52 protein-coding genes (2 of these 52 only partly in view) are annotated in these 56840 nt (G+C 59.6%); 25 read left to right on the top strand and 27 right to left on the bottom strand.

What is annotated here, in order from left to right:
* The 4 genes from ACCW71_RS14535 to ACCW71_RS14520 form a co-directional block, all read left to right on the top strand.
* Positions 1-375 carry the 3' portion of an Hcp family type VI secretion system effector gene (locus tag ACCW71_RS14535; RefSeq protein WP_436372474.1) on the top strand. Its footprint begins 108 nt before the window's first position, so only the last 375 of its 483 coding nucleotides appear in the window; its start codon lies off the left edge, out of view; it ends in the stop codon at positions 373-375.
* 10 nt (positions 376-385) lie between these two features.
* Positions 386-853, top strand: coding sequence for an STM2901 family protein (locus ACCW71_RS14530; protein ID WP_436372472.1), 468 nt, complete (start codon positions 386-388; stop codon positions 851-853).
* Positions 853-1182, top strand: coding sequence for a DUF1493 family protein (locus ACCW71_RS14525; protein WP_436372470.1), 330 nt, complete (start codon positions 853-855; stop codon positions 1180-1182). Before ACCW71_RS14530 ends, ACCW71_RS14525 begins: the two co-directional genes overlap by 1 nt.
* Positions 1183-1567: 385 nt before the next feature.
* A complete protein-coding gene (locus ACCW71_RS14520; RefSeq protein ID WP_436372468.1) occupies positions 1568-2887 on the top strand; it encodes a methyl-accepting chemotaxis protein in 1320 nt (439 codons plus the stop codon).
* A 27-nt stretch (positions 2888-2914) separates the two neighbouring features.
* Here the strand turns inward: ACCW71_RS14520 and mrdA are convergent, their stop codons facing one another.
* The 10 genes from mrdA to prfC form a co-directional block, all read right to left on the bottom strand.
* On the bottom strand, positions 2915-4786 hold the full coding sequence (mrdA, locus tag ACCW71_RS14515) for a penicillin-binding protein 2 (protein WP_436372466.1): 1872 nt from the start codon (positions 4784-4786) through the stop codon (positions 2915-2917).
* 208 nt (positions 4787-4994) lie between these two features.
* Complete coding sequence (gene deoD / locus ACCW71_RS14510; protein WP_010248951.1) at positions 4995-5708, bottom strand: purine-nucleoside phosphorylase; 714 nt, start codon at positions 5706-5708, stop codon at positions 4995-4997.
* A 26-nt stretch (positions 5709-5734) separates the two neighbouring features.
* Complete coding sequence (gene deoB / locus ACCW71_RS14505; protein ID WP_436372464.1) at positions 5735-6958, bottom strand: phosphopentomutase; 1224 nt, start codon at positions 6956-6958, stop codon at positions 5735-5737.
* Between the two features lie 95 nt (positions 6959-7053).
* A complete protein-coding gene (deoA, locus tag ACCW71_RS14500; RefSeq protein ID WP_436372462.1) occupies positions 7054-8382 on the bottom strand; it encodes a thymidine phosphorylase in 1329 nt (442 codons plus the stop codon).
* A gap of 61 nt (positions 8383-8443) precedes the next feature.
* Positions 8444-9223 (bottom strand): deoxyribose-phosphate aldolase, encoded by a 780-nt coding sequence (gene deoC / locus ACCW71_RS14495; protein ID WP_436372460.1) that lies wholly within the window; start codon positions 9221-9223, stop codon positions 8444-8446.
* 247 nt (positions 9224-9470) lie between these two features.
* On the bottom strand, positions 9471-10268 hold the full coding sequence (locus ACCW71_RS14490; protein WP_436372457.1) for a TatD family hydrolase: 798 nt from the start codon (positions 10266-10268) through the stop codon (positions 9471-9473).
* A complete protein-coding gene (locus ACCW71_RS14485) occupies positions 10265-11317 on the bottom strand; it encodes a patatin-like phospholipase family protein (RefSeq protein ID WP_436372455.1) in 1053 nt (350 codons plus the stop codon). The genes ACCW71_RS14490 and ACCW71_RS14485 overlap by 4 nt, the downstream gene beginning before the upstream one ends.
* 221 nt (positions 11318-11538) lie before the next feature.
* A complete protein-coding gene (locus ACCW71_RS14480) occupies positions 11539-11700 on the bottom strand; it encodes a DUF1328 domain-containing protein (RefSeq protein ID WP_003848537.1) in 162 nt (53 codons plus the stop codon).
* Positions 11701-11797: 97 nt separating this feature from the next.
* Positions 11798-12412: a molecular chaperone OsmY gene (gene osmY, locus ACCW71_RS14475; protein ID WP_233988125.1), complete on the bottom strand. Its 615-nt coding sequence runs from the start codon at positions 12410-12412 to the stop codon at positions 11798-11800.
* A 259-nt stretch (positions 12413-12671) separates the two neighbouring features.
* Positions 12672-14258, bottom strand: a complete 1587-nt coding sequence (gene prfC / locus ACCW71_RS14470; protein ID WP_436372453.1) for a peptide chain release factor 3 — start codon at positions 14256-14258, stop codon at positions 12672-12674.
* A 307-nt stretch (positions 14259-14565) separates the two neighbouring features.
* Here prfC and ACCW71_RS14465 point away from each other — a divergent pair, with 307 nt between their 5' ends.
* The 7 genes from ACCW71_RS14465 to ACCW71_RS14435 all read left to right on the top strand — a co-directional run bounded on the left by ACCW71_RS14465 (position 14566) and on the right by ACCW71_RS14435 (position 19766).
* Positions 14566-15417, top strand: coding sequence for a MurR/RpiR family transcriptional regulator (locus ACCW71_RS14465; protein ID WP_436372450.1), 852 nt, complete (start codon positions 14566-14568; stop codon positions 15415-15417).
* A gap of 250 nt (positions 15418-15667) precedes the next feature.
* On the top strand, positions 15668-16495 hold the full coding sequence (locus tag ACCW71_RS14460) for a transporter substrate-binding domain-containing protein (RefSeq protein ID WP_436372448.1): 828 nt from the start codon (positions 15668-15670) through the stop codon (positions 16493-16495).
* A gap of 3 nt (positions 16496-16498) precedes the next feature.
* A complete protein-coding gene (locus ACCW71_RS14455) occupies positions 16499-17128 on the top strand; it encodes a DUF1989 domain-containing protein (RefSeq protein ID WP_436372447.1) in 630 nt (209 codons plus the stop codon).
* Positions 17112-17759, top strand: coding sequence for an urea carboxylase-associated family protein (locus tag ACCW71_RS14450; RefSeq protein WP_436372445.1), 648 nt, complete (start codon positions 17112-17114; stop codon positions 17757-17759). Before ACCW71_RS14455 ends, ACCW71_RS14450 begins: the two co-directional genes overlap by 17 nt.
* A gap of 6 nt (positions 17760-17765) precedes the next feature.
* On the top strand, positions 17766-18416 hold the full coding sequence (locus ACCW71_RS14445) for an amino acid ABC transporter permease (RefSeq protein WP_436372523.1): 651 nt from the start codon (positions 17766-17768) through the stop codon (positions 18414-18416).
* Positions 18416-19081 carry an amino acid ABC transporter permease gene (locus ACCW71_RS14440; protein ID WP_436372521.1) on the top strand — a complete coding sequence of 222 codons (666 nt, stop codon included), beginning with the start codon at positions 18416-18418 and terminating at the stop codon, positions 19079-19081. Before ACCW71_RS14445 ends, ACCW71_RS14440 begins: the two co-directional genes overlap by 1 nt.
* A gap of 13 nt (positions 19082-19094) precedes the next feature.
* Positions 19095-19766: a DUF1989 domain-containing protein gene (locus ACCW71_RS14435; RefSeq protein WP_436372443.1), complete on the top strand. Its 672-nt coding sequence runs from the start codon at positions 19095-19097 to the stop codon at positions 19764-19766.
* A gap of 40 nt (positions 19767-19806) precedes the next feature.
* Here ACCW71_RS14435 and ACCW71_RS14430 read toward each other — a convergent pair whose 3' ends face one another.
* Genes ACCW71_RS14430 through ACCW71_RS14420 form a run of 3 tightly spaced genes read right to left on the bottom strand, consistent with a single transcriptional unit; the run spans position 19807 to position 22046 of the window.
* Positions 19807-20910 carry a M20 peptidase aminoacylase family protein gene (locus ACCW71_RS14430; RefSeq protein WP_436372440.1) on the bottom strand — a complete coding sequence of 368 codons (1104 nt, stop codon included), beginning with the start codon at positions 20908-20910 and terminating at the stop codon, positions 19807-19809.
* Between the two features lie 4 nt (positions 20911-20914).
* Positions 20915-21388, bottom strand: coding sequence for a YjiG family protein (locus ACCW71_RS14425; RefSeq protein WP_436372437.1), 474 nt, complete (start codon positions 21386-21388; stop codon positions 20915-20917).
* Positions 21378-22046: a nucleoside recognition domain-containing protein gene (locus ACCW71_RS14420; protein WP_436372434.1), complete on the bottom strand. Its 669-nt coding sequence runs from the start codon at positions 22044-22046 to the stop codon at positions 21378-21380. The genes ACCW71_RS14425 and ACCW71_RS14420 overlap by 11 nt, the downstream gene beginning before the upstream one ends.
* Before the next feature lie 469 nt (positions 22047-22515).
* On the opposite strand from ACCW71_RS14420, the gene ftnA reads away from it, so the two are divergent.
* Positions 22516-23022, top strand: a complete 507-nt coding sequence (ftnA, locus tag ACCW71_RS14415; RefSeq protein WP_436372432.1) for a non-heme ferritin — start codon at positions 22516-22518, stop codon at positions 23020-23022.
* 65 nt (positions 23023-23087) lie between these two features.
* On the opposite strand, the gene ACCW71_RS14410 is transcribed toward ftnA, so the two are convergent.
* Both ACCW71_RS14410 and ACCW71_RS14405 read right to left on the bottom strand, forming a co-directional pair.
* Positions 23088-25451: a TIM-barrel domain-containing protein gene (locus tag ACCW71_RS14410; RefSeq protein ID WP_436372430.1), complete on the bottom strand. Its 2364-nt coding sequence runs from the start codon at positions 25449-25451 to the stop codon at positions 23088-23090.
* 9 nt (positions 25452-25460) lie between these two features.
* The gene (locus tag ACCW71_RS14405; protein WP_436372428.1) at positions 25461-26771 is read right to left on the bottom strand and encodes an MFS transporter; all 1311 of its coding nucleotides are present in this window, start codon (positions 26769-26771) and stop codon (positions 25461-25463) included.
* Between the two features lie 223 nt (positions 26772-26994).
* Here ACCW71_RS14405 and ACCW71_RS14400 point away from each other — a divergent pair, with 223 nt between their 5' ends.
* Entirely contained in the window at positions 26995-28059 is a 1065-nt protein-coding gene (locus ACCW71_RS14400; RefSeq protein ID WP_436372425.1) for a LacI family DNA-binding transcriptional regulator, read from the top strand.
* On the opposite strand, the gene ACCW71_RS14395 is transcribed toward ACCW71_RS14400, so the two are convergent.
* Both ACCW71_RS14395 and ACCW71_RS14390 read right to left on the bottom strand, forming a co-directional pair.
* Positions 28056-30905 (bottom strand): sensor domain-containing protein, encoded by a 2850-nt coding sequence (locus tag ACCW71_RS14395; RefSeq protein ID WP_436372423.1) that lies wholly within the window; start codon positions 30903-30905, stop codon positions 28056-28058. The genes ACCW71_RS14400 and ACCW71_RS14395 overlap by 4 nt on opposite strands.
* Before the next feature lie 281 nt (positions 30906-31186).
* Complete coding sequence (locus ACCW71_RS14390; protein WP_436372420.1) at positions 31187-31789, bottom strand: cupin domain-containing protein; 603 nt, start codon at positions 31787-31789, stop codon at positions 31187-31189.
* Between the two features lie 306 nt (positions 31790-32095).
* Between ACCW71_RS14390 and ACCW71_RS14385 the strand changes: the two genes are divergently transcribed.
* A complete protein-coding gene (locus ACCW71_RS14385) occupies positions 32096-32578 on the top strand; it encodes a YlaC family protein (protein ID WP_436372418.1) in 483 nt (160 codons plus the stop codon).
* On the opposite strand, the gene ACCW71_RS14380 is transcribed toward ACCW71_RS14385, so the two are convergent.
* The 3 genes from ACCW71_RS14380 to ACCW71_RS14370 form a co-directional block, all read right to left on the bottom strand.
* On the bottom strand, positions 32575-33981 hold the full coding sequence (locus tag ACCW71_RS14380) for a PLP-dependent aminotransferase family protein (protein WP_436372416.1): 1407 nt from the start codon (positions 33979-33981) through the stop codon (positions 32575-32577). The genes ACCW71_RS14385 and ACCW71_RS14380 overlap by 4 nt on opposite strands.
* An 89-nt stretch (positions 33982-34070) precedes the next feature.
* Positions 34071-36209 (bottom strand): bifunctional diguanylate cyclase/phosphodiesterase, encoded by a 2139-nt coding sequence (locus ACCW71_RS14375; RefSeq protein ID WP_436372415.1) that lies wholly within the window; start codon positions 36207-36209, stop codon positions 34071-34073.
* A 135-nt stretch (positions 36210-36344) separates the two neighbouring features.
* Positions 36345-38444, bottom strand: coding sequence for a putative bifunctional diguanylate cyclase/phosphodiesterase (locus ACCW71_RS14370; RefSeq protein WP_436372413.1), 2100 nt, complete (start codon positions 38442-38444; stop codon positions 36345-36347).
* Between the two features lie 546 nt (positions 38445-38990).
* On the opposite strand from ACCW71_RS14370, the gene ACCW71_RS14365 reads away from it, so the two are divergent.
* The 5 genes from ACCW71_RS14365 to ACCW71_RS14345 are packed head-to-tail and all read left to right on the top strand — an operon-like array spanning position 38991 to position 44248.
* Positions 38991-39560, top strand: coding sequence for a spore coat protein U domain-containing protein (locus ACCW71_RS14365; RefSeq protein WP_436372411.1), 570 nt, complete (start codon positions 38991-38993; stop codon positions 39558-39560).
* Between the two features lie 46 nt (positions 39561-39606).
* A complete protein-coding gene (locus ACCW71_RS14360) occupies positions 39607-40098 on the top strand; it encodes a Csu type fimbrial protein (protein ID WP_436372520.1) in 492 nt (163 codons plus the stop codon).
* 25 nt (positions 40099-40123) lie between these two features.
* On the top strand, positions 40124-40822 hold the full coding sequence (locus tag ACCW71_RS14355) for a fimbrial biogenesis chaperone (protein WP_436372409.1): 699 nt from the start codon (positions 40124-40126) through the stop codon (positions 40820-40822).
* A gap of 7 nt (positions 40823-40829) precedes the next feature.
* Positions 40830-43277: a fimbria/pilus outer membrane usher protein gene (locus ACCW71_RS14350; RefSeq protein WP_436372407.1), complete on the top strand. Its 2448-nt coding sequence runs from the start codon at positions 40830-40832 to the stop codon at positions 43275-43277.
* Positions 43274-44248 (top strand): Csu type fimbrial protein, encoded by a 975-nt coding sequence (locus ACCW71_RS14345; protein ID WP_436372405.1) that lies wholly within the window; start codon positions 43274-43276, stop codon positions 44246-44248. The genes ACCW71_RS14350 and ACCW71_RS14345 overlap by 4 nt, the downstream gene beginning before the upstream one ends.
* On the opposite strand, the gene ACCW71_RS14340 is transcribed toward ACCW71_RS14345, so the two are convergent.
* The 3 genes from ACCW71_RS14340 to exbB all read right to left on the bottom strand — a co-directional run bounded on the left by ACCW71_RS14340 (position 44245) and on the right by exbB (position 46956).
* Complete coding sequence (locus ACCW71_RS14340) at positions 44245-45567, bottom strand: MFS transporter (RefSeq protein WP_436372404.1); 1323 nt, start codon at positions 45565-45567, stop codon at positions 44245-44247. The two genes, ACCW71_RS14345 and ACCW71_RS14340, sit on opposite strands and share 4 nt — an antisense overlap.
* A 237-nt stretch (positions 45568-45804) precedes the next feature.
* Positions 45805-46227, bottom strand: a complete 423-nt coding sequence (gene exbD, locus ACCW71_RS14335) for a TonB system transport protein ExbD (protein WP_436372403.1) — start codon at positions 46225-46227, stop codon at positions 45805-45807.
* 6 nt (positions 46228-46233) lie between these two features.
* Positions 46234-46956, bottom strand: coding sequence for a tol-pal system-associated acyl-CoA thioesterase (exbB, locus tag ACCW71_RS14330; protein ID WP_436372518.1), 723 nt, complete (start codon positions 46954-46956; stop codon positions 46234-46236).
* Positions 46957-47308: 352 nt separating this feature from the next.
* Between exbB and ACCW71_RS14325 the strand changes: the two genes are divergently transcribed.
* The 5 genes from ACCW71_RS14325 (at position 47309) to ACCW71_RS14305 (ending at position 52333) form a co-directional block, all read left to right on the top strand.
* A complete protein-coding gene (locus ACCW71_RS14325) occupies positions 47309-48280 on the top strand; it encodes a TRAP transporter substrate-binding protein (protein ID WP_436372401.1) in 972 nt (323 codons plus the stop codon).
* Positions 48281-48329: 49 nt separating this feature from the next.
* Positions 48330-48836 (top strand): TRAP transporter small permease, encoded by a 507-nt coding sequence (locus ACCW71_RS14320; protein ID WP_436372399.1) that lies wholly within the window; start codon positions 48330-48332, stop codon positions 48834-48836.
* A 13-nt stretch (positions 48837-48849) separates the two neighbouring features.
* Positions 48850-50136, top strand: coding sequence for a TRAP transporter large permease (locus ACCW71_RS14315; RefSeq protein WP_436372397.1), 1287 nt, complete (start codon positions 48850-48852; stop codon positions 50134-50136).
* Positions 50137-50270: 134 nt separating this feature from the next.
* Positions 50271-51461 (top strand): cystathionine beta-lyase, encoded by a 1191-nt coding sequence (metC, locus tag ACCW71_RS14310; RefSeq protein WP_436372395.1) that lies wholly within the window; start codon positions 50271-50273, stop codon positions 51459-51461.
* Positions 51462-51670: 209 nt separating this feature from the next.
* Entirely contained in the window at positions 51671-52333 is a 663-nt protein-coding gene (locus tag ACCW71_RS14305; RefSeq protein ID WP_436372393.1) for a DedA family protein, read from the top strand.
* Positions 52334-52363: 30 nt separating this feature from the next.
* On the opposite strand, the gene ACCW71_RS14300 is transcribed toward ACCW71_RS14305, so the two are convergent.
* The gene (locus tag ACCW71_RS14300; protein WP_436372392.1) at positions 52364-53272 is read right to left on the bottom strand and encodes an AraC family transcriptional regulator; all 909 of its coding nucleotides are present in this window, start codon (positions 53270-53272) and stop codon (positions 52364-52366) included.
* A 208-nt stretch (positions 53273-53480) separates the two neighbouring features.
* Here ACCW71_RS14300 and dkgA point away from each other — a divergent pair, with 208 nt between their 5' ends.
* Complete coding sequence (gene dkgA, locus ACCW71_RS14295) at positions 53481-54308, top strand: 2,5-didehydrogluconate reductase DkgA (protein ID WP_436372390.1); 828 nt, start codon at positions 53481-53483, stop codon at positions 54306-54308.
* 76 nt (positions 54309-54384) lie between these two features.
* On the opposite strand, the gene ftsP is transcribed toward dkgA, so the two are convergent.
* From ftsP to parC, 3 genes are all read right to left on the bottom strand, one after another.
* Positions 54385-55815: a cell division protein FtsP gene (gene ftsP / locus ACCW71_RS14290; RefSeq protein ID WP_436372388.1), complete on the bottom strand. Its 1431-nt coding sequence runs from the start codon at positions 55813-55815 to the stop codon at positions 54385-54387.
* 141 nt (positions 55816-55956) lie between these two features.
* A complete protein-coding gene (locus tag ACCW71_RS14285) occupies positions 55957-56694 on the bottom strand; it encodes a 1-acylglycerol-3-phosphate O-acyltransferase (protein ID WP_436372386.1) in 738 nt (245 codons plus the stop codon).
* Between the two features lie 46 nt (positions 56695-56740).
* Positions 56741-56840, bottom strand: partial view of a DNA topoisomerase IV subunit A gene (gene parC, locus ACCW71_RS14280; protein ID WP_436372384.1) — the 3' portion only. The gene runs 2174 nt beyond the window's last position; 100 of the gene's 2274 nt are visible here — the last part of the coding sequence; the start codon falls outside the window, past its right edge; its stop codon occupies positions 56741-56743.

Genomic DNA, 56840 nt, shown 5'->3' with positions numbered 1-56840 from the left:
CATAATCTGAGCATTCCTGTGGATAACGCCACGGGTAAACCTACCGGCACACGCCAGCATTCCCCCATGCTGGTTATCAAGGAGTTCGACTACTCCAGCCCGTATCTCTATAAAGCCGTTGCTACTGGCCAGGCACTGCAAAAAGCTGAGCTAAAGTGGTACAAAATTAATGATGCCGGACAGGAAGTGGAGTATTTCAACATGCTTCTTGAAAGGGTTCGCATAGTGTCGGTATCTCCAGTAATGGCTGCGCCAGGTGACGCTAATAACAACCATCTCGAGACCATAGAAATGCGTTACGAGAAAATTACCTGGAAGCATTGTGACGGTAATATCATTTTTACAGACGCATGGAGCGAACGCCAAACGGTGTAGTGAGGAGCGTATGGATACGACCGAAGAAAAAAACGGGACATACTTTTATCATGGGCATGCAAATGTGACGCCCGGTGAACTGTTTGACCTGATTTTCATTGAACAGCTTGCAGACGCATCAGGAATGACCACTGAAGCTGTCAGCATGGTTCTGATTGGTCAGCCATTCATTCCTGTATCCGGGAAACTGTCAGCCGCCACTCACACGCCAGGGACGAGTGTAGCCTCCATTATATCAAGACGGCTTTTAGGAGACGCCCGCTTCCCGTTCGGTCTTAGACCGCTCGCCCCAATGGGAAAACTGTCAAAACTAAAAATGGTTCCTACTAACAAAATAGCGACCTTCTTAGGCCGCTGGGTTCCGTTCGTCGGTTATGCTGAGCTGATAATTACGGTGCAGCTTGTTGCGAAACGTACGCGCGACAAATACAACCTTATTGCCCGGCCGGCAGACCGTATACAGTGGACTTCACTCTGATGGGCAGAGATTATGAAACAGACGTTATCGGGTACATCATGGAACGTTATCCTGTTCGTAAGAAATGGTATAAACCTGAAGTTAAACAGGTAACTAAGGAGTGGACCTTACTTGATGATTTTCAGTTTGTACCAGAAGATGCCCATGATTTTTTATCAGATTTGTTCGGGCATTTTGATATTGAGCATTCAAACTTTGATGGCAGAAATTACTTCGAATATGAGTATCCATTCTGGCAAAAGAGACCCTCGCCAGAGCCAACGCTCAAGCCGCTGACCGTTGCAATGATTATTGAGTCTGCAAAGGCAGGGCGATGGTTGTATGACTGAAAAGGCAAAGGAGAATTCCGGTTTTTTTCATATTACTCTGATGCTGGTTGTGTGAGTAAAGCCAGAGAAGGAAAAAGCCCTGCTTTGCCGCGCAGCCTTGTGGCATCTGGTTTCAGCCTTCTCTTCTATTAAACGATCCAGAGATTTTCAATCTCCGCTCTCCAATCAGCAATTCGGGCAAAGCGGCCCGGCAGCGTCAAACGCTTTTCACTGAAATCACATCAACTGACCGCTTTTCCATCAAACCGCCGAGCCGCTCGCCAGCGGCACAACAAACGCAGCGATTCCTGCGGATAAATTTCATCCAGCACCCCGCCGCAGCCTGCATTGTGGCGCGATTTTGCCGATAAAGAAGCCGAGACCCACACTAATAATAAGGATCACCATGTTTTCAACTATTACATCAGGACTCGCTTCACGCCAGAGCTGGCAGAAGCGTACACACTCAGCAGCGACACTGACCTCTCTCAATGACTCGATTGCCATGATCGCCTTCTCTCCCGATGGCACCATTCTCAGCGCTAACGCCCTGTTTCTGGCACGCATGGGTTACACGCTGGCGGAGGTTGAAGGACAGCACCACAGCCTGTTCTGTACCGCCGACCAGGTGCAGTCCCGCGACTACCAGGAGTTCTGGCTGCGGCTCAACCGGGGCGAAAGTTTCAGTGACAAATTCCTGCGCGTGGCGAAAAACAGCCGTCCGGTCTGGCTCGAAGCCAACTATGTGCCGGTCCGCAATCGTCATGGCCGGGTGATCAAAATCGTCAAGCTGGCGACCGATATTACCGGGCACATCAACGATGTGCAGGAGCAGCGCGCCATCACCAACGCCATTGAACGATCGATGGCGGTGATCGCCTTCAACCTCAAGGGCGAGGTTCTGAAAGCCAACGATAACTTCCTGAAAACCATGGGCTATCGTCGTGAAGAGATTCAGGGCATTCACCACCGTCAGTTCTGCTCGCAGGCGTTGCGCGACAGCCAGGAGTATCACGACTTCTGGCAGCAGCTGAATCGGGGAGAATTTATCTCGGGTCAGTTTCCCAGGGTGAATAAAAAGGGGCAGACAATCTGGCTGCGCGCCACCTACAACCCGGTGTTCGACGAGCAGGGTCGGCTCTATAAAATCGTGAAGTTCGCCACCGATGTCACCGCCCAGGTGGAAAAGAATCAGCAGGAGCATGACGCGGCGCAACGCGCGTGGCAGACCGCACTGCAAACCGATGAAAGCACCCGCCTCGGTGCCGATGTGATCGCCAGCAGCGTAGAGACCATGCATGCGCTGGCGGATGAGCTCCAGGTGATCTCCGGTGACATCACCGGCCTGAGCGAATCTTCAGATCGGATCGGCTCGATTGTCGAGGGGATCCGTCATATCGCCGACCAGACCAACCTGCTGGCGCTCAATGCCGCGATTGAAGCGGCGCGCGCCGGTGCGCATGGCCGCAGCTTTGCCGTGGTCGCCAATGAAGTGCGCACCTTGGCCGCGAACATCAACCGGGCGACCGCAGACATCGAAAACCGGGTGCAGCAGAATCATCAGCTGGCGAGCCGGGCGATGAAAGGCATTGAGGCTAACCTGAAGCGTGCCGATCAGGGCGTGCAGCTGGCGCAGGAGGCGGGTGGCGTGATTGCTGACATCCGCGAAGGCGCAACGGATATGGTGCGCGCCATCAGCCATGTGACCGAAACGCTAAAGAGGTAATCCGCAAAGGGGGCGTCGCCCCCTGTTTTACGGCGCCGCCTCTGCCGTCGCGGCTGGCGGCGGCGGGAGAAAGATATGATCCAGAATCGCGCGCATCACCGGCGCGGCGGTCACCCCTTCCCCGCCGCCATTTTCCAGAATCAGCGCCACCGCCACTTTGGGATCGTTAAACGGCGCAAAGGCGGTATAGAAGATATGGTCGCGCAGCCGCACCGGGATCATCTTCGCGTTATAGGTCTGATTCTGCCGCAGGCTGAACACCTGCGAGGTGCCGCTTTTAGCCGCAATGCCATACGGCGCAGTATGGAAATATTTATAGCCGGTGCCGTTGGGCGCATTGGCCATCCCGAACATCGCATGACGCACCAGCGACCAGTAAGGCGAATGGGGATCGCCAATCTGCGCTTCCGGCTGCTGCGGATGGTAGTTCTCAACCAGGGTGCCGCGCTGGGTTTTCTCCAGCAGATGGGGCGCAATCACACGGCCATTGTTGATCAGCGCCACCATCGCCTTCACCATCTGGATCGGCGTGGCAATCCAGTAGCCCTGACCAATACCCACTGACACCGTATCGCCCTGATACCACGGTTTTTTATGCACCTTCTGCTTCCAGTCGCGGCTGGGCAGCAGGCCGTTATACTCCTCATTGAGATCGATGCCGGTGGGCTTGCCATAACCAAACTGGCTGAGCATGGTGTGAATGCGATCGATGCCCATCATAAACGCCACCTGATAGAAGAAGGTGTCCGCCGACTCCTCAATCGCCCGGGTTACATCCAGCATGCCGTGACCGGTTTTTTTCCAGTCACGATAGCGGCGATCGGTGCCCGGTAAGGTCCAGGTCGGCGCACCAAAGAAGGTGGTCTGCGGCGTGATGACGTGGGTCAGCAGCGCCGACATCGCCATATAGGGCTTCACCGTCGAGGCGGGCGGATAGAGCCCCTGGGTCACGCGGTTAATCAGCGGCAGATCCTTATTCTGAAGCAGCGTTTTGTAGGCTTTATAACTGATGCCTTTGACAAACGGATTGGGGTCGTAGCTGGGGCTGGAGACCATCGCCAGCACGGAGCCGTCGTGCGGATCTTCAATCAGCAGCGCCGCACGCTGGCCCGCCAGCAGGCTTTCCGCATACTGTTGCAGATGCAGATCCAGCGTCAGGGTCAGATTTTTACCCGCTACCGGGGGCACCTCTTTCAGCACCCGGACAATACGGCCGTGGTTATCCACTTCCACTTCCTGATAGCCCGGCTTGCCGTGCAGCAGCGCTTCGTAATAACCCTCAATCCCCTGCTTGCCGATGTTATGGTCCGCCGCGTAATTTTCAGCAATCCCCTCGGCATTCAGTCGCTTGTAGTCGTTATCGTTGATTTTCGAGACATAGCCAATCACATGCGCCAGATCGGCCCCATAGGGATACTGGCGATCCTGATAGGTCTCCAGGCTGGCACCGGTGAAGTGGAACTGATTGACCGCAAAGCGCGCCACCTGCTCCTCGCTCAGCTCCTCTTTCAGCACCACCGGCTTATAGCGGCTGGTCTGCCTGAGTTCATGGCGGAAGGTCTCGATTTCGTCGGGGGTCAGATCGATCAAGGGCGTCAGCGCCCGCAGCGTGGCGTCCATATCCTTGACTTTGTAGGGCGTCAGCGTAATGGCGTACCAGCTGACGTTACGCACCAGCGGAATACCATTGCGGTCATAAATCAGCCCGCGCGTCGGGGCGATGGGGATCATCTTGATGTCGTTCTGGTTAGAGCGCGTCTGGTAGTAACTGTGGTCGCGCACCTGTAAGCGATAGAGGTTAACGCCAAGGATGATAAAACAGAGGCAGACCAGGGCAAAGGCGATGGCTGCGCGGCGGGCAAACAGCTTCTCTTCAGCGTCGAAATTACGAAAATTCATCAGAAGGCATTATCGGACAGTGATTTATTTTTTATTGTGGCCCTCCATGATAAAGCGCGATCGGCCGCACGCCAGCGCGAAGATGCACAAGCCTGGTGAAAAGTGTGTCATTTGATGTGAATGTTACGGGAATGGTTCAGGCCCTCCGGTAAAAGAGGGCCTGAACGGGGAACGGATAGCCGACGGGCAGGCCCGCCCGCTACGCCGGTCAGTCGCCCAGCAGTACTGACTCCAGCGCGATCTTAATCATATCGTTGAACGTGGTCTGACGTTCAGCCGCGGTGGTCTGCTCGTGGGTACGGATATGGTCAGAGACGGTGCAGATGGTCAGCGCTTTCGCGCCGAACTCAGCGGCCACACCGTAGATACCCGCCGCTTCCATCTCAACGCCGAGGATGCCATATTTTTCCATCACGTCGAACATCTGCGGATCTGGCGTATAGAAGAGATCGGCTGAGAAGATGTTACCGACGCGCGCTTCCACACCCAGGTTTTTCGCCGCGTCCACCGCGTTGCGCACCATGTCGAAGTCAGCAATCGCCGCGAAGTCGTGATCTTTAAAGCGCATACGGTTCACTTTGGAGTCGGTGCAGGCTCCCATTCCAATCACGATGTCACGCAGTTTCACGTCGGCACGTACCGCACCACAGGAGCCGACACGAATGATCTTCTTCACGCCAAAATCGGTGATCAGCTCTTTGGTGTAGATGGAGCAGGAAGGGATCCCCATTCCGTGACCCATCACCGAAACTTTACGGCCTTTGTAGGTGCCGGTGTAGCCCAGCATCCCGCGCACGTTGTTCACTTCCACCGGATTTTCGAGAAAGGTTTCTGCGATATGTTTTGCACGCAGCGGATCGCCGGGCATCAGTACCACGTCCGCAAAATCACCCATTTCCGCGTTAATATGAGGGGTTGCCATTGTTTAATCCTTATTAAATTGCTGATTTACAGCATGTTCTTGCCATAGTCCATTTCGGACAGGCCAAAGTAATGTGCAATTGTCTGACCAATATCGGCGAAAGTTTCGCGATAACCGAGTGAGCCCGGCTCTACTTTCGGTCCGTAGATCAGAATCGGAATGTGCTCACGGGTATGTTCGGTGCCTTCCCAGGTCGGGTCACAGCCGTGGTCAGCGGTCAGGATCAGAATGTCATCTTCTCCCACCAGCGCCATCAGCTCAGGCAGACGGCGATCAAACAGCTCCAGCCCGCCCGCGTATCCGGCCACATCGCGACGGTGTCCCCAGGTGGAGTCGAAGTCAACAAAGTTGGTAAAGACAATCGACTGATCCGGCGCGATCTTCATCTGCTGGATCGTGGCGTCAAACAGCGCGTCGAGACCGGTGGCTTTCACTTTTTTGGTGATACCCTGCCCGGCATAAATATCCGCGATTTTACCCACGGAGATCACATGACCGCCCTTCTCATCCACCAGCTTTTTCAGCATGGTGGCAGACGGCGGCTCTACCGCCAGGTCGTGACGGTTGCCGGTACGCTCGAAGTGACCCGCTTTGTCGCCGATAAACGGACGCGCAATCACCCGGCCAATGTTGTAGCCGCCTTCGGTCAGCTCTTCGCGGGCGATTTCGCACAGCGCATAGAGACGCTCAAGGCCAAAGGTCTCTTCGTGACAGGCGATCTGGAAAACCGAGTCCGCCGAGGTATAGAAAATCGGCTTGCCGGTTTTCATATGCTCTTCGCCCAGCTGGTCGAGGATCACCGTGCCGGAGGAGTGGCAGTTGCCGAGATAGCCCGGCAGCTCTGCCCGCTCAACCAGCTTGTCCAGCAGTTCCTGCGGGAAGCTGTTCTCTTTGTCGCTGAAGTAGCCCCAGTCAAACAGCACCGGCACGCCAGCGATCTCCCAGTGGCCTGACGGCGTATCTTTACCTGACGACAGCTCGCTGGCATAGGCGTAAGCGCCGGTAATCTTCGCGTCCGGGTCCAGGCCCGGCGGAAAGCGGCCGGTCGAGAGTTCTGCCGCTTTACCCAGGCCCAGCGCGGTCATATTGGGCAGATGCAGTGGCCCTTTACGGCCTTTGTCCGCTTCACCGTTGAAACAGGCTTCGGCGATGTGCCCTAAGGTATCCGAACCTGCGTCGCCGAATTTATCGGCATCTTTACTGGAGCCGATCCCGAAGGAGTCGAGAACCATAATAAAAGCACGTTTCATGCAAGTCTCCTGCGCTATGGCGCGTGACAAGTCAAAAAAAAGCGATCAGATCAGTATACCCGAACGCATCGCGGCTGGCACCGATTACCGGTCAGTTAACTGATGTCGCTCACACGGCGATAGACCACCGGCGTCTCAGCCGGAGCCGAATCCCCGAGCACCAGTGCGGCTTTCACCGCAGCCGCGGCCTGCTGCCATTTCTCTTCACTGCTGGCGTGGATAATCGCCAGCGGACGCTGCGCATCGGCCCGTTCACCCAAGGTGATCATCTCGCTTAAGCCGACGCTGTAGTCGATGCTGTCGCTGGCGCGCTGACGTCCGCCGCCCATCGCCACCACGGCCAGACCCAGCGCCCGGGTATCCATGCTGCTGACAATGCCGGGCTGGTCAGCGTAGACCGCTTTGCTCAGCATCGGTGTCGGCAGATAGTGGTCATAACGCTCGACAAAGTCCGCCGGTCCCTGCTGCGCGGCGACCATGCGGGCAAAAATCTCGGCGGCTTTGCCGTTATCCAGCACTTTCATCAGCTGCTGGCGCGCCTCGGCGTCGCTGGCGGCCAGTTTGCCGGAGATCAGCATTTCGCTGCACAGCGCCAGCGTCACCTCCAGCAGGCGCGGGTTGCGCTGTTCACCGGTAAGGAAGCGCACCGCTTCCCGCACTTCCAGCGCGTTTCCGGCTGACGAGGCGAGCACCTGGTTCATGTCGGTCAGCAGCGCGGTGGTCTGGCAGCCTGCGCCGTTGGCGACGCCGACGATCGACTGGGCCAGACTCTCTGACGCCTCATAGGTCGGCATAAACGCGCCGGACCCCACTTTGACATCCATCACCAGCGCATCCAGCCCTTCCGCCAGCTTCTTCGCCAGAATCGAGGCGGTAATCAGCGGGATCGAATCGACGGTGGCGGTAATGTCGCGCGTGGCGTAGAAGCGTTTATCCGCCGGTGCCAGCGAGTTGGTCTGGCCGATAATCGCCACCCCGACCTGCTTAATGATCTCGCGGAAGCGATCGTCGCTGGGGAAAATATCGAAGCCCGGAATCGCCTCCAGCTTATCCAGCGTGCCGCCGGTATGACCGAGGCCACGGCCGGAGATCATCGGGATATAGCCGCCGCAGGCAGCGACCATCGGCCCTAACATCAGCGAGGTGACATCCCCGACGCCGCCGGTTGAGTGCTTATCCACCACCGGGCCATTGAGGTTCAGGGCTTTCCAGTTGAGCACCGTACCGGAATCGCGCATCGCCATGGTCAGCGCCACGCGCTCCGGCAGGCTCATGTCGTGGAAATAGATGGTCATCGCCAGCGCAGCGATCTGACCTTCCGAGACGCTGTTATCGCGCACGCCGTTGATGAAAAAACGGATCTCCGCTTCAGTCAGCGCGTGGCCGTCACGTTTTTTGCGAATAATTTCTTGTGGCAGAAACAAGGTAGCCCCCTGGTTCAGGGAAATTGGACAGGAAACAGGCGGTCGGCGACCGCCAGAGGGATCAGTAACCGGCTTTGCTGGTGTCGCTGTGATGACCCAGCGTATTGAGCAGGTTCGCCAGCAGGCTCGACGCGCCAAAACGGAAATGACGCGCATCGGCCCAGTCGGCACCCAGCGTCTCTTCCGCCATTTGCAGATAGATCGCGGCATCTTCCGCGGTGCGTACCCCGCCCGCCGGTTTAAAGCCAACCTGCTGGCTGACGCCTTTATCACGGATCACGTTCATCATGATCTGTGCCACGTCCGGCGTAGCATTAACCGGCACTTTACCGGTGGAGGTTTTGATAAAGTCGGCACCGGCGTCAATCGCAATCTCAGAGGCCTGACGGATCAGCGCTTCCTGCTTCAGCTCACCGGTTTCGATGATCACTTTCAGCAGCACATCCGCTTCAGCACAGGCGGTTTTACAGGCTTTCACCAGATCGAAACCGACCTGGCTGTTACCGGCGATCAGCGCGCGATAAGGGAACACCACATCCACTTCATCAGCACCGTAGGCGATGGCGGCGCGGGTTTCGGCCAGCGCAATGTCGATGTCGTCATTGCCGTGCGGGAAGTTAGTCACCGTGGCGATGCGGATCTCCGGGGTACCCTGCTCGCGCAGCGTTTTACGCGCAATCGGAATAAAGCGCGGATAGATACAGATGGCGGCGGTGTTGCCTGCCGGCGATTTGGCCTGATGACAGAGAGCGATCACTTTTTCGTCGGTGTCATCCTCGTTCAGGGTGGTTAAATCCATCAGTTTCAGGGCGCGCAGGGCAAGGTGTTTAATATCGGTCATGAGGCTCTCCAAAGGATCGGGGTGCAACCCACCGGCCAGCCGGCGGAATGTTATAATAGTAACACCCTGAAGCGGCCTGATATGTGCCAGCAGTCACATAGGAATAAGAAAACAGTGCAAATCGCCACGAATAGTGTGAGTAAAATCGCATATAACGCGGCATATTCGCCATTATACGCCAGCTGGCGCAATGTTACTATTATCACATTCCCGGGATCAGTGGCCCGACACGCTTCTCTTTAGCCCGCTAATCCCGCAGTGCCGGGAAATGGGGTTCAAGCTGGAACAGCCGCTGACTGTTACGCCACAACGCCTCGGTGATCGCCTGCGGCGACTCGTCGCGCAGGGTACAGAGCGTCTCCCACACCTGACGCGCGCGCTCCGGCCGGTTAGGCTGCCCCTGAAAGCCTTTCAGCGGCATATCGGGTGCGTCGGTTTCCAGCAGCAGCGAGTCGAGCGGCAACTGCGCCACGGTGTGACGGGTTTTACTGGCGCGCTCATAGGTAATGGTGCCGCCGACGCCAATCGCATAGCCCAGCTTAATAAACGCCTGCGCCTGTTGCAGACTGCCAGCGAAGCCATGTACCACGCCGCGGCGCGGCAGATCGTGACGGCGCAGGATCTGCGCCAGTTTGTCATGGGTGCGGCGGGAATGGAGGATCACCGGCAGGTCATACTGTTTTGCCAGCCTGAGCTGCGCTTCCAGAAAGCGCTGCTGCTTATCAAACTGCGGATCGTCACGATAGAGATCCAGCCCGATCTCGCCGATCGCCACCAGCTTGCGCAGTCGCTGCGCCAGCTGCGCTTCCAGCCGATCGAGATCGGCCTCCTGATGCGCCTCTATGGCGATGGGATGTAACCCGAGCGCCGCGTAGATGGCGGGATGCGCCTCCGCCAGCGCACAGATCCGGCTAAAGCGGCTGGCGTCGATCGCCGGCACGATGATCTTCTCTACGCCAGCCGCGGCGGCACGCGCCAGGCTGGCGGCAGCGTCCCCTTCAAAGGGCGGAAAGTCGAAGTGACAGTGGGTATCAATAAACGTCATGCCAGCGATCCTTTATCGTAATCCGCATCATTGTCCGCCAGCGGCGGCGTGATAATCAGCCGGGTATCGGGCGCATTCGCCACCGGCGCGGGCGGCGTCACTCTGCATGGCGTGAGCTGAGGCTCAGCCTCATTCAGCCACTGGCCCAGGGTGGCGAGGAAATAACGACCGCAACGCCGCCCCAGATGATAATCCTGATTCAGCGAGGCGATGCGGCTGCCGAGCGCGCTGCTGGCCAGCACATGAGGCGGAAAGATCTCAATAATGCGCAAATCACCGGGCGGATGTTCAATAAACTGCTGAATTTCCTGATAGCTCTGCTCATGCTGATGCAGCACGTTGAGCATCGGTTGCAGCGCGCTGCTGCTGAGCCAGCGCTCCATTCGCTTAAACCACTTTGGGGTGTAGAACATCTGCGAGGGCACGGTGCGGATCACCACAATGGTATCTGCACCCAGCCGGGCGGCTTCCCGCACCGGGATCGCATCGCTGATGCCGCCATCCAGATAGCTGATCCCTTCCAGGTTAACGCCCAGCCGGTAGAAGCCGGGAATGGCGCTGGAGGCTTTGATCAAATCGAGCCAGTTGTCAGCGGTCGGCCTGAAATAGCCCGGCGTGTAGTCGTCACTGCGGCAGGCGCAGACATAGAATTCGCGGCCGCTGGAGAAGATCTTTTCCGCGCTGGTCATCGCCAGTGGAAATTCGCTGCGGGTGATGTCGATCAGCCAGTCGAGATCGATCAGGTTGCCTCCGCGCACAAAGCGCAGCGGATCAAAAAAGAGTTTGCTGGTGGTGTAGCGGGTGATAACGCGACGGGCGTAGCCAGGCTGACCACAGACATAGGCAGAGAGATTTTGTGCACCGGCGGAGGTGCCAATCATCAGCTGAAAAGGGTTGAAGTGTGCGCGCTGGAACTCATCCAGGACGCCAGCGGTAAAGATACCGCGCTGACCGCCGCCTTCGCAGACCAGAGCAATTTTCTGAGATTTAAACGGTATCAGAGCCAGGGGTTCAATGGCACCGAGCGTAACAGGAATGCGTATACCCAATGGACGAACCTCAGGGAGGGTTCCGGGCATGCTGGAGGATCAATCCGTAATGACGGCAGCATTCCAGAGAACCAGTCATATGATCCTTTAACCCGCAGGCCAGCGCTGGGCTGGCCTGACTGTGCAGCGATGTGAAGCGATCCCTCTCTTCACCACAGTCGCTACAGATGACTGGTCTCTGCTTTATGCTTGGCTTAGCATGACGCTACAGGACTCATCGGCTAAAGTTTTTTACGGCCGGTAAACAGGCTGATGAGGAACAGGATAATACCAACCACAAACACAACTTTAGCTGCCCATGCTGCTGTGCCCGCTAAACCACCAAAACCTAACGCCGCAGCAATCAGTGCGATCACCAGAAAAATAATGCCCCAACGAAACATAAGCCTCTCCTTACCCTATTTAAAATCGAACTGCTTATTTCATCCCCGGATGGGTCTCTTTTATTCGTGCGGTCACCCAGGGCGACCGCACGCAAGCTTAAGATTTAACCGTCAGGTCATTCTTAACGCTTTTCACGCCTTCAATGGCTTTCGCGATGCTTTCCGCGCGGTCTGACTGCGCCTGATTAGCAACATGCCCTGAAAGCTGAACAACGCCGTCGGTGGTTTCAACTTTTACGTTGCGCGACGGAACAATGTCATCCGCTAATAGCTTAGCTTTAATTTCGCTGGTCGTGGCGGCATCACCGGCATAACCTTTCATCGATTGTGATTTGCTGTCTTTAACGTGTAGTTTGTCGCTGACGGATTTAACACCTTCGATTTTCTGCACCACGGCCACAGCCTTTTCAGCCTGGTCCTGTGAAGTGACGAAACCGCTTAAGGTCACTACACCCTGATGCGTTTTTACCGAAATATCCGTGCTTTTAATTGCGTCGTCATCCACCAGCGCAGCTTTCGCTTTGGCGGTGATGCCGCTGTCATCCATAAAACCATCGACTTTTTTCATAGAGCTATCGATCTTAGAACCCGCGCTATCGGCTGTCTGCGACGCTTTCTGCGACATTGATTCGTCAGCCAGTGCGCTGCCGCTGATCAGTGCTGAGCCAATCATTGCAGCCATCAGGGTTTTAGCAATCTTAGTCTTGTTCATCGATATATTCCTTCTATCAGTTAACTCACCCAAAAACTGTGGGCGAAACAGAGGCACAACGGCCGCTGCGTTACAGGACGTAAGGACAAGAGAAGTCTCTCCTGCCGTCCGATAGAATAATCATAGACAACATTTTGCGCTTTGCCTGGCTAACTGGTTGATCGCACGCCGAAACAGCGAAAAGATGAGGTTTTTAGGAGGAGTCTGTAGCGGGGTAAACAGGGCCATTCCCTGCTGGAATGGCCCGGATGGCGCGCGATCAGTGCTCGCGCGTTTTACGGAAACGAACGTCGGGATAACGTTCCTGGGTAATATTGAGATTAACCATGGTCGGCGCGATATAAGTCAAATTATCACCGCCGTCGAGCGCGAGGTTCACCTCATTTTTGCGCTGGAAGTCTTCAAACTTTTTCGCGTCGTCGCACTCAACCCAGCGCGCGGTCGAGACGTTGATCGCCTCATAGATCGCTTCGACGTTATATTCGCTTTTCAGACGTGCGACCACCACATCGAACTGCAACACCCCGACAGCCCCCACGATCAGATCGTTGTTGTGGACTGGACGGAACACCTGCACCGCGCCCTCTTCCGAGAGCTGCACCAGCCCCTTCAGCAGCTGTTTCTGCTTCAGCGGATCGCGCAGGCGGATACGGCGGAACAGCTCTGGCGCGAAGTTCGGAATGCCGGTGAACTTCATGTTTTCACCCTGGGTAAAGGTGTCGCCGATCTGAATGGTGCCGTGGTTATGCAGGCCGATAATGTCACCCGGATAGGCCTCTTCCACATGAGAACGGTCACCCGCCATAAAGGTCAGCGCATCGGAGATCACCACATCTTTACCGGTACGCACCTGGCGCAGCTTCATCCCTTTTTCATACTTGCCGGAGACCACACGCATAAAGGCGACGCGGTCGCGGTGTTTCGGGTCCATGTTTGCCTGGATCTTAAAGACGAAGCCGGTGAACTTCTCCTCTTTCGCTTCCACGGTGCGGGTATCGGTCTGACGCGGCATCGGACGCGGCGCCCAGGAAACCAGGCCATCCAGCATATGGTCAACACCAAAGTTACCCAGCGCGGTGCCGAAGAAGACCGGCGACAGCTCACCGTTCAGAAACGCTTCCTGCTCAAACTCATGGGAGGCACCCTGCACCAGCTCCAGCTCTTCACGCAGCTGCGCCGCCAGATCCTCACCCACCGCCGCGTCGAGATCGGGGTTGTTCAGCCCTTTCACGATGCGGACATCCTGAATGGTGTGGCCTTTACCGGTCTGGTAGAGGTAGGTCTCATCTTTATAGAGGTGGTAGACCCCTTTGAACAGCTTGCCGCAGCCAATCGGCCAGGTGATCGGCGCACAGGCGATTTTCAGCTCGCTCTCGACTTCATCCAGCAGCTCCATCGGGTCGCGGATGTCGCGGTCGAGTTTGTTCATAAAGGTCAGGATCGGCGTGTCGCGCAGACGGGTCACTTCCATCAGCTTACGGGTACGATCCTCGACACCTTTTGCGGCGTCGATCACCATCAGACAGCAGTCGACTGCGGTCAGGGTACGGTAGGTATCTTCCGAGAAGTCTTCGTGACCTGGGGTATCCAGCAGGTTCACCAGGCTATCGCGGTAAGGGAACTGCATCACCGAGGTGGTGATGGAGATACCACGCTGCTTCTCCATCTCCATCCAGTCCGACTTGGCGTGCTGGTTAGAGCCACGGCCTTTTACCGTACCGGCGGTCTGGATAGCCTGTCCGAACAGCAACACTTTTTCGGTAATCGTAGTTTTACCGGCATCCGGGTGCGAAATGATCGCGAAGGTGCGGCGGCGAGCCACCTCTTCTAAAAAGGGATTAGACATGGAATTCTTCTCAATAGGCAGCGCAACATACTGGCGCTGCTGATAAATCACGGTGGCCGGCAGAACCTTACCGGCGGGTAAACGGTGCCAAAAACGATCTTTGATCGTTGGCGGGTCAGCGCGAAGTTACATTGGCGTGAATTCCGGTTACCTGGTCAGCTTTAAGGCGGCATAGCATACAATATTTTGCGCGCGGCGGCGAACAGCGGCGGCGGAAAATGTTGTCTGTCCTCGGTCGCCGGTCAAAACAGATGACAACCCGGCACGCACTGTGCAGGATAACGCTTTTCATTTGCAGGGAATCCCCATGAGCGCCAGACCGGTCCCCCTGGAGGGGCGTATTCGACACTACTGGGATGAGCTTTCTCTTCATGAACAGCGGCTGGCGGAGATATTGCTCGCCGCGCCAGGTCAGCTGGCGATGAATACCGCCACCGAGCTGGCGCAGAGTGCGGGCGTCTCCAAAGCGACCACCACCCGCTTTTTTCGTCATCTTGGTTATGAGAGCTATGAAGCGGCGCGGCGCCAGGCGCGCGAGATGCAGAACAGCGGGTCGCCGCTCTACCTGCATTCGGGTGCCAGCGGTTCACCGCTCGACAGCCTGATGCAGCAGCATCTTGAAAAAGAGATCGCCAACCTGGTGAACACCTTTCGCTCGCTGGAGGGCGACGCGCTCCAGGCGTGCGTGGCGGCGATTGCCGGGGCGCGTCGCGTGGTGGTGCTGGGCTGGCGGCACAGCCAGACCATCGCCGCCCTGATCTACCGCGACCTGCTGCACGTCCATCCCGGTGTCTCACTGCTGCCGCGTGCCGGTGACTCGCTGGCGGAGCAGCTTGCGGCGCTCGGCCCGCAGGATGTGGCGATTTGCGTCGGCCTGCGCCGGCGGATGCCCGCGCTTGATGCCGCCATGGCGGCGCTGGACGAGCTGGCGGTGCCGATGCTCTATCTCTCCGACGCGCTGGCGGGCAAACCGGCGCGCCACGCGCGCTGGACGCTGCGCTGCCACACTGACGGCAGCCTGATTTTTGACAGCACGGTGGCGCTCTCCGGCGTCTGTAATCTGCTCTGTTCACTGGTGGCGCGCCACCTCGGTAAAGCGAGCAGCGATCGCCTCGCCGCTATCGAACGGCTGCACCAGCAGCTCGACGAGCTGGAATAGTGCGCCACACTGGCGCATTCCCCCCTCTCTGACGCCCTGTAAAAGTGCGCCGCTGTCGGGCGCGCCGCATCCATCACGCCGGCCAAAGAAACAAAAGAAAAATAAATTAACAATAGAGAAACATGTGTTTCTCACTGATTTTGTTTGAAAAACCGCCAGACATCTCCGCCCTGCTGCCTGCCGCTGCCACAAAGTGGCACAGAATCTGCTCAGCTGTTGATGACTTACACCAACACCGGGGATCACCATAATGAAAAAAATCGCACTGCTGGTCGCCGCGCTGCTCGCCGTCAGCGCCGCACAGGCCGATACGCTTGCTGAGATTAAAAGCAGCGGCAAAATCACCGTCGGCATCGACCCGACTTTTCCGCCCTATGAATACACCAGCGACAAGGGTGAGATCACCGGCTACAGCGTCGCCATCATGCAGTCCTTCGCCAAAGAGCTGGGCGTGCAGGTGGCGTTTCAGAAAACCGCCTTCAGCGGCATTCTGCCCGGCCTGATCTCCGGCTCTTTCAACGCCGAAGGCTCTTCACTCAACGTCACCGCCGAGCGCGCAAAAAAAGTGCGCTTTACCGTGCCCTACAGCAAAACCGTCAACGGTGTGCTGATGCGGAAAAGTGACGCCCAGGCGTTGGGTGCCGCCACGCTCTCTCCGGCCCGTCTCTCCGGGCTGCGCGGAGCGGTGAAAAGCGCCAGCGTGCCGGAGCAACTGCTGAAGGGCTTCAATGAGGAGCTGAAGAAAGCGGGGAAAGCGCCCATCACCATTATCAGCGTCGATACGCTGGATCAGACCGTCAGCACCCTGATGACCAAACGTGCCGACTTTGTGCTGGATGACATCGCCGTGCTGGCTCCCATCGTGAAGAAGTACCCGGACAAAGTGGCGCAGGCTGGAGAGGTCGGGCCTTCTCAATGGATGGCCTGGGCTACCCGCAAAGAAGATCTCAGCCTGAACAAGGCGATCAGCGACCATATTCTGGCGATGCAGCAGAGTGGCAAACTTGCCGCGTTGCAGAAGCAGTATCTCGGCACCACGTTCACCGTGCCCGCCACCGATTTTATTCCCCAGGAGTAAGCGATGAGTCATCTCTGTTTGCAGGTGCCAGCTGGCGAGGGCCGCACCTTTCAGGTTCGCAAGGGCCAGCTGATTACCGTTATCGACAGCGAAGGTCAGCAGGCCGCCGACTTTGTGGCGGTGAACGCGGCGCGTCACGAGGAGAAGCTCTCGCCGGTGCATACCCGCCAGCACCTGCGTTCTCTCTTCTTTAAGCCAGGGGACGCGCTCTGGTCGAGTGAAAACCGCCCGTTGCTGCGTATTGTTGCTGATACCATCGGCATTCATGACGCCAACGTCCCCGCCTGCGATCGCACCCGCTTCAGCGTCGATTTCGCCGTTGAAGGCCATCGCAACTGCGTGGATAACCTGCTGGAAGGGATGAAAGCTTACGGCATCAGCTATTTCACGTTGCCGGAGCCGTTCAACCTGTTTCAGAACGGCCCGGTGACCGCCGACGGCCGCATGGAAGTGACCGATCCGCACAGCAAAGCGGGCGATCAGATTGTGTTTGAAGCGCTGTGCGATCTGATCTGCGCCGTCTCCTCCTGCCCGCAGGACATCATTCCCGGCAACGGGCTTCAGGTTACGCCGATCGCCATTGAGATCCGCGACGGCGACCACGCGGAGGTGAACCATGCTGCTGATGCGTGAAGGTTTTGAGGCGAGCGCGCCGCGCTCGGTTGCCGCCCCGCTCACCGTCGCGGCGGGCGGCGTCGGCGCTATCCGGGCGCTGCGCGGTCAGCTATTGCGCATCAGCGCGCTGGAACCGGGCGCGGTGGCGTCGCTGTTTGGCTTCAGCCTCGCCGACCCGGCCGTCTGGCTCTCGGTGCACCATACCCGCGTCTTCAGCAACAGCTACCTGCTCGGCTCCGGTATGCGGCTGGTCAGCAATCGTCGCCGTCCGATGATGGTGCTGGGCAAAGATAGCGTGAAGCGCCACGACCTGCTGCTTCCCGCCTCGACCCGCGCTTTCCTCGCCTCACGCGGCTATCAGGGTGAGGGGTGCGTCGAGGCGGTGCGCCACGAGCTGTCGCGCCTCGGCCTCTCGGTGCCGAAGCTGCCTGATCCAGTCAACCTCTTTATGCACGTCAGGCTGACGCGTGCCGGTGAGATCCTGCCGGAACCCAATCTGACCCGTGCCGGTGACGCCATTACCTGCCGCGTCACGCAGGATACGCAGTTTATCGTTTCCGCCTGCAACACCGGCATCGAAGGCAACGATCGGCCCGCGGCGCTGCGCCTGGCGGTAGCGGAAAATCTCTCCGATTTCGCCAGGGAGTAGCGCGTGATGGGGCTGAATGAACAGGTCATCAGCGCCCTGCCCGAACTGGGAGAGGGTCTGCTGATGACGCTCACGCTTACCCTGCTGGCGGCGCTGCTCAGCCTGGTGATGGGGCAGCTCGGCTGCTTTTTGCAGCTGCGGCGCTTCTGGCTGTGGCGCGGCGCAGGCCGTTTTTATGTCAGCCTGATGCGCGGCACCCCCGCCATCGTGCAGCTTTTCGTGGTTTTCTTCACCCTGCCGCGCCTCGGCCTGGGCGGGCAGCCGATGCTGGCGGCGGTGGTCGCCATCGGCCTTAACAGCGGGGCCTATGTGGCAGAAATTCTGCGCGTCAACCAGAGCCTGGTGACGCGCGGCCAGCGCGAGGCGGCACGCACGCTGGGACTGAGCCGCTGGCTCACCTGGTGGTATGTGATCAATCCGCAGGTGCTGCGCGTGAGCCTGCCGATGCTGGTGAACGAATTCACCATTCTGCTGAAAACCACGCCGCTGGCGTCGGTGGTGGCGCTGACCGAACTCACCTACGCCGGACAGATCGTTATCGCCCGCACCTATGAGGCGACACAGGTGCTGCTGCTGGTAGCGGCTGGCTATCTGCTGATTGCGCTGCCGCTGATGCGCCTCGCGCGACAGCTTGAACAGCCTGGGAGGCGCGTTTGATGGACTGGCAGGCGATTCTCACGGCGCTGCCGTCGCTGGGCGAGGGGATGGCCGCCACGCTGCGGCTCTGCGTTGTCGCCGCCCTCTGCTCACTGCTGTGGGGCGGCATAATGGCGGCCGGACTGATGCGGGCGCCTGGGATCTGGCGACGGCTGCTGCGCGGCTACAGCGCGCTGACGCTGGCCCTGCCGCTGCTGGTGGTGATCTACCTGCTCTATTTCGTACTGCCAGAATATGGCGTCACCCTCAGCTCGCCGCAGGTCGGCGTGCTGGCGCTGACGCTCTACTACGCGCCCTATATTGCCCAGGTGATACGCAGCGCGATTGAGGCGCTGCCGCGCGGTCAGTGGGAGGCGGGCCGCGTGCTGGGGCTGAGCCGGATAGAGCAGTTGCGTGACGTGGCATTGCCGCAGACGCTGCCACAGATGTTGTCGCCGCTGGTCGGGCTGCTGATTGGGCTGATCAAGGATTCCGCCCTGCTCTCCATCGTCTCGGTACGGGAGTTTATGTACGCCGCCAGAGAGGCGATCTCCGCCACTTATGCGCCGCTGGAGATCTATCTCACGGTGGCGCTCTGCTACTGGGTGCTTAACAGCCTGCTCGACTGGCTGGCGCGCCGCATTGAATTTCGCATGACACGCTACCGGCGCACTCTGCCGCACTAATCAGGAGAAGTTTATGTCAGCTGAGTTTCAGCAGCGCGACGCGCTGCTTATCCCCGCACGTCACGGCCGGGCGGTTTACCTGCGCCAGGGCGAAGCGGTACAGGTTATCAATCTGCACGGCACTCAGGTGGTCGATTGCTGGGCGTATAACGCAACGGATCTGACAGAATATATGTCGATGGAGGCGACGCGCGTCTGGAATCAGCGCCTCAATCCCAGAGTGGGTGACAGCTTTATCACCAGTCAGCGCCATCCCATTCTGACACTGGTGGCGGATACCTCGCCGGGCGTACATGACACCTTTATGGCCGCCTGCGACGCACGGCGCTACGCGCTGCTGGGCTGTACCGAACCGCACCGCAACTGCCATGACAATCTGTTTGAGGCGATGGCGGCGCTGGGCATGCAGCTACCACACGGCAATCTGGCGTCGTTTAATATCTTTATGAATATTCAGGTGCAGCCGGACGGCATCACGCTGAAAACGCTGCCGGTGGTGACGCGGCCGGGGGATTACATCATCCTGCGCGCCGAGATGGATTGCTACGTGGCCTTTTCAGCCTGCCCGCAGGACATTGTCAGCATTCAGGGGGCGGGCGACAATACACCGCGCGACGCGGAGCTGCGTATTCTGACCGGCGGCTTTCCTCAGCCGAAGCTGGCAGGGCCGTGGGTGCCCGCCTGAAAAAGAACGGTGCCCGCTGTGAGCGAGGCACCGCTGCGCTCTACCCCAGCACCTTTTTCACGCAGGCTTTGAAGATCTGCACGCCAATCTCCAGCGAGCTTAGCTCAAAGCGCATATCGGGATGGTGCAGGCCAGGAGAGAGATTGGTGCCCAGCCCCCAGAAACCCGCTTTTACGCCGGGACGCTTCACCGGATAGTAGAAGAAGTCCTCGCTGCCTGGGGTAGTTCGGGTCGGCAGCACCGCCTCTTCGCCCAACACCTCGGCGATGGCGGCGCGGATCACCGCCGTTGCCTCATCATCAATCTCGGCGGCGGGCATCTCTTTCAGTACGCTGACTTCCGCTGTGGCACCAAGCGCCGCCACGCTGTTGACGATAGCGCGCGTCACCTGCTCTTTCAGCTGCGTCATCGGCGCGTTCTCCTGCGACCGCAGATCCCACACCACCCGCGCTTCATCCGGCACCGAGTTAGTGACGCCCGCATCACAGAGGAAACGGGTCGCTTTTACGCTCCAGGTCAGGCCGGGCGAGAGATGAAGCGCGTTCACCGCCTGCACCGCCTGCACCGCGGCATCCAGCGCGTTAACGCCCAGATGTGGCCGCGCCGCGTGGGCGGGCTGGCCTTTGATGGTGGCTTCCAGCGTGCTACAGGCGGAGTAGAGCACCGCAGGGATCGCCTGACCGACCACACACTCCTCCTGCGGACGCAGGTGGAAGCCGAGGATCATCTCCACATCATCGAGTGCGCCGCCTTCGATCATCGACAGCGCGCCAGCCCCCAGCTCCTCAGCGGGCTGAAACAGGATCTTCAGCCGGCCACGCTTTACCGTGCCCTCTCTGAGCAGGGCGGCCGCTGCCGTCAGCACCACCGAAGAGTGACCGTCGTGGCCACAGGTATGACGCGCACAGGGCACGCCATCAATGATATGCCCCAGCGCATCCATGTCGGCACGCAGCGCCAGCACCGGACCCGGCACGCCGCTGTCGATCTCCGCCACAATGCCGGTGGTGTTGTTGACGTTGCGCGTCACCTTCAGGCCCGCCTTCTCCAGCTGGTCGGCGATATAGGCAGAGGTTTTCACCTCCTGGAAACCCAGCTCTGGAATTTCATGCAGATAATGGTAATGCTCTAAAACCTCAGACACAGCGTTACTCCTGAATAAACAGACGCATAACAGACATCGCGATCAGCGCGTTGATAATGCTTACCAGCATCAGCAACGGCCAGTATTTTTTCGGCACATCGGCCACGCCCAGCAACCGTCCCATATATTGCAGCTGCGATCCCATCAGAAAGATCGCTGGTGCCAGAATGGTAATATCCGCGCCGGTGAGCAGCCCTTTGGTCAGCAGGCTTACCGCGACGCCGGTGCCCGCCGACGCGGAGAGCCAGGCGGTCAGCAGCACGGTAATCGCCTCGCCGGGCAGACCAAACAGTCCCATCACCGGCGCAAAAACGTGGCCAAGAAACTGCATAATGCCGAGCAGATTGAGCACCTCCGCCAGCACATAGGCCATCACCACATTCGGCATCAGATTGTGAATGGCGATATGAAAGCCTTTGCGCGCGCCGGTCACAAACACATCAAAGGGGTTATTGCTGCTGACCACTTTATTGTTCATCAGTGAAATCCTTCTTATAGACACTGTTTAACACAGCGCGGGTGATCGCCGCACCGACAAACTTCAGCACGAACATCAGCAGCAGCGGAATGATGATGGGCAGCGTCATCGAGGCGAACAGCGCGGAACCGATGGCGAAGTAGTTATTAATCAGCCCCGCTCCCGAATATTGCCAGGCGCTCATCACCACCACCTCTTTTTTGCCGATCTGCTGCTGGTCATACATCTCTTTGGTTAGGGCCGCGCCCGCGTCGGTGCTTTGCAGGTCGGTGATCAATGCCAGGCCGCAGTGGCCCGGCAATCCCATCAGCGGCTTAAGCAGCGGCGTCAGTAAGCGGTGCGCCGCGCGGATCGCGCCGTAGTGGGTAAAGATCTCCAGCACCCCCAGCGCCAGCATCACCGTCGGCGTCAGCGACAGGGCAAACAGGAAGCCCGCTTTGGCACTGAGTCCTCCCGCGCCGAGAAAGGTGTTGCTGGCGGGATCTTTCATGGTGCCGAAGCTGCCGCCCAGCGTGGTAAAGTCAAACGCCCCCAGCCATCCCAGCCCCTCGACGTGATAAAACAGCCCTGAAAAAAACAGAATGGCAAAAATTAACGCCACATAGCTGCCTTTGGTGGCGCTGAGTTTTGCCGGATTAACCGCACTCTCATCTGACATCTTTTCCTCCTGATATGACTGACTTGCCGCCCGTTCCCTGCGGCGGCGGTTTCGATATATGGAACTGAGTTCTAAGCAGGATCTGTGCCAGCCAGCCTGCACCGGGTGCGGATCTGACGCCGCACAGCATTTATCTCCCTCTCTGCGGCGGCTGACAAAAATTTCCTGACACCCGCTGTGGCTTTCCCGCCTGGCTCACCGGGCTGCCCGCCGCCACCGCGTGCCGGACGTTGCACCAGCAGCGCACAGCCGGAATGCACCATGCTGGTGCTGTAGTTTTGGCGGTAAAGCGGGTGAAAGCGGAATAACTAATGAGAATATGTCGCATTCAATTTGTGAAATAATTCTATTTAAATCAATCAGATAAAATCACAGATTTTGTGGAAAAGGCTTCACTTCCGCGACCGCTCTGATGCATAATTCACCGACTACACCTGTTTATTTAACATTTTCTTAAAAGGACTCGGCCATGCTGACTGCTGAAATGACTGGACGTTTAAACGACCAACTGAACCTGGAATTTTTCTCCGCCAATCTCTATCTGCAAATGAGCGCCTGGTGCAGCGACAAAGGCTTTGAGGGTGCGGCTTCCTTCCTGAAAATGCACTCCCGGGAAGAGATGCAGCACATGCAGCGTCTGTTCGACTACCTGAGCGATACCGGCGCGATGCCGGTGCTGGGCACCATCGCCGCGCCACCGGTCTCGTTCACCTCACTGAATGAGATCCTGCAACAGGCGCTGGAGCATGAGCAGCTGATCACCAGCAAGATCAACGAGCTGGCGCACGCCGCCATGACCTCACAAGACTACTCCACCTTCAACTTCCTGCAATGGTATGTCGCCGAGCAGCACGAAGAAGAGAAGCTGTTCAAAACCGTGCTGGATAAGCTGGCGCTGGTCAGCAACAGCGGCAACGGTCTGTTCCTGGTCGATAAAGATCTGGGCCAGATGAGCAGCCAGGAGCACGCGGAGTAAGACACATCGGCCCCGCGCTGTGGGCCGACCTTTTCTCCGGGGCGTGACACGCCCCGCTCTGCAAATTACGCCAGCCGGTAACTGCGCGCTTTCTCTCCGTTCACCCACAGTTCACGCTTCTCATCCGACGGCAGCGTCAGGGCGATCTCCCGCCAGGCGGGCCGGTAATCACCACGTTTCTCTATGGTCAGGTCGATCCGTGTCGCACTGCTGCACAGCGTCCAGCTCAGCCACAGCGCATTGCCCTGCTGCCAGCCGTGACTCTCACCGTCATCGTCAAAGGTTTCGCCCTGGGTCGTCATCCCCGCGGGCGCAGGCCATAGCTGCCACTGCCGCACGGTGTCGCGCGCGGCGTCAGTGGTGGTTTCGCACTCGCCCAGCGGGATCACCGCCCCGGCGCGCACCAGCAGCGGCAGCCGATCCAGCGGTGCCTCCAGCGTGATGCTCTCACCACCCACAAACCATGCGCCGCTGTGCCAGTCATACCAGCCACCGCGATTACGCGGCAGATAGACCTGGCGACTGCGCGCGCCCTGCTCCACCACGCTGGCGACCAGCAGATCCCGCCCCAGCATAAAGTCATCGCACTCCTGATATGTCTGCGGGTCCTGTTCGTGGTCGAGGAAGGTCGGCCGCAGCATCGGCTGATCTTCGCTGCTGGCCTGCCAGGCCAGGGTATAGAGGTAGGGCATCAGACGATAGCGCAGCCGGATCGCCTCGCGGATCATCGGCGTCACCTCCGGGTACATCCAGGGTTCGTTAACCGTGTGATCGTCATTCCACGAATGGATGGTAAAACGCGGATGCATCACACCGTTCTGAACCCAGCGCACAAACAGCTCGGCGTCGGGCTTGTCGCCAGAGAAACCGCCGACATCGTGGCCGACGTTATAAAGCCCGGAGAGGCTCATCCCCAGCCCCATGCGAATGTTGTAGCGCAGGGTCTGCCAGCTGGTACGGTTGTCGCCGCTCCAGGTCTGCACATAGCGCTGCATCCCGGCGCAGCCGGAGCGGGATATCAGATAGGGCCGCTTATGGGGAGCAAACTGCTGCTGCGCCTCCATCGAGGCGCGCATCATCAGCAGCGGCATCACCGGCCGGATATGTTTGATGGCGATCGGCTGACCAAAACCGTGACAGCGAGCCTCGCCGTCCCACACCTCATATTCGTTGTTGTCGTTCCAGGTGGAATCGATGCCCTTCTTCAGCAGCTGCTCAGTGACATTCTCCTGCCACCAGCGCACCGCCTGCGGATGGGTGAAATCGAGGTGCGAACCTTCATCATCCCAGAACACCGAACGTTCAGGGCGATCCTGCTCAGAGTCGCGGATAAACAGCCCCTGCGCCGCCACCTCCTGATAGCGCGGATGATCCTGCAACAGACAGGGCTTGATATTGGCCGCCAGCTTCATGCCGGCCTGATGAAACGCCTCACTCAGCGCGTGGGGATTGGGCACCTTGTCGTAGTTCCAGTTAAAGACGTAGCGCTTGTTGTTAATCGAGGTGTAACCGGAAGAGAGCTGGAACGAGTCACAGGGGATCTCATGCTCGCGGCACAGCCGGATAAAGGATTGCAGCTGCTGCTGGGCGTCCGGAGCGTCGGTGTAGTGCATGGTCGAGCCGCTGTAGCCCAGGCTCCACTTCGGCTGAAACAGCGTGCGGCCAGTGAGCCGCACAAAAGCCTGAGTCACATCGAGCAGCGTCGGGCCGAGCATCATGTAGTAATCGAGATCGCCCGCCTCGGCGCGATAGCGGCGATAAGGCAGATGGTAATTATCCAGCTCGTTACCGAGATCGAGCCAGCTGCTGCTGAGGTTGTCATAAAACAGGCCGAAACTGACGCCATCGCGCTGCGTCAGGGTAAACGGAATATGTTTATAGAGCGGGTCAGTGCTGGCGGCGTTATAGCCCATCGCGTCGAGGTTACGCATCTCAAAGCGCCGGTTCACCCGGTTCAGGTCGCCACTCTTTTCCCCCAGCCCATAGACCCGATCCTGCGGCTGGCGGCGCTGATAGTGCTCCACCCCATCGCCGTGGGCGTTAAGCAGATAGGCCCCGGTGTGACGATCGGCGGCCAGCGGCTGCCAGCTTTTGCCATCAAACTGCTCCCAGCTCAGGCAGAGCGGCTGATGCACCGTGACCCGCAGCTGCGGCGTGCTGATACGCAGCTGCTGAGCGTCATGCTCTAGCTGAAACGGCGGCAGCGAGAAGCCATCCAGCGCCTCGCGGTCGCGCCCCTGCCAGGGCACATCGTGCTCTGGCGCGATGCTCCAGGTGCGGTTCAGCGCCAGCTCTCCGTCGCGCTTCAGCAGCACCCGCAGCAGCTTCTGCTCCAGCACATAGATGCGCAGAAAGTGACGATTCTCTACCTTAAGCTCAACAAAGTGATCGGTCTGCTGATGCAGCGTCCAGTTCTTCAGGGTTTTCATCGGGACTCCTTACGGGTTAGCCGGGCGCTGGCGGCGTTCGGCGATCAGCATCACCAGGAAAACAGCACCAATCAGGTCAAAAAAGCCCATCGCCACAAACAGCGGGTTGAAGCCGATGGTATCGGCGGTGACACCGATAATCAGCGAGAAGATAAAGCTGGCGATCCAGGCGCAGGAGCCGCGCATACCGTTGACCGTGGCCATCTGGCGGCGGTCGAAGCGCTCCACCACCAGCGCGCTCAACATGCAGGAGATCACCTGATGGCCGAAGCCGCCAACCGAGATCAGCGCGATCGCCAGCCAGGGATCTTTTACCAGCGTCATCAGCGCCAGCGACACCATCAGCACGGCACCGGTCACCGAACTGGCGACAATCGAGTTGACGCGCGTCAGACCAAAGCAGCGCACATAAATTCTGGTGAGATAGCCGCTGGCGACGCTGCCAAGGTCGGCGGCGAGGAACGGCAGCCAGGCGAACATCACAATCTGTTTCAGATCCATGCCGCGCTCGTTGGCTAAATAGAGCGGCACCCAGAAGCTCAGCACCGCCCAGGCGGGTTCCGCCAGAAAAGCGGGAATGGCGATGCCGTAGAACTTCTTCTCTTTGCCAATCACTTTCAGCGCGGTAAAGAACGGCAGCTTTTCGCCCAGCTCCTCATTGTCCTGATTAATAAAGTCACGCTCTTCAGCGGAGAGCCGCGGGTGCGTGGCTGGCGAATGGTAGCCCCACCACCAGAGCCCGACCCACAGCAGCCCCAGCCCGCCGGTCAGCAGAAACGCGCCCTGCCAGCCAAAGGTGATGTGGGCGACATAGATAATCGGCGGTGCCAGCATCGCGCCGATGGAGAAACCGACACCGGCCCAGCCCGCCGCCACCGGCCGCTCTTTTTTCGGAAACCAGTCACCGATCGCTTTGGCGTTAGCGGGGGTAGCCGCCGCTTCCGACGCGCCCATCACAAAGCGCAGCAGCGCCAGATGCAGCCAGCTTCCGGCCCCGGCATGCAGCAGACAGGTCAGCGACCAGACCAGAGCGCAGATCAGAAAGCCCATCTTCAGCCCGATCACGTCGATCAGCCAGCCGCAGATGGGCTGAAACAGGGTGTAGGCGAGCTGAAACGCCGCCACCACCCAGGAGTACTGCTCGGTGCTCATATGCAGGCTGGTTTTCAGTTCCGGTGCCAGAATGCCCAGCGAGTTGCGGGTGATGTAGTTGACGGTCACACCCAGCAGGAACATTCCCAGCATCCACCAGCGTAAATTTTTAATCACGCGCAGCGTGCGCGAGGCGCTGAGGGGTTTGGTTGTTGAATCGAGGCTCATGGTGCCACTCCTGATATGCATTGATGACTCACACCGCCTGCTGGCGTACCGCGTGTCCCTGTCGCGACCTTAGAAAAGTGCGAAACGTGGGTACAGCCTCTTTTTTGCAACCTTTTTCATGGCAGGCTGAAGCCCGGCGCAGAATGGCGTGCAAAGGCTGATATGACGCGATTCAGCGCCCTGTGAAAAATTTTTCAGCAGCAGATTTGAAGGCGATCACAGAATGAAACAAAGACTGAAAGTGAGTGAGATTGCGGCGCTGAGCGGCGTCTCGATCAGCACCGTTTCGCGGGTGCTGGCCGGCAAAGCGAATACCCGCCCCGCCACCCGCGACCGGGTGCTGGCCGTCGCCCGGCAGCAGGGGGTGCTGAGCAATCTGCACAGCGGCCGTCTGCTGCTGAATAATCTGACGGTGTTTGCCCCGCCGCGGGCGTTCGACCTGCGCAGTGACATCTTCTACTACAAGGTGATTCAGGGGATCAGCCAGGCGGTGGAGCCACATGAGGTGCGGCTGCGCTACTGCCCGCTGGAGGAGGTGGAGAGTGACGCGGCGCTGTTTATCGAGCGGATGCAGCAGACCGAGGCGGCGCTGCTGATCGGCATTGATGATGAGCATATCCATCAGCTGGCGGCGGAGATGAACAAACCCTGCGTGCTGATTAACGCCCGCGATCGCCGGATGCGGCTGCCCTCGGTTTCGCCGCATCATCAGCTGATCGGCGAATTCTCTGCGCGCTACCTGTTTGAACAGGGACACCGGCAGATCCTGTCGCTGCACTGCCTGCGCCGCTACACCATGGAGCTGCGGCTACAGGGGGTGCGCGACGCCTGGCATGCGATGAACCTGCGCTTTGACAGCCGCCAGCATCTGCTGACCCTGAACAGCTTCAGCAGCAATGAGGCGGCGGAACGGCTGAGTGACTATCTGCGCCACTGCCCCGACGCGCAGCGCCCGACCGCGATCCTCGCCAGCGGCGACTATATCGCCGATGGCGCGGTGAGTGCGCTGCAACAGGCGGGGTTGCGGGTGCCGCAGGATATTTCGGTGATGAGCATGGATGGCTTTAATCTGGCGGCGATCCACAATATTCCGCTGACCTCGGTGCAGGTGCCGCGTGATGAGCTGGGCGCGGCGGCGGTGCGGCTGTTGCAGGAGCTGCGGCTGCACCCCGACGCCCCACCCGGCACGCTGCTGCTGAATGGCCGGCTGGTGGTGCGCGAGTCGGTGCGCCGCATCCGCGATAACCTCAGCCATGCGCCGGTGCAGCAGCATGGCCTGTATGATTAACTCAGGGTTTTCAGCCGCAGCTCCGACGGCTGCGGGCGACCGAACAGAAAGCCCTGAAACAGGGTACAGCCCTCATCGCGCAGCTTGGCGAACTGCTCATCATTCTCCACCCCTTCGGCGGTAATCTGAATATCCAGGCTGCGGCTCATGCCGGTAATGGCGCGGATAATCGCCAGCGCCTCACGGCTGTCGCCCATGTCGTTGATAAACGACTTGTCGATTTTGATTTTGTCGAACGGAAAGGAGCGCAGATAGCTCAGCGACGAATAGCCGGTGCCGAAATCATCCAGCGCGATCTGCACTCCCAGCGCCTTGAGGTTTTGCAGGGTACGGATGTTGCCCAGCGAGTCGTCCAGCAGCACCGACTCGGTGATCTCCACCTCCAGCCGCGCCGGGTTCAGCCCCGACTCCTTCAGCGCCCCCTCGACCACCGACACCAGCGAGCTGTTTTTAAACTGAAGCGGTGAGAGGTTGACCGACACCGACTGCGCCCCCTCCCAGCTCGCCGCCTCGCGGCAGGCTTCATAGAGCGCAAACGCCCCCAGCATATGGATCAGCCCGGTCTCTTCGGCAATCGGAATAAAGTCGTTGGGCATGATCAGCCCGCGAATCGGATGGTGCCAGCGCATCAGCGCCTCATAGCCGGTAATGGTGTGGCTGTCGCCGTTGGTGATGGGCTGATAGTAGAGCCGCAGATGGCCGCCGCTGATCGCATCCCGCAGATCGTTTTCAATCAGGCGGCGGCTGCGCGCCACATCGTCCATCGCCAGGGTGAAATGTTCGTAGCGGTTGCGGCCATTGCGTTTGGCTTCATACAGCGCCATGTCGGCACAGCGCAGCAGCTGCTCCGGCGTGTTGCTGACCGGGGTGCTGAGTGCAATGCCGACGCTCAGCCCGACCGACAGATTGTGGCCTTCGATGTTAACCGGCGGGCGGATCGCCTCGATCAGGCGCTGCGCCACGATGCTGGCCTCTTCACCGTTTGCCACCAGCGGCAGCACGATGGCGAACTCATCGCCGCCGATCCGCGCCAGCGTATCCTGGTCGCGCAGCGTATTGCGCAGGCGCTTCGCCACGGCGCGCAGCAGCTCGTCACCAATCTGGTGGCCCAGGGCATCATTAACGTTTTTGAAGTTGTCGAGATCGAGACAGAGTGCCGCGGTCTGGCGCGGCGTGTGGCCGACGCTGCGCAGCGCTTCACTCAGACGCTGACGGAACAGGATGCGGTTCGGCAGGCTGGTGAGGTTGTCGTGGTGCGCCATGTGGTGAATGCGGGCGTCGGCGGCGCGCTGGTCGGTGACATCCTCCACCAGCAGCATCAGGTAGTTGCGGCGCGCGTCCTGGCCGTTAATCGCGGTGGCGCGGGTGTGCAGAATACGTTCGCCGCTGGCGGTCATCAGCAGTTGCTCACGCTGATGGATCCCCTCACTGCGCAGCGCCACATCCGCCAGATTGTTAAAATAGTCGCTCAGCTCCGGTGACATGCATTCGTGCGGCCGCTTATTGACGATCAGCGATTTCGACAGGCCAAACAGCTGCTGGGTGCGGTCATTGACCAGCAGGATCTCGCGGGTGATGGCATCCTCCACAATCACGCAGGAGGGAATGTTGGCGATGATGTTATCAAGGAATTTTGACAGCGCGGTTTTCTGGCTACTCTGGGCTTCAGCCAGATCCCGGGCGCGCAGCACCTGCTGCTCCTGCTCCCGCCGTTCGGTGCGGTCGCGGGTGATCTTGGCAAACCCGATCAGCTTGCCATCATCATCGTAGATGGCATCGATCACCACATGCGCCCAGAAAGCGCTGCCATCTTTGCGGTAGCGCCAGCCCTCATCTTCAAAGCGACCGGTCTTGAGCGCGATGCCGAGGTTGGCCTGCGGCGTCTGGTTGAGCCGCTCCTGGGCGCTGTAAAACAGCGAGAAGTGCTGACCCACCACCTCCTCCGCCCGGTAGCCTTTGGCGCGCTGCGCCCCGCTGTTCCAGTTCACCACCCGCCCTTCAATATCCAGCATATAAATGGCGTAGTCGGTGACGCCTTCAACCAGCAGACGGAAACGCTGCTCCTGTTCGCGCTGCTGATTGCGGATGCGCTGCTGCTCGGTACAGTCGCGGGTAATTTTGGCGTAGCCCAGCAGCCGGCCCTGATCGTCACGGATCGCGTCGATCACCACATGTGCCCAGAAAGCGGTGCCATCTTTGCGGTAGCGCCAGCCCTCATCTTCGAAGCGGCCGGTGCGCCAGGCGGTTTGCAGGTTCTGCTCAGGAATATGATCGCGCCGATCCTGCGCGCTGTAGAAGCGGGAGAAGTGCTGGCCGACAATCTCTTCCGCCACATAACCTTTGGCGCGCTGAGCTCCGGCGTTCCAGTTCACCACGATGCCGTCGTGGTCCAGCATATAGATGGCGTAATCCGTCACCCCCTCCACCAGCAGCCGGAAACGCGCCTCCTGCTCACGTTCTTTGCGTTGCTGCTCCTGCTGTTGGGTGCAGTCGCGGGTAATGGTGGCAAAGCCGAGTAACGCTCCGGCGTCGTCACGCATCGGGTAGATCACCACGTGCGCCCAGAAAGCGCTGCCATCTTTACGGCAGCGCCACCCCTCCGCTTCATAGCGCCCGACGCTGACCGCACTCGCCAGATCGCGCTGCGGCTGGCCGCGGCGACGATCCTCTTCGCTGTAAAACAGGGTGAAATGACGGCCAACAATTTCATCTGGCGTATAGCCTTTGATGCGCTGAGCCCCACTGTTCCAGCTGACCACGGTTCCGTCCGGTTTCAGCATTGAAATGGCGTGATCGATCACGCTTTGTACCAGCATGCGATAGGTGACATCAGAGTTATTATCCATCGTTATTTGCCTGCTGCTCTGTAACCCGGTTTTTCCTGGGAATATTCTTAATCGACGCGCGCAGACTACAGCCGAAAAGGGCGGCGATGACAAGCGCATTAAGAAAAACAACTATTGTTAGTAGGGCTTATATCGGCAGCGGCGAGTAAATGTTCAATGCCGCGGGTTGAGGAGAGCAAGAATAAGCGAGGCGTCAGGAGGGTGTTGCGGCGCAGCAAAGGTAACAGGCGCGGCACCTGTTACCCGGTTAAACAGGGGCGGCGGATACGCGCCCCCTGATCTCAGGGCTGGAGATGCATGGCGGCAATGGGCTGCCAGATGTCGGTCAGCGCCCCCTCTTTGCCGGTAAAGGGATCCTGGGTCGGCAGCGGCACCCTCTTCACCAGTTCCTGCGCCATTTGCAGCTTCTCTGGTTCATCACGCAGGGTCTGCGGCGACATGCCGTGCGGATAGGCCCCTACCACCAGAAAATCGTCGCTGGCGCTGACCTGACGATGGCCGACGCCCGCCGGGATCAGTACCGCGTCCCCGGCACGCAGCGTCACCATCCGGCCGCTATCGCCGCCAAACAGCACTTCCGCCCAGCCCTCGACCACTCCCAGCAGTTCGTGGGTATTGGGGTGGTAGTGGGTATAGGGGAAAATCGGATAGCGCCAGGCGGGCGGCCAGCCGTTCTCCTCAAAAGTTTTCTCAAACCAGGCGGCGAAATCTTCCTGATCGTCCGGTACCACGCGCGGCCAGATAATCAGCGGTAATGGGTTGTTGGGCACGCCACCGGACGGGCCGGCGAGCATCAGGTGTTGCGGATTGTCAGAGGCACCGGCTGAGAAGGTGCCAGCGGCAAATGACATCAGCAGTAACAGACTGGAAGATGGGACACGCATACAGGTTCTCCACTTTTTTCTAAGTGTGGCAAAGCCGCGGCATAATGCAATGTGCGCCAGCTGTCACATTTACTATAATGGTCTGATATTGCTGACTAAAGCCAAATGGGTTGTTAACAATAGGGCAGTAGCACAGCCACACGGCAGATAGTGGTGGTTATTACTGCCGGAAAGTGTTGCAAAATGTCAGGCGCCTCAGCGACGGTGGTGAGCGGGCAACTGTTATAGAAAAAAAACAGTAATCTGTTTCTGACGGGCTTGACTGTTATCTGTTCTAATCGTTACCAGATGACAGTGAGGTAAACAATGGACGCTATTAAACAAATCCTGATTGACGAGATCGCCACGCTTAACCGCGAAGAACGTCGCGACAATTTGCCGCGCTTCAGCCTCTCCTTTCTTAAGAACCATCCCGGCCTCTGGGCGGTGATGTATCTCTGCTATGGCCTGTGCGTCGCGCTGATTTTCACCACCGAGATGCTCGGCTGGCCCGCCTTCTGGTTTGCCACGGTGTTTGTGCTGGTGATGAGTCTGCTGATGCTGCTGGATATTAATCCCAAATATCGCTTCGAAGATATTGACGCGCTCGATCTGCGCGTCTGCTACAACGGCGAGTGGTATTACGTTCAGCCGGTACGCGAACAGGCCATCTCACGTATCCTGTCGCTGCCAGAGACGCCGGAACGGGTAAAAAGCGGTATCCAGCGTCTGCTGACGCAGAAAGGGGAAGTGGACTTTTATGATGTCTACTACCTGACCTGGGGCCACCAGGAAGCGGCGCGCGTTTAATCCGACTGCTCCGCCTCCGCCATCAGCTGCCCCAGCGTGGCGATTGCCGCCTCGGCCCGACTATCCCACGGCCAGGCGGTATTCAGCCGAAAGCAGTGACTGAACTGCTCCCCTGCCGAAAACAACTGCCCCGGTGCGATACTGATCCCCGCCGCCAGCGCCCGCTGATAGAGCCGGGTGGTATTGATGCTTTCCGGCAGCCTTACCCAGAGAAAATAGCCGCCGCGCGCTTCGCTGACCGTGGCCTGCGGCGGCAGCACCTTCAGCAGCGCCTGCCGCACCATCTGCTGCCGTTTCGCCAGAATCTGCCGCAGCCGCTTCAGGTGCGTGTCGTAGCGCCGGGTGGCGAGAAAGTCAGCCAGCGCCAGCTGCATCGGCGCGCTGGTGGAGAGCGTGCTCATCAGCTGTAAGCGCTGAATACGCTGCGCATGCTGCCCCGCGGCGACCCAGCCAACGCGAAATCCCGCCACCAGCGACTTCGAAAACGACCCACAGTGCAGCACGTGACCCTGACGATCCCAGGCTTTGGCCGGCAGCGGCGGCGCATCGCCGCTCCAGAGTTCGGCATAGACATCATCTTCAATCATCGGCACCTGATAGCGTGCAAGCAGCGCCACCAGCTGCTGCTTGCGTTCGGCGCTTAAGGTCACGCTCAGCGGGTTCTGCAAGGTGGTCATCAGCCAGCACGCCTTAACCGGCCAGCGCTGGAGCGCCTCCTCCAGCTGCGCCAGGTCGATGCCGTGCTGCGCATCAACCGGGATCGCCAGCGCCTTGAGCTTGAGTCGCTCTATCGCCTGCAACGCACCATAGAAGCTCGGCTGTTCTATCACCACGTAGTCGCCCGGCTCGGTCAGGGATTGCAGGCTGAGGTTCAGCGCCTCCAGCGCCCCGCTGGTGATCACAATCTCATCCGGTGACAGGGTAATACCCTGACGCGCATAGCGCTGCGCCAGCAGCTGACGCAGCGTGGCGTTGCCGGGCGGCAGGTTGTGCAGCGCATCGGTTGGGGTGAGCTGATGCGAGACGTTGGCCAGCGAACGCATCAGCTGGCGCTGTGGAAAGAGCGCGGGATCGGGAAAGGCGGAGCCAAACGGCACAATCGCCGGGTCGCGGGTCGCCTGCAACACATCAAACACAAAGTCGTTAATATCGACCCGTTCGCTGATCGCCACGCTGAGCGGCGCTGGCGCTAAGGCGCGCGGCGCGACGTAATAGCCAGACTGTGGACGGGAAACGATCCAGCCCTGGCTCTCCAGCAGCTCATAGGCGTGCAGCACCGTCATCAGGCTGACGCCCTGCTGCGCCACCTGCTGGCGCAGCGAGGGTAAACGGGTGCCGGGCAGCCAGATGCCGGCCTCTATCTGCTGCTGAATCTCATCCATCAATCGCTGGTATTTCGCCACGGGTCGTCTCTCCTTGTTTAGCCGCCAGACTTTACCATGTGCGGCGACCAATGACAGGCGGCACCGACAGCGATCTTACCCGCGCCGTGCTACCCCACCGCCACGCCGGGGCGTAACGGCTCGCTGGCGTCGCCCGGCGGCTGAGCAGGCAGCGGCGGCTTTTCTTCCGCGACAAAGTCAGCCAGCTCCGGCACCCGCTCGGCGGGCACCGGCCGTCCCAGCAGATAGCCCTGAAGGGTATTGCAGCCGAGCGTGGTCAGAAACGCCTGCTGCTCAGCGGTTTCAACCCCTTCCGCCACCACTTTCAGATCCAGCGACTGCGCCAGCGCCACAATCGCGGAGACGATGGTGGCGTCTTCGCTCTGATGCTGTAGCTCATTAACAAAGGCACGATCAATCTTCAGCTCGCTGGCTGGTAGCCGCTTAAGGTAGAGCAGGCTGGAGTAGCCGGTGCCAAAGTCATCAATCGACGCCTTCACCCCCAGCCGGGTCAGCTCAGTCAGGATGCGGACGCTCTCATCGGGATCGCGCATCGCGGTGGTTTCCGTCACCTCCAGCGTCAGCAGTTCTGGCGGGATCTGATGTTGTGCCAGCGCGGTCATCACCGTTTCCACCAGATTCGACTGCTCAAACTGCACCGCCGAGAGGTTAACCGCCACCGACCAGTGCGGATGGCCTTGCAGATGCCACTGACGCAGCTGACGGCAGGCTTCGTGGATCACCCAGTTGCCAATGCTGACAATCATGCCGGTCTTTTCCGCCATCGGCAGGAATTTATCGGGCGACAGCAGACCCCGCAGCGGATGCTGCCAGCGCAGCAGCGCCTCAAAGCCAAGGATCGGGCCGCGCGGCGCGCAATATTTAGGCTGATAGAAGAGCCGCAGCTCGTTGTTATCCAGCGCCTGCCAGAGATCGTTATTCAGCTGAAGCTGACTCTGCGCCTGAATATTCATCGAGCGCTGGAAAAAGGTGTAGCCGTTACGGCCATTATTTTTGGTGTGGTACATCGCGGCATCGGCGTTAAACATCAGTTCACGCTCATCCACGCCGTCACCAGGGTAGACGGCGATGCCGAGGCTCAGCGACACCACCAGCTCATAGCGCGAGATGATAAACGGCCGGTCCACCGCTTTGACCAGCTTGTCGGCGATGGCGGCGGCATCGTTGGGATCGTCAATCTCCACCAGCAGCACAAACTCATCGCCCCCCAGACGCGCCAGGGTGTAGTAGCCGGTCATCTGCTGGCTCATCCGTTCGGTGACGCCGATCAGCAGGCTGTCGCCGATGTGGTGGCCGAAGGCGTCATTGACCGCTTTAAAGCCATCCAGATCCAGAAACATCAGGGCGAACTGACTCTGCTCCCGGTTAGCTTTGTTGATCGCCTGTTCAAGCCGATCCTCCAGCAGAATACGGTTCGGCAGCCGCGTCAGGTTATCGTGCAGCGCCAGCTGGGCCAGCTCACGGTTGGCCTCCGCCAGCGAACTGGCCAGAATCGAGGTACGCGCCTGCATTCTGGCGTCCAGCATCGAGACCAGCAGGGTGATGCCCAGGATCGAGAGGGTCACTACCGTCACCAGAATCGCCAGCCAGTTACTGTTGACGCCCTGCCCGACCGGATGGCTGTGCAGCGGAAACTGGGCCGCCATCATGCCGGTGTAGTGCATCCCGGCGATGGCGCAGCCCATCACCGCCGAGGCACCGATGCGCAGCAGCGTCATCCGGCCGGTCTGACCGTCGCGCAGGTGAAAGGCCAGCCAGAGCGCCGCGCCCGAGGCGGCCAGGGCGATCACCACCGACAGCACCACCCAGCTCCACTGCCAGACGATGCCGGGTGAGAACATCAGCGCCGCCATCCCGGTATAGTGCATCGCCACCACGCCGCTGCCGAGGATCAGCGCGCCGCCGGTCAGCCGGGCCGGGGGCAGATCGCCGTTGCAGACCAGCCAGAGGGCAAAGATCGAGGCGCAGACCGCAATCGCCGCCGAGAAGGCGGTCAGGCCGGCGTTGTAGCTCATCACCATCTCCATGTTCATGGAGAGCATGCCGATAAAGTGCATCGCCCAGATGCCGATGCCCATCGCAAAACCGCCGCCAAACAGCCAGACCAGCGCCACCTTGCCGGTGGAATGCGCCACACGCCCCGCCATATCTAACGCGGTGAAGGAAGCCAGCATCGCGACAAGAATTGAAACGATGACGATAAAAGAGTCGTACGAAGTCGCTAACATAGTGCATTCCCGGAGGTAATGGTGCTGAGTGCTGGGCTGAGGTGGTTAAAATATCGCTCTCTGGTTTATCGGCAAGGTCGCTGGCTTACTTAGCGAACCCTGATACAGCGTAGCGATAACTCTGAGTGATGAATCCTATGGTGTTAAGCCGCTGAGCCGGGGTGACGCCGCCACATGGCGCAGCGGGTAGAAGCCGGACGCCTCGACCCGATCCGCAGGCGTGGGTTTTCCCAGCAGGTAGCCCTGCAACGCATCAAAGCCCAGGCCAGTGAGCAGACGCTGCTGCTCTTCCGTCTCCACCCCCTCGGCCACCATCCGCAGGTTGAGGCTTTGCGCCAGCGTCAGCATCGCGCTGACCACGGTGGCGTCTTCGCTGCCAGGCCGCAGGCAGTTGATAAAGCTGCGATCGATTTTGAGTTCGCTGGCGTCGAGATCTTTCAGATGCAGCAGGTTGGCATAACCGATGCCGAAATTATCGATGGCGACGCTGACGCCCGCCTGCTGCAACTCGCGGATACGCTGCTGGCTGAAGCCCGGATCGCGCATAGCGATCGCCTCGGTGATCTCCAGCATCAGCGCGCCGCCCGGCAGCTGATGGCGCGCCAGCACCTGCGTAAGGGTGGTCAGCAGATCGCGCTGATGAAACTGTAACGCGGAGAGGTTAACTGACACCGTCCACTCGGTGTGCCCCTGGTTGTGCCAGATTTTCAGCTGACGGCAGGCTTCCTCAATGACCCAGTTGCCCAGCGCCACGATCTGGCCGGTTTTTTCGGCGCGCGGCAGAAACAGCTCTGGTGTCAGCAGGCCGCGCACCGGATGCTGCCAGCGCAGCAGCGCCTCAAAGCCCATCAGCAGGGTGCCGCCGGAGCGGAATTTGGGCTGATAGAACAGCCGCATCTGCTGGCGCTCGATCGCCTCCCAGAGATCGTTTGCCAGCTCCAGCTGATGCTGGGTGGCGGCGCTCATCGCCGGTTCAAACAGCGACCAGCCGTTACGGCCACTGTTTTTGGTGTGGTACATCGCCGCATCGGCGTTAAACAGCAGCGCCTGGCGGTCGCGGCCATGCAGCGGGAAGATGGCGATACCCGCACTGAGCGAGACGTGCAGCGTATAGCGGTCGAGCTCAAACACCCCATCGATTATCCTGACCAGCTTTTGCGCCAGCTGGCTGGCGGCGCTGGCGTCGCACCCTTCAGCCAGCAGCACAAACTCATCGCCGCCCAGCCGCACCAGCAGCATGCTGTCGCTGAGCTGGCTGCGCAGCCGCTGCGCCACCGCCACCAGCAGCCGGTCGCCAACGTGGTGTCCCCAGGTGTCGTTGACCGCTTTGAAGCCATCAAGATCCATATACATCACCGCAAAGCGGCTGTCGGTGAGGGTCGCCTGTTTGATGGTCAGATCGAGCTGCTGCTCCAGCATCACCCGGTTGGGCAGGGTCGTCAGGTTGTCATGCAGCGCCAGCTGACGCAGCTCCTGATTTGCCCGGTTCAGCCGGGCCGCCAGCCGGACGGCGCGCAGCTGCGCGTCCAGCATCGAGCAGAGCAGTGTGATACCGAGGATCGTCAGCGTCACCAGCGTCACCCACACCGCCAGCCCCGGATTACTGACGCCCTGCGACCGCATGGCGCTGCTGGGGCTGAACTGCGCCGCCGCCATCCCGACATAGTGCATACCGGCGATAGCGATCCCCATCACCAGCGAGGCGAGCCCGCGCATCAGCAGCAGAGAGTGGTCGCCCTGCCGCAGATGAAAGGCCAGCCAGAGCGCCACCCCGGAGGCGACAAACGCAATCACCACCGAGAGCGCCACCAGCCCGATCCGCCACTGGGGCGGCGGATCGATCAGCAGCGCGTTCATGCCGAGATAGTGCATGATCACCACGCCTGCGCCGAGGATCAGGCTGCCGCGCAGCAGCCGGTTGTGAGTCAGCTGCGGGCCGCCCACCGTCTGGCCAAAGGCCAGTATCGACGCCAGAATCGCCACCAGCAGCGAGATCACGGTCAGCCCTGGGTCATAGCGCATCGTCATTGGCATCATCATCGCCAGCATCCCGATAAAGTGCATCGCCCAGATGCCGATCCCCATCGCCGTGCCCCCCGCCAGCAGCCAGAAGCGGGCGCTCCAGCCACGGGAAACCGCCACCCTGCCGGCGGTGTCCAGGGCGGTAAAAGAGGCAATAAACGCGACGATCAGCGAAACGCAGATCAGAACGCTATCCCAGGTGACAGGCAACATGTCCCACTCCTCACCACCCGCGGCGTGACGGGTGCTGTGTAAAGTCTGATAAGTGATCTCAAAAAGCATCCGGCGGATAAACGCGCTGCCGTCATGGGGTTTCTGTGGCCCCTGAAACCCGGAATAAACGCGCCCGCAGATGCAGGAAATTTATTTTTCTGCATTTTATTACGCACCGCTTAAGCGGTGCGAATCGTTATTATGTCTGATTGATGCAGGAACATATCATTGCAGCAAATGGGCCAATAGAGGATAAAAAAACAGAGAATTTTTTTTACCCCTTTCCGCTTTACGCCTTGCTGTTACTGGATTATCGGCCAGCGTGGCCATTTGATTAATGAAAAATAGACCGCAATCTCTCGCGCAACGCTTTAACTGATCTATAGTAAAAAAAACTGATATAAATCACTCAGCTTAAGCCTAAGATTTTTCTTACTACTGCGTGGCTGCCGCACTGTTATTTTTATTTTGCTTATTTTTGGGTTGAATCGTTAATAAACACCGGGTGAAAAAGCACTGACTCTGGATAATCGTTAAGGAAAGATTATGAATCGCAAGCTTTTTCTGTTGGCTGCTGCCGGGTTAACCGCAGCGCTTCCGCTCTTTACCCAGGCGGCCACCACCTCGGGAACCATCAATGCGACATTAACGCTGACCACCGGCTGTCTGGTGAACGGTCAGTCGGCCACCGCAGGGGTTAACTTCGGTACTCTGAACTTCGGCAGCAGTGCGGCGACCTTCGATACCCTCAACGCCACGCTGGTCGGCGCGGCGGGCAACGGTATTTTTGTCCGCTGCACCACCGGTCAGGACTACAACGTGGTCGTCACCAGCAGCAATACCGCACCGGCAACCATCTATGGCACCGCCTCGACCTCCCCGCGCTACCTGGTGCTGGGCTCGGACAACGCCCAGGGCATTGCCTATACCCTCTACAGCGATGCCTCTTTTACCACCGCAATCGCCAACAACACCCCTATCGCGCCCAGCGGCACCACCGACCCAACGCTGGGGACCAACTACGCCATTTATGGCCGGGTAGTGGGCGGCGGCTTTAATCCGCTGATCCCGGCCGGGACCTATACCGATACCATTAACGTTGCCGTGAACTATTAGTGGTTTTCACCGCTGAATGTGGGCTGCTCGCACGCGCACCGGCCTGATGTTTGCCCGTGCGCTCTCCCTGCTGATGGTCAGTGCCAGCGCCTGGAGTCTGCCCACCAGCACCTTCCAGGTTTCTGCCTCGATCGTCGCAGGTTGCGTGATCTCCGGCAGCAACACCGGCGTTTTCGGCACCCTTAATTTTGGCAGTCAGTCTGGCGTGGCGGCCACCAGCGTCAACGCCAGCTATCTGCAAAGCACCACATTTAACCTCGCCTGTACGCCAGGGACCACGCTGAGTATGAGCATCAATCAGGGCAACAACTTCACCACCACCCGCAACCTGAAGCTGCCCAACTTCAGCGACACCGTGCCCTACACGCTCTTCAGCAACGCCAGCCGTAGCACGGTGATCCCGGTGAATCAGGCGGTGCCGCTGAGCTATAGCAACGCCAGCAATATCACGCTGCCGATCTACGGCCAGCTCCAGCTGCCGGGCAGCGCCCGCGCGGGCGTTTATACCGATACGCTGACCGTCACCCTGAGCTGGTGAGGGGATAAACCACAAGGAGATGATGATGAAGTCACTGCACGCCCTGCTATTGCTGCTGGGTTCCACCCTGCTCTCCCCGGCTTTCGCCGCTAACTCGGTGATGATCTGGCCGATCGATCCCGCCATCAATCCGCCGGAGAAAGCCAGCGAACTCTGGCTGGAGAACCGGGGGGACAGCACCACCATGATGCAGATCCGCGTCTTCAGCTGGCAGCAGGTTAACGGCCAGGAGCAGTATCAGACCCAGCAGCAGGTGGTCGCCAGCCCGCCGATGGTGCGGATGGAGCCTGGCCAGCGCCAGCTGGTCAGGCTGATCAAACAGACGCCACCGCCAGCCGGTAAAGAGCGGGCCTACCGGGTGGTGCTGGATGAGATCCCGACCCCGCGCAGTCCCGGTGAAAACCAGGCCGGGCTGACTTTCCAGATGCGCTACTCCGTGCCGCTGTTTGTTTATGGCGCGGGCCTCAACAGCGACAGCGCCCGCCCGGCTTTGCGCTGGCAGCAGATCAGCGAGGGCGGCAGACGCTGGCTTGAGCTGAGCAACAGCGGCAGCGGTCACGCCCGGCTGAGCAACGTGGCGATTGGCGGACGCAAGCTGGGCGAGGGTCTGTATGGCTATGTGCTGGCGGAGAGCCATCATCGCTGGCCACTGAGCTCAGCGGTGAGCGGCGAGCTGACCGCGGAGGTCAACAAGAGCCCGTGGCGCAGCGCTGCGCAGCCGTAAGCGCTGAATGAGCCCGTTTTCTCTGCGTCCCTGCGCGCTGGCGCTGGTCAGCGCCTGCTCTTCTCTGACGCCGGGCCTCGCGCTGGCGGAAACTTACTCATCCCTGCCGCCGCCCCCCAGCCTGCAAGCCACCGCCAGCGGACAGAGCTATATGCTGGAGCTGGTGGTTAACCAGCAGGCGAGCGGCAACATCGTACCGGTTGAACGGCGCGACGATCACTTCTGGCTGCGCAGCGGCGATCTGCAACGCGCCGGTCTGCCCCTGGCGCGGCTGGGCCCGCAGCCGCAGGTGGATGTCAGCGCCCTGCAACCGGTTAAGGTGGAGTATGACGCGGCGCGGCAGCGCCTGCTGCTTACCGTGCCGCCCGCCTGGCTGCCGGGTCAGGTGATCGGCACGGCGCAGAACGGGCCGCGCTATCCGGGCCGCACCAGCCGGGGCGCGCTGGTTAACTACGATCTCTATGTCAGCCGCACCGATAACAGCGGCACCCGCCTCTCCGCCTGGAACGAGCTGCGGCTGTTCAGCGAGGCGGGCCACCTCTCCAGCAACGGCGTCTGGCAGCAGCAGCTGGAGGGGCGTCACCGCTATCAGGATGAGGGCTATATCCGCTATGACAGCTGGTGGAGCAATGAAGAGGAGGACGCGGCGCTCAGCTGGCGGGTCGGCGATCTGGTGACCGACTCGCTGGGCTGGAGCAGCAGCGTCCGGCTCGGCGGGGTGCGTATCGGCCGTGACTTCAGCGTCCGTCCCGATCTGGTGACCTACCCGCTGCCCGCCTTTTCCGGCCAGGCGGCGGTGCCCTCCACCGTCGATCTGTTTATCAACGGCTACCGCTCCAGCCAGGCGAACGTCCAGCCTGGCCCGTGGTCGCTGACCAATGTGCCGTTCGTCAACGGCGCGGGCGAGGCGGTGATCACCACCACCGATGCGGTTGGCCGGCGCGTGACCAGCACCCTGCCATTCTACGTCTCCAGTAACCTGCTGAAATCGGGGCTCTCCGACTACGCCTTCTCCGCCGGGGCGATCCGCGAGAACTACGGCGTGAAGAACTTTGATTATGGCGAGGCCGCGGCCAGCGGCTCTTACCGTTACGGCCTCAGTGACTGGCTGACGCTGGAGAGCCACGCCGAAGGCAGCGAGGCGCTGGCGATGGGCGGGCTGGGCGGTCAGCTGCGCATCGGGAGCTGGGGAGTGATCAACGGGGCGGCGGCGCAAAGCCGGCTGGATGGCGCAGGCGGCCAGCAATACAGCTGGGGGTATCAGTACAACAATCGCTGGTTCAACATCGGCGCTCAGCTGACGCAGCGCAGCCGCGATTTCGCTAATCTGGCGCTGGTCGGCAGCCGCGCCGGTACTCAGGCGGGCAGCCGCTACGCCCTGTCGCGCCGCAGCGCGCAGTACAGCGCCAGCCTCTCCCTTGAGCGCTTTGGCAGCGTTGGCGCAGCCTGGATCGACATCACCGGCGGTCGGGGCGACCGCACCCGGCTGTTAAACCTCTCCTGGAGTAAAAACCTGTGGGGCAACAGCAGCCTCTATCTCTCCGCCAGCCGCGATCAGCAGGAGAAGAGCTGGAGCGGTGCGCTTTCGCTGGTGATCCCGTTTGGCGAACAGGGCAGCGCCGCCCTCAGCAGCGAACGCGCTCCGCGCGGCCGCGACAGCCAGCGTCTCTCGGTTTCCCGCGCCATGCCCAGCGACGGTGGTATCGCCTGGGATGCCGGCTGGGCGAATCAGAACGGTGACAGCGGCGACTACCGCCAGGGCAGCCTGCGCTATCGCAACAACCAGATCGACACCGCCGGTGGCTTTTATGGCGATGATGACAACCTGACCCGGTGGGCCGATTTCTCCGGTGCGCTGGTGCTGATGGATAGCCAGCTGTTTGCCGCTAACGGCATCAACGACGCCTTTGTGCTGGTAAAGACCGGCTATCCCGACGTTAACGTGCGCTATGAAAACCAGTCGATGGGTCGTACCAACCAGCAGGGCTATCTGCTGGTGCCCTCTGTCAGCAGCTACTATCCGGCCCGCTATGGGATCGACACCCTCGACCTGCCCGCGGATATAACGACACCGCGCGTGGAGCAGCGCGTGGCGGTGAAGCGGCAGAGCGGCTATCTGCTCGATTTCCCGGTGGAGAAGCTGCGCTCAGCCAGCGTGATCCTGCACGATGCGCAGGGCCAGCCGCTGCCGGTCGCCAGCCAGGTGCAGCGTCCCGGCCATCCGACCGACTATGTTGGCTGGGATGGCCTCGTCTGGCTGGAGGAGCTGGCCCCCGTTAACCCGATGCAGGTGGTGACGCCCGATGGCCGCCGCTGTGACACCGAACTGCGTATCGCCAGCGGTCAGCCGCAGGCGCTGAAAACCTATGGGCCGTTAACCTGCGCGCTGCCTGCGCCTGCCGCGGGCAGCGCGGCCCATCCTGCTGATACTTTTCATTCCGGGACTGATTTATGATGCGATTTCTGATGGTTGCGGGTCTGCTGCTGTTACCTTCGTTCGGCTATGCCGCCTGCGCCCTGCCCGCCGCCACCGCCAGCTTTGGTTCAGTGACCACCTTTGTGGCGAACAGCACGGTCAGTTCAACCAGCACCAATGCCAATGTGAACTGCGGTGCCGGTTCCGCGCTGTCACTGCTGGGCAATAACCAGATCACCTTCCAGCTTAGCGGCGCGTCCAGCAGTAACGGTACGCGCGGCATCATGAAGCGCAGCGGTGATACCGGCAGCGACAATCTGCCGGTACGACTCTGTACCGACAGCGCCTGCGCCAGCGAGCTGACGATTGGCGGGAGCCCCTTTGTTTATGGCTCGCAAACGCTGATTAACCTGGCGGGCCTGCTGGGCAGCCTTAACTTCGCGATTCCGGTCTATCTGCGCACCGTGCCTGGTCAGGTGGTCGCCGCAGGCAGCTATCAGCTGACGCTGAATCTGGCGGTAACCTACCGCATCTGCACCAGCGTCGGGGTCGGCAACCTCTGCCTGAGTGAACAAAACGGCAGCGGCGTGATCCCGATTACGGTGACGGCTATCCTGACCAATGACTGCACGGCGATCACCGCGCCCAATATCAGCTTTGGCAGCGCGCCGCTGGTGGGCAGCTTTCCCGGCGTGTCGCAGACCATCAACGTGCTGTGCAGCAAAGGCAGCAGCTACAGCGTCGGGCTGAGTAACGGCAGCTATGCGGTGGGCAGCGTCAGGAATATGGCGAGTGGGGCGAATCGGCTGAGCTATGAGATCTATAAAGGCACCGGCAGCGATCGCTGGGGGCCAGCCGGGAGTGAACGCTGGAGCAGCAGCACCTCAAGCACACTCTCCGCCGATGGACTAACGCGCGGTTTTAACTACACCGCGCGCATTCTGACCAGCCAGAGCACGCCGCCCGCTGGCAACTACAGCGACAGCGTGGTGGTCGATCTCTCGTTTTAAGAGGAGGCGCTGACCGGCGCGCCGCTGTGCCGGATCTGATACTGCTTCACCATCCGGCCAATCAGCAGGGTGCCGATCAGCCCGCAGATGGCGGCAAAGGTCAGCCAGACGCCCGGCATCGCCTTGTCACCGGTGGCGTGGATCAGGTAACTGGAAATGGCCGGGGTAAAGCCGCCAAACAGCGCCGTCGCCAGGCTATAGGCCATAGAGAAACCGGCGGCGCGCACTTCCGCGGGCATAATCTCCGCCAGATAGACCACCATCGCGCCGTTGTAGCTGGCATAGAGAAACGACAGCCACAGTTCCGCTTCCAGCAGATGGCTGAAGCTGGCCGATCCCACCAGCCAGTGCAGCACCGGCCAGGTGGTGGCAATCATCAGCAGGGTGAAGGTGATCAGCAGCGGGCGACGGCCGACGCGGTCCGACAGCGCCCCCATCAGCGGCAGCCAGATCAGGTTGGAGATGCCGACACAGAGCGTCACCAGAAACGCCTGCTTGTCGCTCATCATCAGCACCGTTTTGCCGAAGGTCGGGGTAAAAGCGGTGATCATATAGAACATCACCGTGGTGGTGACCACCATCAGCATCCCCGCCAGCACCAGCGCCCAGTTGCTGGCGACCGAACGCATAATCTCCGTCATGCGCGGATGGTGTTTACGCTGGCTGAAGGCTTCGGTCTCTTCCAGCATCCGGCGGATATAGAACAGGAACGGCACAATCAGGCAGCCGACCACAAACGGGATACGCCAGCCCCACTCTGTCACCGCTTCTTTCGCCAGCAGATGATTCAGCGCCAGACCCAGCAGGGCGGCAAAGATCACCGCAATCTGCTGACTGCCCGACTGCCAGCTGACGAAGAAACCTTTACGTCCTTCCGGCGCAACCTCTGCCAGGTAGACCGATACCCCGCCCAGCTCGACGCCCGCCGAGAAGCCCTGTAACAGCCGTCCCAGCAGGATCAGAATCGGCGCTGCCGCGCCCAGGGTGGCGTAACCCGGCACCAGCGCGATGGTCAGGGTGCCGATCGCCATCAGGCCGAGCGTCAGCAACAGCCCTTTGCGACGGCCGTGATGGTCGATATAGGCCCCCAGAATAATCGCCCCCAGCGGGCGCATCAGGAAGCCAGCGCCAAAGGTCATCAGGGTCAGCATTAAAGAGGCGAACGGGTCATCACCCGGAAAGAAGGTTTTGGCAATCGCGGTGGCGTAGTAGCCAAACACCATAAAATCGTACATCTCCAGGAAGTTACCACTGGTGACATTGAAGATGGTTCTGGCTGCGCTTTTCGGCGCTTTTTGTAAAGACGGGGTGTGACGCATATCGGCTTCCTGTAGTTTTTAAGCCGTTTTAGCCTGCATCGCCGCCGATTAATGTGAGCTGGCTCACCATTGCACTTTACAAATCTATGTAAATACGTAACAACCAATTAACAATCACCCATGAGCAGCATAAGTGATCGGCGGTTTTGCCGCTTTGCCTGATTTCATCCGGCCACAAGCGGCAATAAAAAAGGCGGCTGATCGCTCAGCCGCCCTGTTTCCGTACCGGATAACCCGCTATTTCTTCACGGTTTCCATGCCCATCAGACCAATTTTCAGATAGCCCGCCGTGCGCAGCTGATCCATCACGCTCATCAGCGTTTCATAATCCACCGACTTATCCGCCTGGAAGAAAATGGTGGTCTCTTTGTTGCCCTGGGTCTGGCTGGTCAGCACACTCACCAGCGACGCGGGCGTCACCGGATCGTTACCGATATAGAGCTGCTTGTCCGCTTTGATCGACAGGTAAACCGGTTTTTCCGGGCGCGGCTGCGGTGTGCTGGTCGAGGCGGGCAGATTAACGCGCACATCAACCGTGGCCAGCGGCGCGGCCACCATAAAGATGATCAGCAGCACCAGCATGACGTCGATAAACGGCGTCACGTTGATCTCATGCATTTCACCATCGGTTTCCAGATCGTCGTTTAATCGCATGGCCATAAGAACTTACCCTAAGCGCAGTTTCTGGGCGGTCGCCGGACGCGGAACCTCAGGGGCGACGGTGCCCAGGTCAATATCGCGGCTCTGCAACAGCAGCACCTGCGCGGCGACATCCCCCAGCGAGGCTTTGTAGTTCGCGATCATCCGGGCAAAGACGTTGTAGATCACCACCGCCGGGATCGCCGCCACCAGACCAATCGCGGTCGCCAGCAGCGCTTCGGCGATACCGGGTGCCACCACCGCCAGATTGGTGGTCTGGGTTTTGGCGATGCCGATAAAGCTGTTCATGATGCCCCAGACGGTGCCGAACAGACCGATAAACGGCGCGACGGAACCGATGGTCGCCAGGAAACCGTTGCCGCGCCCGGCATGGCGGCCGAAAGCGGCGACGCGACGCTCCAGACGGAAGCTGGTGCGATCTTTAATGCCGTTGGTGTCTTCCACGCCCGCCGACAGTTCAAGTTCGTTCTGCGCATCGTTCAGCAGCGCCAGGCTGTGGCTGTGCGCAGTAAACGCGCCGGCGATGCGGGCGGCGTCATGCAGACTGCGGGCTTCACCCAGCGCCAGCTGCTCACGCTTCAGGCGACGTTTCGCGGCGCTGAGTTCGGCATATTTGCCGAAGAAAATTGCCCAGGTCACGACCGAGGCCAGTAACAGGCCAATCATGACGACCTTTACCACGGTATCGGCATGCTGATACATGCCCCAGACGGAGAGGTCCGTCTGCATCAAATCGCTGGCTACCACGCTGCTTCTCCAACTTCTTCTACAGGGATGCGGAACAAGCGCAAATAATAACAAACTAACGGCGAATTGATAGTAGTTCTCATTAGTATTTACAAACCCGATCGCTGTCGTTGACCGGCAATTCACTCGGTTTATACAAAATTTGCGAGCATGTTTCTAAAATGTGAAGTCGCATGAAAATTTATTAAAACAACGTTTCAAAATGTGATGGCATTCATTCAATCAGCATCGCTGCATTTTACTGACGCCGCTTTTCACTATGCTGGCTTCCACACGGTCCTCTCCGGTTCCCCCCGAACCCGGACGCCGTCCTACCTCAGCGGGAGACAACATAATGAGAATGACAAAAACAGGCCTGGCCGGTGCCCTGGCGGCGATGATGGTGAGCGCTGCCGCCTCGGCACAGGTGATTAAAGTGGCTGAAGTGCAGCCTGCCGGTTATCCCACGGTGGTCGCGTTACAGCATATGGGTGACAAACTGAAGCAGGCGACCGATGGACGGCTGGAGATGAAAATCTACGCCGGTGGCGTGCTGGGTGATGAAGATCAGACGCTACAGCAGGTACAGCTGGGCGCCATCGATATGATCCGCGTCTCGCTGGCCCCGGTCACCTCGATTGCGCCGGAGACCAGCGTGCTGACGCTGCCCTACGTTTTCCGCGATGTGGACCATATGCACAAAGTGCTGGATGGCGAGATTGGTCAGGAGATCGCCAGCAAATTTGATAAGGACCCCAACGCCCGCATGGTGTTCCTGGGCTGGACCGACGCCGGTGAGCGCAACATGATCACCAAAAAGCCGCTGGCCAAACCGGAAGATCTCAAAGGCATGAAGATCCGCGTCCAGAACAGCGCCATCTCGCTGGCAACGCTGAAAGCGATGGGTGCCAACCCGGTGGCGATGGGCGTCAGTGAGGTGTTCAGCGCGATGCAGACCGGCGTGGTCGATGGCACCGAGAACAACCCACCGACCTTTGTCGCCCATAACTATCTGCCGGTGGCGAAGTACTACACCCTTACCGGCCACTTTATTCAGCCGGAGATGATCCTGTTCTCAAAACGCGCCTGGGATCGCCTGAAACCGGACGATCAGACGTTGCTGAAAAAGCTCGGCAAAGAGGCGCAGGATGAGGAGCGTCAGCTCTGGGCGACCTATACCGAACAGTCCATCGCCAAAATGAAGGCGGGTGGCGTGACCTTCCAGCAGACCGACCGCGACTATTTCGTCAAGGCGACCCAGCCGGTGCGCGATCAGTTTGGCGGCAAATATCAGGATCTGATGACCCGGATCGCTGAGGTGAAATAACCCTCCCCGCGCCACACTGCGGTGTGGCGTGTTTAATCAGGTATCAATTATGTCTGCTTATACACGTCTGATGGATGGGCTCTATCTGCTCTGCATGCTGGTCGCTGCGCTGGCGCTGATGATCATGGTGACGGTGATCCCGATCGGGATCTTCGCCCGCTACGTGATGAACGGCGCGCTCTCCTGGCCGGAACCGGTCGCCATAATCTGCATGATTATTTTTACCTTTATCGGCGCGCCGGTCGGACTGCGCGCCGGTACGCATATCTGTGTCTCGATGATGACCGATCGCCTGTCGCCCGCCGCTCAGCGCCTGCTGCTGCGGCTCTGCGATCTGCTGATGATCATCACCTGTCTGGTGATCTTTCAGGCCAGCTACAGCCTGTGCGAAGCGATGTGGGTGCAGACGCTCGCCTCCCTGCCCGCGGTCTCCTACGGCGAGATGTATCTGCCGATCCCGATTGGCGCACTCTTCACCCTGCTGTTTGTTATTGAGCGATTGCTGACCGGCGATCAGAGCCAGCGGCCAATTGTCACGCTGGGCGGCACCCACTAAACCGGAGCGGAAGATGGACGCATTGATATTATTAGGCAGTTTACTGGTGTTGCTGCTGGTGGGGTTTCCGGTGGCGTTTGCGGTCGGGCTCAGCGCCTTTATCGGGGCCTGGTGGATCGATCTGCCGCTGGAAGCGGTGGTGATCCAGATTACTAACGGCATTAACAAATTTTCGCTGCTGACCATCCCGTTCTTTATCCTGGCGGGGGCGATTATGGCTGAGGGCGGGATCGCCCGGCGGCTGGTCAATTTCGCCTATATTTTTGTCGGTTTTATCCGCGGTGGCCTCTCGCTGGTGAACATTGTCGCCTCAACTTTCTTCGGCGCGATTTCCGGTTCGTCGGTGGCGGATACCGCCTCCATCGGCTCGGTGATGATTCCGCAGATGGAGGAGAAAGGCTACCCGCGCGACTTCGCCGCCGCCGTCACCGCCAGCGGCTCGGTGCAGGCGGTGCTGACCCCGCCCAGCCATAACTCGGTGATCTATTCGCTGGCGACCGGCGGGCTGGTGACCATCTCCTCGCTGTTTGTCGCCGGGATTTTGCCCGGCCTGATGCTCGGCGGCTGCCTGATGGTGATGTGCCTCGGCTTCGCGCGTAAACGCGGCTATCCCAAAGGGGAGCGCATTCCGTTTCGTCAGGCGCTGAAGATCTTCTTTGATGCGTTCTGGGGCCTGTTCACGGTGGTGATCATCATGGGCGGCATCCTCTCCGGTATTTTCACCGCCTCGGAGTCGGCGGCGATCGCCTGTATCTGGGCTTTCTTCGTCACCATGTTTATCTATCGCGACTTTAAGTGGAGCCAGCTGCATATCCTGCTGTTCCGTACCATTAAGACGGTCACTATCGTGATGGTGCTGATCGCCTTCGCCGCCGGATTTGGCGCGGTGATGACCTTTATGCAGCTGCCGACCCTTATCACCGACGCCTTTACCAGCCTCTCCGATAACAAGTATGTGATTCTGATGTGCATCAACATCCTGCTGCTGGTGGTGGGTACGCTGATGGATATGGCTCCGCTGATCCTGATCCTGACCCCGGTGCTGCTGCCGGTGGCCACCAGCCTGGGCATCGACCCGGTGCACTTCGGGATGATCATGCTGACCAACCTCGGTATCGGCCTGATTACCCCGCCGGTCGGCACGGTGCTGTTTGTCGCCAGCGCGGTGAGTAAGCAGAAGATTGAGGAGGTGGTCAGCGCGATGCTGCCGTTCTACGGCATGCTGTTTATTGTCCTGATGCTGATTACCTATATTCCCGCCATCTCCCTCTGGCTGCCGCGCCTGATGGGCGTGATGTAGCGCGATGAAAACTGGCCCGCAGACGGGCCAGTTTTTTATGCTGCGACCCGTTCTGATAATCGCTATTGAGTCTCAACCCTGCTGGCCGTTTCGTGATAACGTGAGGGCCTAGTCAGATGCGGCAGGGGCGACTCATGACCACCAGAAAAATAGATACCACGCTCGTCAGTGCAGGACGCAGCAAGCGTTATACCCAGGGCTCGGTAAACAGCGTGATTCAGCGGGCCTCCTCGCTGGTTTTTGATACGGTGGCGGACAAAAAACGCGCCACCGCCGGTCGGGCAAAAGGCGAGCTCTTTTATGGCCGGCGTGGCACCCTGACGCACTTTGCGTTGCAGGATGCGATGACCGAGCTGGAGGGCGGCGCGGGCTGCGTGCTCTATCCCTGTGGCGCGGCCGCGGTGGCGAACGCGATTCTGGCGTTTGTCGAAGCCGGTGACCATGTGCTGATGAGCGGTGCGGTGTATGAACCGACTCAGGACTTCTGTCATAAAATTCTGGCGAAAATGCAGGTCACCACCGGCTGGTTCGATCACTGCATCGGCAGCGAAATCGGCGCGCTGGTGCAGCCCAATACCCGGGTGGTGTTCCTGGAGTCTCCCGCCTCGATTACCATGGAAGTGCAGGATATTCCGGCGATTGTCGCCGCGGTGCGCGCCAGAGCGCCCGAGGCGATTATCATGATCGACAACACCTGGTCGGCCGGGATTCTGTTTAACGCGCTGGCGCACGACATCGATATTTCGATTCAGGCGGGCACCAAATATCTGATTGGTCACAGCGATGCGATGATTGGCACCGCCGTCGCCAATGCGCGCTGTATCGACCAGCTGCGCGAGAACTCCTATCTGATGGGTCAGATGGTCGATGCCGACACCGCCTATATGGCGAGTCGCGGATTGCGCACGCTCGGCACCCGGCTGCGTCAGCATGAGGAGAGCGCGATTCAGGTGGCCGAGTGGCTGGCGGCGCGGCCCGAAGTGGACCGGGTGAACCACCCGGCGCTGGCGCAAAGCAAAGGGCATCGCTTCTGGCAGCGCGATTTCAGCGGCAGCAGCGGCCTCTTCTCTTTTATCCTGCGGGAAAAACTCAGCGCGCCGCAGCTGGCGGAATACCTCGATCACTTCCATCATTTCAGCATGGCCTACTCCTGGGGCGGTTATGAATCGCTGATCCTGGCGAATCAGCCGGAAGAGCTGGCGGCGATCCGCCCGGCGGGCGGCGTCGACTTCAGCGGCACGCTGGTGCGGCTGCATATCGGCCTGGAGCACGTTGATGACCTGCTGGCTGACCTGGACGCCGGTTTTACCCGCCTGACGCGCTGAGTCAGGCAGGCAGAAGTTAAACAGAAACTAAACAAAGCTGAACCGGATAGCGGTCACCGGCAGAGTTTGCCGGGCAACCGCCCGTTTATTGTTAAAATTTATCCCGGACCGTTCAGGTCGTCAGTGCGGTCGCCGCGCTTAGCGCGCCGTTTCGTTACTGAGGCTCTGAACGCTGACGGATAGTTCCTTGTGACGTGATGGAATCGCTAATGGGTGTTTTACACGAGATTGTCCAGGCGCTCTGGCATCAGGATTTTGCTGCGCTGGCAAACCCGGATGTGGTGTGGGTGGTGTACGGCGTGATGTTCCTGACGCTGTTTCTGGAAAACGGACTGCTGCCCGCCTCTTTTCTGCCGGGCGACAGCCTGCTGCTGCTGGCCGGTGCGATGGTGGCCAAAGGGGTGATGGATTTTGTGCCGACGATGGTGATCCTCACCACCGCCGCCAGCCTCGGCTGCTGGCTGAGCTACTTGCAGGGCCGCTGGCTGGGCAATACCCGGCTGGTCAAAAGCTGGCTGATGCATCTGCCGGCGCAATATCACCAGCGCGCCTGGAATATGTTTAACCGTCACGGTCTGATGGCGCTGCTGGTGGGCCGCTTTCTCGCCTTTATCCGCACTATCCTGCCAACCATGGCGGGCATCGCCGGTTTGCAGAACAGCCGCTTCCAGCTGTTTAACTGGCTGAGCGGCGTGCTGTGGGTGGGCATCGTCGTCGCCTTTGGCTATGGCATCAGCCAGGTGCCGTTTATCAAGCGCCACGAAGATCAGGTGATGGCGATCCTGATGGTGCTGCCGATGGTATTGCTGGTGCTGGGACTGTTCGGCAGCATCCTGGTGATCTGGAAAAAGCGCCGCCAGAAACAGGCCTGACCCCGGCGCGGCGCGTGCCCGTCTCCGCCCTCAGGCGGACGGGTCCGCCACCGTCTGCCGCACCCGATTGACCTCCTCCCCCGGCGTCACGCCAAAATAGCGCTTAAACTCCCGTGAAAACTGCGAAGGGCTCTCGTAGCCCACCCGCACCGCCGCCGCGCTCGCTTTCAGACCATCGTGCAGCATCAGCAGTCGTGCCTGATGCAGCCGGTAGCGTTTGAGGTACTGCAACGGCGAGGTCTGCGTCACGGCCTTGAAGTTGTGATGAAACGCCGAGACGCTCATGTTCACCTCCGCCGCCAGCGCATCGACGCTGAGGTTATCGGCATAGTGGCGCTCGATGCGCCGCAGCGCACGGGCGATCAGGCTGAACTGCGTCTGACGGCTGACCAGCGACAGCAGCGCCCCGCCAATCGGACCGGTCAGCACGTAGTAGATAATCTCGCGCACAATATGCGGCCCCAGCACCCGCGCATCGCGCGGCTGGGTCATCACATCCAGCAGCCGCTCGGCGGCGCAGAGCATCGGCTCCGTCAGCCACGCCGAGTGTATGCCGGAGGTCTGCGGCTGCGGCTGAAAATGTTCATCGTCACCAATTTCAATCAGCAGATCCTGGAGGCTGGCGGTATCGACGTTGAGGCACATTCCGGCAATCGGCTTCTCGGGCGAGGCCCAGGTTTCACACTCCACCGGCAGCGGCACGGTGAGCATCAGATATTTGCTGGCGTCATACTGAAACACCGTGCTGCCGAGATAGCCGGTTTTGCTGCCCTGAAACAGAATGACAATACCGGGCTGATACATCATTGGCGTGCGGGGACGATATTCGCTGGCGTAGATCAGCGACACATTCTCCACCGGACAGAGACGGTCACGACCGTGGGTCATTAAGGTGACTACCTGCTGTGCCAGCCGGTGACACAGCGCATCGTGCGCCATAGCGACTCCTTTTTCAGGCAAAAAAACAGTGTGCCGCGCGGCTGCCTGAATCGCCAGCGGATTGGAGGATCAGGCAAGAAGTTTACCGGATCAGGCAGGGTCAGCGCGTCGCCGTTATCACAAGCGCCAGGCAGCCTGAGAATTGTTGGCTAGACTTAATCACAGTGAAACTCACGGGTTTACCGCAACGGAAAGGAGCAATGCAATTATGGCAGACCAACCCATTATCAAACTGCGCGATGGCAATATGATGCCGCAACTGGGACTCGGCGTGTGGCAGGCCAGCATTGAGGATGCACGTCAGGCGGTGCTGAAGGCACTGGAGGTCGGCTATCGCTCAATCGATACCGCCGCCGCCTACAAAAATGAAGAGGCGATTGGTCAGGCGCTCCAGGAAACCGACGTCCCGCGCGAAGAGATTTTCGTCACCACCAAGCTGTGGAATGACGATCAGCAGAATGTGCAGCAGGCGATGGAAACCAGCCTGGAGAAACTGAAACTCGATCAGGTCGACCTCTACCTGATGCACTGGCCCTGCCCGGAGAAAGACCACTATGTGGATGCCTGGCAGAAGATGATTGAACTGCAACAGCAGGGGCTGACGAAAAGTATCGGCGTCTGTAACTTCCATGAAGCGCACCTGAAGCGCCTGCTGGATGAAACCGGAGTCACGCCGGTGGTAAACCAGATTGAGCTGCACCCGATGCTTCAGCAGCGCACGCTGCATGCGTGGAACGCGCTGCACCAGATTCAGACCGAATCCTGGAGTCCGCTGGCGCAGGGCGGCAAAGGGGTGTTCGATCAGGAGATCATTAAGTCGCTGGCGCAGAAATATGGCAAAACCCCGGCGCAGATTGTCATCCGCTGGCATCTGGATAGCGGCCTGGTGGTGATTCCGAAGTCGGTCACGCCAGCGCGTATCGAAGAGAACTTTAAGGTGTTCGATTTCCGTCTGGACAAGCATGAAGTGAGTGATATTGCGAAGCTGGATAGCGGTAATCGTCTGGGGCCAGACCCGGAAACCTTTAACGGCTAAGCGGCCGCGGTCGGTTACCGCCCCGCTGAACAGCAAAAAGGGCAACTGCGCGTTGCCCTTTTTTATGCCCGTCTGGTTACTGGGTGGGCTGCACCACCAGCTGACCCGCGGTGCCGCGATCGGCCAGCTCCAGCGTCTGACTGTAGTAAACAAACGGGAAGTGATCGGAGGAACTTTGCGGGAAGCTGACCATCAGCTCCACGCTGCCATCGACCCACACCGTATCTTTCCAGCCACGATCTTCGCCCATCGGCTGCGCGCCGTTGACGCTCTTGATCAGGAACATCACGCCCTGAATATGCAGCGCCTGAGGCCGATCCGCATGTAAAATCCAGCGTTCAAAGGTGCCCTGCTGCGCGGTAGTATCGATGCGGTTCATATCCCAGATCGCCCCGTTGATGCCCGGCATGCTGTCACCGATGCGGAAATCCCGCGTGCGCACCGCGACTCCATCCAGAATCTGGTCGGCCAGCAGGCGCATCGGCAGGTTATCGGTCACCAGCGGCAGTAAACCGGTGGGCCGTAACGTCAGGATCAGCGTGGAGGTGAGAATCGACGAAGGCTCAAAGAAGCCACGCAGCCGATCCATAATGCCTGCCGCCGTACCCGCGGTAATCGACACCTCATCGCCCTGCGACATATCCACCAGCACTTCGCGCCGTTCGCCCGGCGCCAGCGACAGCCGCTGTACGGCGACCGGTGCAGGCAGATAGCCCTGATCGCTGGCAATCACCATAAACGGGCGATTGTCGCTGAGTACCATCTCGTAACGGCGCGCATTGGAGGCGTTGAGCAGCCGCAGCCGCACCCAGCCGCGTGACACCTCAACAAACGGATTGCGCACGCCATTCACCAGCAGCGTGTCACCGAGAAAACCGCCATCCTGCGGCGGGTCATAGACCGGCGTGGCGAAGTTATCGAGCCGCTTATCCTGAATGATGATCGGAAAATCATCGACGCCATAGTGCTTCGGCAGCGGGAGCTGTTTGCTGACCTCATCCTCGATCAGCCACATTCCCGCCAGCCCGTTGTAGATATGGGGCGCCATGCGGTTGGGCGTGTTGGCGTGATACCAGCAGGTTGAGGCGGCCTGACGAATCGGCAGTACCGGTGCCCAGTCGACGCCTGCCGACATCATGCGCGGCGCGCCACCCATCAGAGCACCCGGCAGTTGCAGGCCGCTGACGGTCATTGAGACCGGCTCGTTCAGCCGGTTGCTGTAGATCAGCTTGACGTCGTCACCGCTGTAGACCCGGACGGTCGGGCCGAGATAGAGGCCATTAATCCCCCACACCGGCACTTTGTTGTTATCACCATTGAACGACCAGTGGCTGCGCTGCATCGTCAGAAACAGCGGCTGGCCGCGACGGGACTCCAGCAACGGCGGAACCGGCAGTGGCGTATCGCCACTGGCTGAAGAAGCGGCTCGCGCCGCGTGCGGATAAAGACCGGCGCTAAGCGCCACTCCAGCAGAAAGCTGGATAAACTGACGTCTGCTGAAAGACATAAAACTTCTGACCCTTTGCGCGTGGCGCTGAAGCGCCTGTTTTTATTGCTCTGTTTTGCTGTGCTGCGTGCACGGCGGGCGGAAAGTCGCCGCGCCGCCGTGTGGCATCCATGCAGGATAGTTCGGCGATTGATCTGCCGGTCAGATTTTTCCGTTTTTTTCGCGTTCGGCCACTTCAGCGTTCAGCTCTTCCAGCTTCGCCGCCATCAGTTCACGGCAATGGGTAGCCAGCTTACGCACCGATGAAGATTCAAACGCTTTAACATCAACCGGCGGCAGCATCTCGACGATAACCAGGCCGTTTTTCCAGCGGTTGAGTTTAATCTTGTCATGGGTATTCGAGACCACAATCGGGATGATCGGCACACCCGCCGCCACAGCGGCGTGAAATGCGCCGGTTTTAAACGGCAGCAGACCGCGTCCGCGACTGCGCGTGCCTTCCGGGAACATCCAGAAAGAGATGCGTTTTTTATTAAACTGATCCACCAGCTCGCCGATAGTGCCGTGCGCTTTGGCGCGGTTATCACGGTCAATCAGCAGATTGCCGGTCAGCCAGTAGAGCAGACCAAAAAACGGCACCCACAGCAGGCTCTTTTTCCCCACCGTGACCGTGGTCGGCTGCACAATTTTAGCCGCCGTCACCATGTCGTAATTGTTCTGATGGTTAGCGATGTAGATCGCGTTGCCATAATTGTCCGCCCCCTCGGGGCGACGCAGTTCCACTTTAAGGCCAAACACCGTCGACAATTTGCCGAACAGATGGCCAAAGGTGGCGACGTGGCGTGGATTGCGCGGTGAAAAAAGACACCAGATACAGCCAAACACCGAGATGACGATCGAATAGATGATGACGATAATGGCACGCAGTATCAGTAACATAGTTCCCTCATTGAGCCACGGCTGACGCGGAGGTCAGCCGGGTAGTTTACGCTTCGCTATCCGGGCTTGCCGGACGCGCAGGCGCATCCAGTTCAACTCGATCAATTTTTTGCAGGCCGCGCGGTAACAGGGTGCCGCGACGTCCG

The organism is Pantoea sp. C2G6, assembly GCF_051336815.1.
Taxonomy (GTDB): Bacteria; Pseudomonadota; Gammaproteobacteria; order Enterobacterales; family Enterobacteriaceae; genus Pantoea.
Note: the sequence above shows the minus strand (reverse complement) of the source record. Positions and strands in the feature narration are given on the sequence as shown.

What these genes read in the sequence shown, in the direction of transcription:
- ACCW71_RS14520 (WP_436372468.1), top strand. Translation starts at nt 1,568, where the DNA reads ATGTTTTCAACTATTACATCAGGACTCGCTTCACGCCAGAGCTGGCAG.
- ACCW71_RS14420 (WP_436372434.1), bottom strand. Translation starts at nt 22,046, where the DNA reads ATGTCAGATGAGAGTGCGGTTAATCCGGCAAAACTCAGCGCCACCAAA.
- ACCW71_RS14530 (WP_436372472.1), top strand. Translation starts at nt 386, where the DNA reads ATGGATACGACCGAAGAAAAAAACGGGACATACTTTTATCATGGGCAT.
- metC (WP_436372395.1), top strand. Translation starts at nt 50,271, where the DNA reads ATGACCACCAGAAAAATAGATACCACGCTCGTCAGTGCAGGACGCAGC.
- prfC (WP_436372453.1), bottom strand. Translation starts at nt 14,258, where the DNA reads ATGTCTAATCCCTTTTTAGAAGAGGTGGCTCGCCGCCGCACCTTCGCG.
- ACCW71_RS14405 (WP_436372428.1), bottom strand. Translation starts at nt 26,771, where the DNA reads ATGAGCCTCGATTCAACAACCAAACCCCTCAGCGCCTCGCGCACGCTG.
- deoC (WP_436372460.1), bottom strand. Translation starts at nt 9,223, where the DNA reads ATGACCGATATTAAACACCTTGCCCTGCGCGCCCTGAAACTGATGGAT.
- exbD (WP_436372403.1), bottom strand. Translation starts at nt 46,227, where the DNA reads ATGGCCATGCGATTAAACGACGATCTGGAAACCGATGGTGAAATGCAT.
- ACCW71_RS14285 (WP_436372386.1), bottom strand. Translation starts at nt 56,694, where the DNA reads ATGTTACTGATACTGCGTGCCATTATCGTCATCATCTATTCGATCGTC.
- ACCW71_RS14355 (WP_436372409.1), top strand. Translation starts at nt 40,124, where the DNA reads ATGAAGTCACTGCACGCCCTGCTATTGCTGCTGGGTTCCACCCTGCTC.
- ACCW71_RS14440 (WP_436372521.1), top strand. Translation starts at nt 18,416, where the DNA reads ATGGACTGGCAGGCGATTCTCACGGCGCTGCCGTCGCTGGGCGAGGGG.
- exbB (WP_436372518.1), bottom strand. Translation starts at nt 46,956, where the DNA reads ATGCAGACGGACCTCTCCGTCTGGGGCATGTATCAGCATGCCGATACC.
- ACCW71_RS14325 (WP_436372401.1), top strand. Translation starts at nt 47,309, where the DNA reads ATGAGAATGACAAAAACAGGCCTGGCCGGTGCCCTGGCGGCGATGATG.
- ACCW71_RS14400 (WP_436372425.1), top strand. Translation starts at nt 26,995, where the DNA reads ATGAAACAAAGACTGAAAGTGAGTGAGATTGCGGCGCTGAGCGGCGTC.
- ACCW71_RS14435 (WP_436372443.1), top strand. Translation starts at nt 19,095, where the DNA reads ATGTCAGCTGAGTTTCAGCAGCGCGACGCGCTGCTTATCCCCGCACGT.
- ACCW71_RS14340 (WP_436372404.1), bottom strand. Translation starts at nt 45,567, where the DNA reads ATGCGTCACACCCCGTCTTTACAAAAAGCGCCGAAAAGCGCAGCCAGA.
- ACCW71_RS14300 (WP_436372392.1), bottom strand. Translation starts at nt 53,272, where the DNA reads ATGGCGCACGATGCGCTGTGTCACCGGCTGGCACAGCAGGTAGTCACC.
- ACCW71_RS14315 (WP_436372397.1), top strand. Translation starts at nt 48,850, where the DNA reads ATGGACGCATTGATATTATTAGGCAGTTTACTGGTGTTGCTGCTGGTG.
- dkgA (WP_436372390.1), top strand. Translation starts at nt 53,481, where the DNA reads ATGGCAGACCAACCCATTATCAAACTGCGCGATGGCAATATGATGCCG.
- mrdA (WP_436372466.1), bottom strand. Translation starts at nt 4,786, where the DNA reads ATGAATTTTCGTAATTTCGACGCTGAAGAGAAGCTGTTTGCCCGCCGC.
- ACCW71_RS14360 (WP_436372520.1), top strand. Translation starts at nt 39,607, where the DNA reads ATGTTTGCCCGTGCGCTCTCCCTGCTGATGGTCAGTGCCAGCGCCTGG.
- ACCW71_RS14480 (WP_003848537.1), bottom strand. Translation starts at nt 11,700, where the DNA reads ATGTTTCGTTGGGGCATTATTTTTCTGGTGATCGCACTGATTGCTGCG.
- ACCW71_RS14455 (WP_436372447.1), top strand. Translation starts at nt 16,499, where the DNA reads ATGAGTCATCTCTGTTTGCAGGTGCCAGCTGGCGAGGGCCGCACCTTT.
- ACCW71_RS14390 (WP_436372420.1), bottom strand. Translation starts at nt 31,789, where the DNA reads ATGCGTGTCCCATCTTCCAGTCTGTTACTGCTGATGTCATTTGCCGCT.
- ACCW71_RS14410 (WP_436372430.1), bottom strand. Translation starts at nt 25,451, where the DNA reads ATGAAAACCCTGAAGAACTGGACGCTGCATCAGCAGACCGATCACTTT.
- ACCW71_RS14365 (WP_436372411.1), top strand. Translation starts at nt 38,991, where the DNA reads ATGAATCGCAAGCTTTTTCTGTTGGCTGCTGCCGGGTTAACCGCAGCG.
- ACCW71_RS14490 (WP_436372457.1), bottom strand. Translation starts at nt 10,268, where the DNA reads ATGACGTTTATTGATACCCACTGTCACTTCGACTTTCCGCCCTTTGAA.
- ACCW71_RS14445 (WP_436372523.1), top strand. Translation starts at nt 17,766, where the DNA reads ATGGGGCTGAATGAACAGGTCATCAGCGCCCTGCCCGAACTGGGAGAG.
- ACCW71_RS14450 (WP_436372445.1), top strand. Translation starts at nt 17,112, where the DNA reads ATGCTGCTGATGCGTGAAGGTTTTGAGGCGAGCGCGCCGCGCTCGGTT.
- ftsP (WP_436372388.1), bottom strand. Translation starts at nt 55,815, where the DNA reads ATGTCTTTCAGCAGACGTCAGTTTATCCAGCTTTCTGCTGGAGTGGCG.
- ACCW71_RS14320 (WP_436372399.1), top strand. Translation starts at nt 48,330, where the DNA reads ATGTCTGCTTATACACGTCTGATGGATGGGCTCTATCTGCTCTGCATG.
- ACCW71_RS14305 (WP_436372393.1), top strand. Translation starts at nt 51,671, where the DNA reads ATGGGTGTTTTACACGAGATTGTCCAGGCGCTCTGGCATCAGGATTTT.
- ACCW71_RS14395 (WP_436372423.1), bottom strand. Translation starts at nt 30,905, where the DNA reads ATGGATAATAACTCTGATGTCACCTATCGCATGCTGGTACAAAGCGTG.
- deoD (WP_010248951.1), bottom strand. Translation starts at nt 5,708, where the DNA reads ATGGCAACCCCTCATATTAACGCGGAAATGGGTGATTTTGCGGACGTG.
- ACCW71_RS14465 (WP_436372450.1), top strand. Translation starts at nt 14,566, where the DNA reads ATGAGCGCCAGACCGGTCCCCCTGGAGGGGCGTATTCGACACTACTGG.
- ACCW71_RS14385 (WP_436372418.1), top strand. Translation starts at nt 32,096, where the DNA reads ATGGACGCTATTAAACAAATCCTGATTGACGAGATCGCCACGCTTAAC.
- deoB (WP_436372464.1), bottom strand. Translation starts at nt 6,958, where the DNA reads ATGAAACGTGCTTTTATTATGGTTCTCGACTCCTTCGGGATCGGCTCC.
- ACCW71_RS14375 (WP_436372415.1), bottom strand. Translation starts at nt 36,209, where the DNA reads ATGTTAGCGACTTCGTACGACTCTTTTATCGTCATCGTTTCAATTCTT.
- ACCW71_RS14525 (WP_436372470.1), top strand. Translation starts at nt 853, where the DNA reads ATGGGCAGAGATTATGAAACAGACGTTATCGGGTACATCATGGAACGT.
- ACCW71_RS14370 (WP_436372413.1), bottom strand. Translation starts at nt 38,444, where the DNA reads ATGTTGCCTGTCACCTGGGATAGCGTTCTGATCTGCGTTTCGCTGATC.
- ACCW71_RS14425 (WP_436372437.1), bottom strand. Translation starts at nt 21,388, where the DNA reads ATGAACAATAAAGTGGTCAGCAGCAATAACCCCTTTGATGTGTTTGTG.
- ftnA (WP_436372432.1), top strand. Translation starts at nt 22,516, where the DNA reads ATGCTGACTGCTGAAATGACTGGACGTTTAAACGACCAACTGAACCTG.
- ACCW71_RS14345 (WP_436372405.1), top strand. Translation starts at nt 43,274, where the DNA reads ATGATGCGATTTCTGATGGTTGCGGGTCTGCTGCTGTTACCTTCGTTC.
- ACCW71_RS14460 (WP_436372448.1), top strand. Translation starts at nt 15,668, where the DNA reads ATGAAAAAAATCGCACTGCTGGTCGCCGCGCTGCTCGCCGTCAGCGCC.
- ACCW71_RS14350 (WP_436372407.1), top strand. Translation starts at nt 40,830, where the DNA reads ATGAGCCCGTTTTCTCTGCGTCCCTGCGCGCTGGCGCTGGTCAGCGCC.
- osmY (WP_233988125.1), bottom strand. Translation starts at nt 12,412, where the DNA reads ATGAACAAGACTAAGATTGCTAAAACCCTGATGGCTGCAATGATTGGC.